General features: G+C 58.3%; 51 protein-coding genes (2 of these 51 cut by a window edge). 17 read left to right on the forward strand and 34 right to left on the reverse strand.

Annotated features, from left to right (window positions below):
- A protein-coding gene (locus tag N7578_RS05975; protein WP_311109371.1) for an RHE_PE00001 family protein crosses the window boundary here: on the reverse strand, nucleotides 1–297 show its 5' end (the start). Its footprint begins 822 nt before the window's first position; only the first 297 of its 1119 coding nucleotides appear in the window; its start codon is at nucleotides 295–297; its stop codon lies beyond the left edge, outside the window.
- 245 nt (nucleotides 298–542) lie between these two features.
- Here N7578_RS05975 and N7578_RS05980 point away from each other — a divergent pair, with 245 nt between their 5' ends.
- Nucleotides 543–1847, forward strand: coding sequence for an MFS transporter (locus N7578_RS05980; RefSeq protein ID WP_311110066.1), 1305 nt, complete (start codon nucleotides 543–545; stop codon nucleotides 1845–1847).
- A gap of 62 nt (nucleotides 1848–1909) precedes the next feature.
- Here the strand turns inward: N7578_RS05980 and N7578_RS05985 are convergent, their stop codons facing one another.
- From N7578_RS05985 to N7578_RS06000, 4 genes are all read right to left on the reverse strand, one after another.
- Nucleotides 1910–3244, reverse strand: coding sequence for a HAMP domain-containing sensor histidine kinase (locus tag N7578_RS05985; RefSeq protein ID WP_311109372.1), 1335 nt, complete (start codon nucleotides 3242–3244; stop codon nucleotides 1910–1912).
- Nucleotides 3245–3250: 6 nt separating this feature from the next.
- Nucleotides 3251–3904, reverse strand: coding sequence for a response regulator transcription factor (locus tag N7578_RS05990; RefSeq protein WP_311109373.1), 654 nt, complete (start codon nucleotides 3902–3904; stop codon nucleotides 3251–3253).
- Between the two features lie 66 nt (nucleotides 3905–3970).
- Nucleotides 3971–5638 carry a phosphoethanolamine--lipid A transferase gene (locus tag N7578_RS05995; RefSeq protein WP_311109374.1) on the reverse strand — a complete coding sequence of 556 codons (1668 nt, stop codon included), beginning with the start codon at nucleotides 5636–5638 and terminating at the stop codon, nucleotides 3971–3973.
- Nucleotides 5639–5818: 180 nt separating this feature from the next.
- On the reverse strand, nucleotides 5819–6730 hold the full coding sequence (locus N7578_RS06000; RefSeq protein WP_422646670.1) for a LysR family transcriptional regulator: 912 nt from the start codon (nucleotides 6728–6730) through the stop codon (nucleotides 5819–5821).
- Nucleotides 6731–6913: 183 nt separating this feature from the next.
- Between N7578_RS06000 and N7578_RS06005 the strand changes: the two genes are divergently transcribed.
- The 6 genes from N7578_RS06005 (at nucleotide 6914) to N7578_RS06030 (ending at nucleotide 14049) form a co-directional block, all read left to right on the forward strand.
- Nucleotides 6914–9049 (forward strand): TonB-dependent siderophore receptor, encoded by a 2136-nt coding sequence (locus N7578_RS06005; RefSeq protein WP_311109376.1) that lies wholly within the window; start codon nucleotides 6914–6916, stop codon nucleotides 9047–9049.
- 28 nt (nucleotides 9050–9077) lie between these two features.
- Nucleotides 9078–9980: an iron-siderophore ABC transporter substrate-binding protein gene (locus N7578_RS06010; protein WP_311109377.1), complete on the forward strand. Its 903-nt coding sequence runs from the start codon at nucleotides 9078–9080 to the stop codon at nucleotides 9978–9980.
- Nucleotides 9977–11944 carry a Fe(3+)-hydroxamate ABC transporter permease FhuB gene (gene fhuB, locus N7578_RS06015; RefSeq protein ID WP_311109378.1) on the forward strand — a complete coding sequence of 656 codons (1968 nt, stop codon included), beginning with the start codon at nucleotides 9977–9979 and terminating at the stop codon, nucleotides 11942–11944. The genes N7578_RS06010 and fhuB overlap by 4 nt, the downstream gene beginning before the upstream one ends.
- 29 nt (nucleotides 11945–11973) lie before the next feature.
- Nucleotides 11974–12783, forward strand: a complete 810-nt coding sequence (locus N7578_RS06020; protein WP_311109379.1) for an ATP-binding cassette domain-containing protein — start codon at nucleotides 11974–11976, stop codon at nucleotides 12781–12783.
- Nucleotides 12784–13018: 235 nt separating this feature from the next.
- Nucleotides 13019–13546: a DUF992 domain-containing protein gene (locus tag N7578_RS06025; protein ID WP_311109380.1), complete on the forward strand. Its 528-nt coding sequence runs from the start codon at nucleotides 13019–13021 to the stop codon at nucleotides 13544–13546.
- Nucleotides 13547–13644: 98 nt separating this feature from the next.
- Complete coding sequence (locus N7578_RS06030) at nucleotides 13645–14049, forward strand: cytochrome c family protein (protein ID WP_311109381.1); 405 nt, start codon at nucleotides 13645–13647, stop codon at nucleotides 14047–14049.
- A 2-nt stretch (nucleotides 14050–14051) separates the two neighbouring features.
- Here N7578_RS06030 and recX read toward each other — a convergent pair whose 3' ends face one another.
- Nucleotides 14052–14678 (reverse strand): recombination regulator RecX, encoded by a 627-nt coding sequence (gene recX / locus N7578_RS06035; protein WP_422646671.1) that lies wholly within the window; start codon nucleotides 14676–14678, stop codon nucleotides 14052–14054.
- 63 nt (nucleotides 14679–14741) lie between these two features.
- Complete coding sequence (locus N7578_RS06040; protein WP_311109382.1) at nucleotides 14742–15971, reverse strand: PQQ-dependent sugar dehydrogenase; 1230 nt, start codon at nucleotides 15969–15971, stop codon at nucleotides 14742–14744.
- Between the two features lie 181 nt (nucleotides 15972–16152).
- Here N7578_RS06040 and N7578_RS06045 point away from each other — a divergent pair, with 181 nt between their 5' ends.
- Nucleotides 16153–16338 (forward strand): hypothetical protein, encoded by a 186-nt coding sequence (locus tag N7578_RS06045; protein WP_311109383.1) that lies wholly within the window; start codon nucleotides 16153–16155, stop codon nucleotides 16336–16338.
- Here the strand turns inward: N7578_RS06045 and N7578_RS06050 are convergent, their stop codons facing one another.
- The 3 genes from N7578_RS06050 to N7578_RS06060 are packed head-to-tail and all read right to left on the reverse strand — an operon-like array spanning nucleotide 16339 to nucleotide 18269.
- Nucleotides 16339–16965: a class I SAM-dependent methyltransferase gene (locus N7578_RS06050; protein ID WP_311109384.1), complete on the reverse strand. Its 627-nt coding sequence runs from the start codon at nucleotides 16963–16965 to the stop codon at nucleotides 16339–16341.
- Between the two features lie 9 nt (nucleotides 16966–16974).
- Entirely contained in the window at nucleotides 16975–17643 is a 669-nt protein-coding gene (locus N7578_RS06055; RefSeq protein WP_311109385.1) for a pseudouridine synthase, read from the reverse strand.
- 38 nt (nucleotides 17644–17681) lie between these two features.
- The gene (locus tag N7578_RS06060; protein WP_311110068.1) at nucleotides 17682–18269 is read right to left on the reverse strand and encodes a YigZ family protein; all 588 of its coding nucleotides are present in this window, start codon (nucleotides 18267–18269) and stop codon (nucleotides 17682–17684) included.
- Between the two features lie 131 nt (nucleotides 18270–18400).
- Between N7578_RS06060 and N7578_RS06065 the strand changes: the two genes are divergently transcribed.
- Nucleotides 18401–19570 (forward strand): TIGR03862 family flavoprotein, encoded by a 1170-nt coding sequence (locus N7578_RS06065; RefSeq protein ID WP_311110069.1) that lies wholly within the window; start codon nucleotides 18401–18403, stop codon nucleotides 19568–19570.
- A gap of 26 nt (nucleotides 19571–19596) precedes the next feature.
- Here N7578_RS06065 and N7578_RS06070 read toward each other — a convergent pair whose 3' ends face one another.
- The 10 genes from N7578_RS06070 to N7578_RS06115 all read right to left on the reverse strand — a co-directional run bounded on the left by N7578_RS06070 (nucleotide 19597) and on the right by N7578_RS06115 (nucleotide 32077).
- Nucleotides 19597–20541, reverse strand: a complete 945-nt coding sequence (locus N7578_RS06070; protein ID WP_311109386.1) for a glyoxylate/hydroxypyruvate reductase A — start codon at nucleotides 20539–20541, stop codon at nucleotides 19597–19599.
- A 118-nt stretch (nucleotides 20542–20659) separates the two neighbouring features.
- On the reverse strand, nucleotides 20660–23008 hold the full coding sequence (locus N7578_RS06075) for a polysaccharide biosynthesis tyrosine autokinase (RefSeq protein ID WP_311109387.1): 2349 nt from the start codon (nucleotides 23006–23008) through the stop codon (nucleotides 20660–20662).
- Nucleotides 23009–23121: 113 nt separating this feature from the next.
- The gene (locus N7578_RS06080; RefSeq protein WP_311109388.1) at nucleotides 23122–24027 is read right to left on the reverse strand and encodes a UTP--glucose-1-phosphate uridylyltransferase; all 906 of its coding nucleotides are present in this window, start codon (nucleotides 24025–24027) and stop codon (nucleotides 23122–23124) included.
- A gap of 49 nt (nucleotides 24028–24076) precedes the next feature.
- Complete coding sequence (locus N7578_RS06085) at nucleotides 24077–25072, reverse strand: glycosyltransferase family 2 protein (RefSeq protein WP_311109389.1); 996 nt, start codon at nucleotides 25070–25072, stop codon at nucleotides 24077–24079.
- Nucleotides 25072–26016, reverse strand: a complete 945-nt coding sequence (locus N7578_RS06090) for a glycosyltransferase family 2 protein (RefSeq protein WP_311109390.1) — start codon at nucleotides 26014–26016, stop codon at nucleotides 25072–25074. The genes N7578_RS06085 and N7578_RS06090 overlap by 1 nt, the downstream gene beginning before the upstream one ends.
- Nucleotides 26016–27011, reverse strand: coding sequence for a glycosyltransferase family 2 protein (locus N7578_RS06095; RefSeq protein WP_311109391.1), 996 nt, complete (start codon nucleotides 27009–27011; stop codon nucleotides 26016–26018). Before N7578_RS06095 ends, N7578_RS06090 begins: the two co-directional genes overlap by 1 nt.
- Before the next feature lie 16 nt (nucleotides 27012–27027).
- Nucleotides 27028–28209 (reverse strand): glycosyltransferase, encoded by a 1182-nt coding sequence (locus N7578_RS06100; RefSeq protein ID WP_311109392.1) that lies wholly within the window; start codon nucleotides 28207–28209, stop codon nucleotides 27028–27030.
- A 73-nt stretch (nucleotides 28210–28282) separates the two neighbouring features.
- Nucleotides 28283–29074, reverse strand: coding sequence for a glycoside hydrolase family 16 protein (locus tag N7578_RS06105; protein WP_311109393.1), 792 nt, complete (start codon nucleotides 29072–29074; stop codon nucleotides 28283–28285).
- 4 nt (nucleotides 29075–29078) lie between these two features.
- Nucleotides 29079–30227, reverse strand: a complete 1149-nt coding sequence (locus tag N7578_RS06110) for an acyltransferase (protein WP_311110070.1) — start codon at nucleotides 30225–30227, stop codon at nucleotides 29079–29081.
- A 371-nt stretch (nucleotides 30228–30598) separates the two neighbouring features.
- On the reverse strand, nucleotides 30599–32077 hold the full coding sequence (locus N7578_RS06115; RefSeq protein ID WP_311109394.1) for a lipopolysaccharide biosynthesis protein: 1479 nt from the start codon (nucleotides 32075–32077) through the stop codon (nucleotides 30599–30601).
- Between the two features lie 119 nt (nucleotides 32078–32196).
- Here N7578_RS06115 and N7578_RS06120 point away from each other — a divergent pair, with 119 nt between their 5' ends.
- Both N7578_RS06120 and N7578_RS06125 read left to right on the forward strand, forming a co-directional pair.
- Nucleotides 32197–33162 carry a glycosyltransferase gene (locus N7578_RS06120; protein ID WP_311109395.1) on the forward strand — a complete coding sequence of 322 codons (966 nt, stop codon included), beginning with the start codon at nucleotides 32197–32199 and terminating at the stop codon, nucleotides 33160–33162.
- 51 nt (nucleotides 33163–33213) lie between these two features.
- Nucleotides 33214–34164, forward strand: coding sequence for a polysaccharide pyruvyl transferase family protein (locus N7578_RS06125; RefSeq protein ID WP_311109396.1), 951 nt, complete (start codon nucleotides 33214–33216; stop codon nucleotides 34162–34164).
- Between the two features lie 56 nt (nucleotides 34165–34220).
- Here N7578_RS06125 and N7578_RS06130 read toward each other — a convergent pair whose 3' ends face one another.
- Nucleotides 34221–35213 (reverse strand): glycosyltransferase family 2 protein, encoded by a 993-nt coding sequence (locus N7578_RS06130; protein WP_311109397.1) that lies wholly within the window; start codon nucleotides 35211–35213, stop codon nucleotides 34221–34223.
- Nucleotides 35214–35302: 89 nt separating this feature from the next.
- Nucleotides 35303–35587: an exopolysaccharide production repressor protein gene (locus tag N7578_RS06135; RefSeq protein WP_311109398.1), complete on the reverse strand. Its 285-nt coding sequence runs from the start codon at nucleotides 35585–35587 to the stop codon at nucleotides 35303–35305.
- A gap of 371 nt (nucleotides 35588–35958) precedes the next feature.
- On the opposite strand from N7578_RS06135, the gene N7578_RS06140 reads away from it, so the two are divergent.
- Nucleotides 35959–36225, forward strand: a complete 267-nt coding sequence (locus N7578_RS06140; protein WP_311109399.1) for a DUF6074 family protein — start codon at nucleotides 35959–35961, stop codon at nucleotides 36223–36225.
- Between the two features lie 100 nt (nucleotides 36226–36325).
- Here N7578_RS06140 and N7578_RS06145 read toward each other — a convergent pair whose 3' ends face one another.
- Complete coding sequence (locus N7578_RS06145) at nucleotides 36326–37216, reverse strand: tetratricopeptide repeat protein (RefSeq protein WP_311109400.1); 891 nt, start codon at nucleotides 37214–37216, stop codon at nucleotides 36326–36328.
- Nucleotides 37217–37337: 121 nt separating this feature from the next.
- Nucleotides 37338–37553 (reverse strand): 30S ribosomal protein S21, encoded by a 216-nt coding sequence (rpsU, locus tag N7578_RS06150; protein WP_311109401.1) that lies wholly within the window; start codon nucleotides 37551–37553, stop codon nucleotides 37338–37340.
- Nucleotides 37554–37869: 316 nt separating this feature from the next.
- Here rpsU and N7578_RS06155 point away from each other — a divergent pair, with 316 nt between their 5' ends.
- From N7578_RS06155 to N7578_RS06170, 4 genes are read left to right on the forward strand one after another with little or no spacing between them, the layout of a single operon-like run.
- Entirely contained in the window at nucleotides 37870–39123 is a 1254-nt protein-coding gene (locus N7578_RS06155; RefSeq protein ID WP_311109402.1) for a sarcosine oxidase subunit beta family protein, read from the forward strand.
- Between the two features lie 19 nt (nucleotides 39124–39142).
- On the forward strand, nucleotides 39143–39457 hold the full coding sequence (locus N7578_RS06160; RefSeq protein ID WP_311109403.1) for a sarcosine oxidase subunit delta: 315 nt from the start codon (nucleotides 39143–39145) through the stop codon (nucleotides 39455–39457).
- Nucleotides 39454–42414, forward strand: a complete 2961-nt coding sequence (locus tag N7578_RS06165) for a sarcosine oxidase subunit alpha (protein ID WP_311109404.1) — start codon at nucleotides 39454–39456, stop codon at nucleotides 42412–42414. Before N7578_RS06160 ends, N7578_RS06165 begins: the two co-directional genes overlap by 4 nt.
- Nucleotides 42407–42961: a sarcosine oxidase subunit gamma gene (locus N7578_RS06170; RefSeq protein ID WP_311109405.1), complete on the forward strand. Its 555-nt coding sequence runs from the start codon at nucleotides 42407–42409 to the stop codon at nucleotides 42959–42961. Before N7578_RS06165 ends, N7578_RS06170 begins: the two co-directional genes overlap by 8 nt.
- A 4-nt stretch (nucleotides 42962–42965) precedes the next feature.
- Here N7578_RS06170 and N7578_RS06175 read toward each other — a convergent pair whose 3' ends face one another.
- From N7578_RS06175 to N7578_RS06220, 10 genes are all read right to left on the reverse strand, one after another.
- Nucleotides 42966–44006 (reverse strand): DUF2332 family protein, encoded by a 1041-nt coding sequence (locus N7578_RS06175; RefSeq protein WP_311109406.1) that lies wholly within the window; start codon nucleotides 44004–44006, stop codon nucleotides 42966–42968.
- Between the two features lie 22 nt (nucleotides 44007–44028).
- A complete protein-coding gene (locus tag N7578_RS06180; RefSeq protein ID WP_311109407.1) occupies nucleotides 44029–44517 on the reverse strand; it encodes a MaoC family dehydratase in 489 nt (162 codons plus the stop codon).
- A 57-nt stretch (nucleotides 44518–44574) separates the two neighbouring features.
- Nucleotides 44575–46530 carry a glycogen debranching protein GlgX gene (gene glgX / locus N7578_RS06185; RefSeq protein WP_311109408.1) on the reverse strand — a complete coding sequence of 652 codons (1956 nt, stop codon included), beginning with the start codon at nucleotides 46528–46530 and terminating at the stop codon, nucleotides 44575–44577.
- A gap of 135 nt (nucleotides 46531–46665) precedes the next feature.
- The gene (locus N7578_RS06190) at nucleotides 46666–48297 is read right to left on the reverse strand and encodes an alpha-D-glucose phosphate-specific phosphoglucomutase (RefSeq protein ID WP_311109409.1); all 1632 of its coding nucleotides are present in this window, start codon (nucleotides 48295–48297) and stop codon (nucleotides 46666–46668) included.
- Complete coding sequence (glgA, locus tag N7578_RS06195; RefSeq protein WP_311109410.1) at nucleotides 48298–49740, reverse strand: glycogen synthase GlgA; 1443 nt, start codon at nucleotides 49738–49740, stop codon at nucleotides 48298–48300.
- A gap of 5 nt (nucleotides 49741–49745) precedes the next feature.
- On the reverse strand, nucleotides 49746–51008 hold the full coding sequence (gene glgC / locus N7578_RS06200; RefSeq protein ID WP_311109411.1) for a glucose-1-phosphate adenylyltransferase: 1263 nt from the start codon (nucleotides 51006–51008) through the stop codon (nucleotides 49746–49748).
- Between the two features lie 24 nt (nucleotides 51009–51032).
- Nucleotides 51033–53240: a 1,4-alpha-glucan branching protein GlgB gene (gene glgB, locus N7578_RS06205; RefSeq protein WP_311109412.1), complete on the reverse strand. Its 2208-nt coding sequence runs from the start codon at nucleotides 53238–53240 to the stop codon at nucleotides 51033–51035.
- Entirely contained in the window at nucleotides 53240–55702 is a 2463-nt protein-coding gene (locus N7578_RS06210; RefSeq protein ID WP_311109413.1) for a glycogen/starch/alpha-glucan phosphorylase, read from the reverse strand. Before N7578_RS06210 ends, glgB begins: the two co-directional genes overlap by 1 nt.
- 233 nt (nucleotides 55703–55935) lie before the next feature.
- A complete protein-coding gene (locus N7578_RS06215; protein ID WP_311109414.1) occupies nucleotides 55936–56706 on the reverse strand; it encodes a class II glutamine amidotransferase in 771 nt (256 codons plus the stop codon).
- Between the two features lies 1 nt (nucleotide 56707).
- Entirely contained in the window at nucleotides 56708–57421 is a 714-nt protein-coding gene (locus N7578_RS06220; RefSeq protein ID WP_311109415.1) for an aspartate/glutamate racemase family protein, read from the reverse strand.
- A 170-nt stretch (nucleotides 57422–57591) separates the two neighbouring features.
- Between N7578_RS06220 and N7578_RS06225 the strand changes: the two genes are divergently transcribed.
- Nucleotides 57592–57671 carry the start of an Lrp/AsnC family transcriptional regulator gene (locus N7578_RS06225; protein WP_311109416.1) on the forward strand. It continues 382 nt past the right edge of the window, so the window shows 80 of its 462 coding nt (coding positions 1–80); its start codon is at nucleotides 57592–57594; its stop codon lies off the right edge, out of view.

The raw sequence follows: 57671 nt of genomic DNA on the forward strand, positions 1-57671 counted from the left end.
CTTGATGTTCGAAAAGATCAGGCGCCGCGTTCGCAAAATCCTGTAGGCGGATGTCATCTCGTGCGTTGGAGCGCGCACATCCATGTGCGCTTCGTGCAGAACAAGATCCTCCATATGCACGAGTTCTCCATCGACCCACATCGATGAAATCGCGTCGCTGAAATCCTGTCGCTCGATGAAACCTTGTCTCAGTGGCGACCGCAGGATGCGCTCGTCAAGCCGTGCAAGTGCTTCTCCCGCACGCGAGGCTGGCGTGACGAGTTTTGCAAGCTGCAGGTTGGAGATATTGTAAAGCATTGAAATTTTTTAAGTTACGGCGATGCAGGTGGCAACTCCGTTGCAATGGTTTTTATCGCGGCAAACATTCATGCCTGAAAGAAGGCATTTAAAATTCAATGCGATGCTAATGTTGCGTCGCACCATATGCTTGCGCATTGCAGCATCAGGGGTGTATAGCATCGGCAGGGAGCGACAAATCATCACACCTTCCATGCTCGCTCCAATCTTCAGATGAGACTGAATCGGAGTCTAGCTTGAATATGATGTCGAATGAGCCGGCGGCAGCGCCGGATCAGAAAACCCGTTTGAAATCCATTATCGGTGGATCGGCGGGTAACCTCGTTGAATGGTATGACTGGTACGTCTACTCGGCCTTTACCCTCTATTTCGCACCGATCTTCTTTCCCTCGGGCAACCAGACCGCCGAACTGCTAAGCGCTGCTGCCGTCTTCGCGGTCGGCTTCCTGATGCGCCCGATCGGCGCGTGGTTCATGGGCACCTATGCCGACCGAAAGGGGCGCAAGGCTGGCCTAACCTTGTCGGTTACGCTCATGTGTCTGGGTTCGCTTCTGATCGCGGTCACGCCCGGTCATGAAACGATCGGTATCGCGGCTCCGGCAATTCTGGTTTTCGCCCGCCTGCTGCAGGGTATCAGTGTCGGTGGCGAGTATGGTGCAAGCGCCACCTACCTCAGCGAAATGGCAGGCAAGACCCGTCGCGGCTTTTTCTCCAGTTTCCAGTATGTCACGCTGATTTCCGGACAGTTGCTGGCGCTCGCGGTATTGCTGATCCTGCAACGTCTGCTGACGCCTGAACAGCTCAGCGCATGGGGCTGGCGTATTCCGTTCTTTATCGGCGGTATTCTGGCCGTTGCGGTGTTTTACATTCGTCGTGGGCTCGCCGAAACGCAGTCCTTCAAGAACGTCAAGGCAGGCGATACCAGCAAGCCGAAATCCAGCGGGTGGGCGCTGTTCAGGCACCATCCGAAAGAAGCGCTGATGGTCATGGCGCTGACGTCCGGCGGCACGCTGGCCTTCTACGCCTACACCACCTATCTGCAGAAGTTCCTGGTCAACACCTCCGGTTTCAGCAAGGAAAGCGCGACGGAAATCACGACCGCCGCCCTGTTCGTCTTCATGCTGTGCCAGCCGATTGCGGGCGCCTTGTCCGACAAGGTGGGGCGCAAGCCGTTGATGGTCGGGTTCGGTATCCTTGGAACGCTGTTCACCTACCTGATCTTCAGCACGCTGGCGACGACCACCAGCCCGATCACCGCGTTTGCGCTGGTGCTTGCGGGTCTGCTGATCGTGACCGGATACACCTCCATCAATGCGGTGGTGAAGGCGGAAATGTTCCCGGCGCATATCCGCGCCCTCGGTGTGGCGCTGCCCTACGCGCTGGCGAACACGATTTTCGGTGGAACGGCGGAGTTCGTCGCCCTGAAGTTCAAGCAGATCGGTCATGAAGGCTGGTTCTTCTGGTACGTGACGATCATGATCGCCCTGTCGCTGGTCGTGTATGTGAAGATGCGCGATACACGCGATCACAGCCACATTCAGGAAGATTGATCCTGCTGCACCTGCCGGAAAACATGAAGCTCCGCCGAACCCGGCGGGGCTTTTCTGTTTGGTCAGATTGCCTCGCCCGGAAACACCACGCGGGCCTCGAAACCGTCTATCCGGCCGGTAGCGGGTGAGGCGAGCATCAGTTCCCCACCGCTCTGCTCGACAAGTTTCTTGACGATGGCAAGGCCAAGTCCCGAACCTTCCGCTTCTGTCGGTCCTCTCGTGAAGCGGGTGGTCAGTTTCGGCAGCAGCGCCTCGTCCATGACTGGCGCCGGATTGATCACGGTGATGGTTCCGTCCTGTTGTACACGAACGTCGACAGGGCTTTCCGGCGGGCTGTGGATCAACGCGTTTTCCAGCAGGTTGCGGATGACGATGCCAAAGGCATCCGCTCCGATCCTGCATGCAAGGCTGCCATCGTAATCGTTGCTGAACCGGATACGCCGTGTCCCAAGCACCGACCGGCTCATGTCGTCAACGACCAGTTCCAGAACCGGTATGATGTCGCTGCTCGTATCGGTCACGCCGATTTTCGCTTCCGCGCGGGACATCTGCAAAAGTTTTTCTGCGAGATGACTGAGGTGGGAGAGCGATTTTTCGATGTTCTCGACGCGTGGTGACAGTTCTGGCGGGATATCGGCGCGCAGCCTCTGCGTCTGAGCCAGTGCACCCGCAATCGGTGTGCGCAATTCATGGGCGCTGTTGGCGGTGAATTCGCGTTCCGCCTCGATGGCGGATCGAAGCCGCTCGAGCAGGAGGTTGACCGAGCGGGCGATAGGGTGGAGCTCGGCGGGCAACGGTTCGGTTTCCAGAGGGGCGAGATTGCCGCCATCCTTCCTGCCGATCTCGTCACGCAATGTGCGGATAGGGTAGAGCGTTCTTCTGACAACCACTACGACGGCAATGATACTTGCCGGGATCAGGATGAGAACGGGTAGCAGCAACGCGGTTCCGGCTTCCTGTATCGCCTCCCGCCGGTTGGCGAAGGCATCGGCAACCTGAAGCACATAGTTCCCGTCCGGTGTCGCGATCGTGTAGATGCGCTGCGTCGAGGTTTCGGAAAAGCCGGGATCGAGCGACACCTCGAAAGGTTCGGTGGAGCTGTCATGCGAATGCAGAACGACCTGTCCTTCCCGGTCACGCACCTGATACGTCAGATACTCTGCACCCTCGACGGACTGCAGCTTTTGCGAAGCGGGCGCGGTATTGTTCTGCCGCAGGTCGTCAACCAGAAGCGGTAACAGTCTTTCCGCGGTTTCCTGCACGCCAGAATCGAAAATTTCGGCGAATTCGTCCTGCATCACCATGATGCCGAGGCTGCTGGCGAGAAGCCATGATGCGGCGACGACGCTTGTTACGGCGACGACGAGCTTGCGGGTCATGCTGACGGATCTGGCCATGCTTGCCTACTTGATGGTGTAGCCCACGCCCCGAACAGTCTCGACGCGATCATGGCCGATTTTCTTGCGCAGACGGCTGATATAGACCTCGACCGTGTTGCTTTCGATTTCTGCGCCGAATGCGTAAAGAGCGTCGTGCAACTGGTTTTTTGAAATGACGGCGCCGGGACGCTCGACCAGTTTCTCCAGAACCGCCCATTCTCTGGCGCTCAGCGTCTGGGCTGTTCCGTCGACGACGATATTGCGTCCGACCTGATCGATTTCGATGCCCGGAAGCCGGATGACCGGGGCTGAGCGCCCTTCGTAGCGTCGAGCCACCGCCAACATGCGCGCAGAGAGTTCGTACAGGTCGAAAGGTTTGACGAGATAATCGTCCGCCCCCGCATTCAATCCCGCGATACGGTCGGACACCTGATCATGCGCCGTGAGGATGATGACCGGTGTTGCATCGTTGCGGTCCCGCAGCGCCTTCAGCAGAGAGATGCCTTCGCCGTCCGGCAACCGCATGTCCAGGAGAACGAGGCCATAGGTCATGGTCAGTGTCGCCGCCATGGCGTCGCCCAGCGTCTTGAACCAGTCGACAGCGTGACCTGCCGCGGCGACATGATCCCGCAAGGCCTCTCCCAGGACGTGATCGTCTTCAACAAGCAGAACCCGCAAGACAGCTCCCTTTATAGCGCTGTCTTGCGTATCGCTTTCGCGGGACAAGCGTCAAGCTCTGTCTGCTCAGCTGGTGTGGCGTGTGGTGCAGCCGCTGAAGACGTCCAGCGAAGGATCGTAGACGGAGGTGGCAACATTCATCATGCCCAGAATGCTATGGAAATAGTTGTCATGGGAACGACCGCCCTCAGCCGCGATTTTGGAAAGGCAGGCTTTGTCCAATCCCATCGACTTGGCGAAGTCGTCATCGAACCAGACGAGGAACGGCACATGGGTCTGCTGGTCGGGCGCGAGGAGATAGGGCGCTCCATGCAGATAAACACCGTTTTCGCCGAGCGATTCACCGTGATCCGACGCATAGATCATGCCCGTCGCCAGCCTGTCGGAGCGGGCCTTCAGCTTGTCTATTACCGTCGACAGGAAGTGATCGGTGTAGAGAAGCGTGTTGTCGTAGGCGTTCACGATTTCAGCGTCGGTGCAGTTGCCAAGCTCGGCAGTGCGACAATCGGGCGTGAACTTCCGAAAATCGTCTGTATAGCGCAGATGATAGGTCGGTCCGTGGCTGCCCATCTGATGCAGCACGATAACGCTATCCTTCCTCACATTGTTGAGCCAGCTGTCGAGTTTTTCGAAGAAGATATCGTCGCGGCATTCGCCGCCGGTGCAGAAGCGTGCATCGTTGGTGGACGGCAGGTCGAAGTAAGGGATGCGGTCGGCAACGTTCTTGCTTCCCGTATTGTTATCAAGCCAGCTTGCATCCACGCCCGCATGGGTAAGCACGTCCATGACGTTTTCGTTGGCGAGAGCCTTGCTGTGGCTATAGCTCGAACGCGGAAACTTCGAAAACATGCAGGGAATGGAAATCGCCGTCGCTGTGCCGCAGCTCGTCGTATTGGGGAAATAGATGACGTCGCGCTTTTCCAGTTCGGGATTGGTGTCACGTCCGTAACCGTTCAGCGAAAAGTTTGCCGCGCGCGCAGTCTCACCCGCCACGATGACGGTGATGCGTGGTTTGTTCACGCCGCCCAGCGCCGGGAGCACCTTCGCGTCCTGTCCGATTGGGCTCACGTGGATTTCGGCCTCCTTGCCCGCCTGTGTGACGTAGTGAACGGCAGACATGATTGGTGACAGCGGGTTGACGCTTTTGACGATATCCTTGTGCTGGCGAATGGCCGTGGTGAATGTCTTGGAATTCGCAAAGCTGATGATACCGGCTACGGCAAGGCAGGCCAGAATGCTGATGGTGTTCCACAGCAGCTTGTCGAGGATTGGCCTATGCCTGACCCTGATGGTGGCGATGAGGAGCGACGGGGTCAGCCCGTAGAGGGCCAGATGCCAGAACAGGCCGGGTGTCAGCAGATTGCTGGCTTCAGCCGTGGTGGTTTCCATGGCGTTGCGGATCATGTCGCTATCGACGATGACGCCGTAACGGTCCATGAACCAAGAGGCTGCGGCGGCTGCGACAATCAGGAAGATCAGAAAAGGCTTGATCAGATATTTGGCGGAAAAGATCGTGATGAGGGCGCCGAGAAAGGCCACCATGGCGGCATAAAGCGAAACGATGGCGACCGGATAGGCGGAGAGATATGTGTGGATCTTGGACCAGAACGTCTGGTTGGTGAAAAACAGCAGATAGCCTGCCGTCAGCAGGCTGAGCGGTACACTGCCGATTTCCGGACGATACGATTCAGTTCCTGTCGCTTTTACGGTAAAAAGAGCCAATGTCAGGTCCACCAGTTTTCACATGTGCCTGCGGTAGCCGGGGGCGTTCAGAACACCCATGAACCAGCGACTGCATAAGCCGATGAGAGGCGGATGCGTGATTTAGCTGACATCAACCTGAAAGCTTCGTCATGATGGTGTCACATGACCTGTCGTCGGGCGGTCTTGTTGTCGTCAGTCTCGGCGTCGCTCCTACTGGCGATTGTGAAGGATGAACGCCCGGACGGCAGGAGATGCCTCCGTCTTACGATAGGCGATTGCCAGATCCGAAGTGGTGGTGCTCGCCGAAAGCGGCACGTAATGGACACCCGGCAGGCGCAGGCACTCCAGAGATCGCGGTACCAGAGCAATGCCGAGACCGATGGAAACCATGCTGGCGATCGTGGTGTAATCACGCCCTTCGGGGCTGATGATCGGCTGAAAACCGGCTTCGTTGCAGGCTTCAATCGTATTGTAGTGGAAACCGACGTCGGGCGGCTGGCGTGGCGTGATGAACGTCTCGTGCGACAGGTTTTTCAGATCCACCTGACGGGCGAAGGCAAAAGGGTGGTTCTCCGGCAGCGCCGCCATCAGCGGTTCTCGCAGAATGACATGGCTTGCCACGCCTTCCGGTATAGGTGCTGGCGGGCGAATGAAGGCGAAGTCCAGATTGCCATCGGCGATCTTGGAAAGCTGCAGCCGCATTTCCATTTCGATGAGTTGCAGCTCCACATCGGGGTGAGAGGCACGAAAACTCGCAATCGACTGGATCAGCAGACCGGAATAGGCTGCGGAGGCAACATAGCCGATGGAAATACGGCCGGTTTCGCCGCGATCGACCCGTTTGAGGGCGGCAAGTGTCGCATCGGCATTCGCGAGGATCTTCTTCGCATCTTCGTAGAGAAGCTGTCCCGGTGTGGTCAACTGCACGGAGCGGCGCTTGCGATTGAGCAGAGGCATACCGACGATTTCTTCGAGGTTCATGATCTGCTGGCTCAGTCCCGGCTGGGCGATGCCAAGTTTTGCCGCGGCGCGCTCGAAATTGCGTTCATCCACCAGCGCGGTGAAATAACGCAGATGCCTGAGTTCGAACGTTTCCGCTCTGGTTTTTTGCCGTTTGTTCATCACCGCTCGTTCTAAGATGAGAATAATTCCAAACTATTATCTGTGGTGATTTTCATAATCAATAGTGATGAAAAAACTGGAATCGGCTTATTGGATCATAATCCGCACCTTGCGTAATAAGATGACTTAAATAGTCCAGAAAAATATCCGTCTCACGACGGCGCAGGCGATGAGGGTCCGAGAGTGAAGGCAAGGTCGAAACATATTTCCGCGCTGGCTGGCAGTTGCGCTCTTGCGGTTCTCTGTGTGGGGCTATCGACCGGTATCGCCGTCGCAGAGGATTCGGGTTCGACAGTGCTGCAGACGATCACCGTCGAAGGTAACGGCAAGGCGCAGGATCCGAAGGCGCCCGTCAAGGGTTACGTTGCCAAAACCAGCGCCAGCGCAACAAAGACCGGGCGTTCACTGGTTGAAACTCCGCAATCCGTTTCCGTCATCACCAAGGACCAGATGGATGCCCAGAATGTCCGCAATCTCAGCGAAGCGCTGAACTACGTTCCTGGTGTCGTTGCGCAGCCTGCTGGTGCTGATCCTCGCTTTGACGCCCCGCGCATTCGCGGTTTTGCCGGCAACCAGTTGCAGTTCCTCAATGGTCTTCGCCTGATGCGCACCGCCGGAGCACCGGCCTATGAGGTTTATGGTCTTGAACGCGTCGAGGTCATTCGTGGACCTGCTTCGGTGCTTTATGGACAGGGCAACCCTGGTGGACTCATCAATCTCATCAGCAAGCGACCTACATTCGAGCGTTTTGGCGAAGTGGGCGCGCAGGTCGGCAGCTTCGAATACTATCAGTCCATGTTCGATATTGGCGGCCCGGTGGCGGATAGCGACACCATCGCCTATCGTCTGACCGGCGTGGCGCGCAATGCCCATGCCCAGACGGACAATCTCCAGAACGACCGTTATTTCATCGCACCCGCAATCACGTGGCAGCCCGATGAAGATACCAAGCTGACAGTCCTCGGCGCTTATCAGCATGATAATCCCAGCTCCCCGTCAGGCCTGCCGCCGGCGTTGACCTATCTGCGTCCCGGCAACATGCTGGACCGCAGTTTTTATGTCGGTGATCCGTCTTTCGATACGTCGAGCCGCAAGTTCACCAACATCGGCTACGAGTTCGAACATCGTTTCGACGATACCTTCACGTTCCGGCAGAATGCGCGTTACTCCAACTTCGACTGGTCCTACCGGGCGCTCGGAATGTCCTCGCTGGGCAGCGGCATGATTGGCAGCCTCATCCGCCGCAATGCGACATTCCAGGACGAGCTTCTGAACACCTTCAACATCGATAACAGCCTGCAGGCCGATTTTTCGACCGGCCCGGTTGACCACACTTTGTTGCTCGGTCTGGACTACCGGTACTTCGACAACAATGTGAAGACCGAGTTCTGGGCGGCGACGCCGCTCGATCCGGTCAACCCGGTTTACGGCGGTCCCATAAGCCTGACCTCACGCACCACCTATGCGGACGTCAAAACCGATATCTCTCAGGTCGGCCTCTACGTTCAGGACGAAATGGCCATCGATAACTGGCGCGTGACGGCCGGTCTGCGGCAGGACTGGGCAAGCACCAGCGGCACGACGTTCAACGGAACGACCTATCGCGCGCTCGACAAGGACGATCACAAACTGACGGGCCGCGTCGGTGTCAGCTATCTTTTCGATGGCGGCATCGCGCCTTATGTCAGCTATGCGACCTCCTTCGAGCCGGTGCCGCAACCGGCTGTGGGCGAAGCGCCGAAGCCGACGACCGGTGAACAGTGGGAAGCGGGTATCAAGTATCAGCCCGAGGGATGGGATGGTTTCTTCTCGGCCGCGGTTTACGATCTGAAGCAGAAAAACGTGACGACAACGGTGGGTGGCGTCACGCAGCAGATGGATCAGGCGCATGTGAAGGGCGTGGAACTTGAAGGCGTGGCGACACTTGCCGACGGCCTCGATCTGCGCGCAGCCTACACTTACATGGACACCGAGATTTCCGGCCGCCTGAACGATGGCAAGGAACTGGACAATGCGCCGCGCCATGCGGCAAGCCTCTGGCTTGATTATACCTTCGCGGAAGATACCGCCCTTGACGGATTAGGCATAGGTGGTGGTGTCCGCTATATCGGTCAGCGTTACGGCGATGCTGCCAACGCCTTCGAGATGAAGGGGCTGGCATTGCTGGATGTCGGGGTCCATTACGAGAAGAACGGCTATCGCGCCTCGCTGCTCGTACAAAACTTGACTGATAAAGAATATATTTCTAGTTGCTCCACTTTCGGATGCTATTACGGTGACGGAAGGACCGTTATGGGCAAGCTGACCTATCGCTGGTAAGGCTGCAACACGCAAAAGCAACAGGGACATGACAGGCAGGCATCGATACATGTCCTCGTGGCGGGGGCGGCGGGAATTCTTGGGTTTGCTCGCTGCTTGCGCCTTTGCCAGACCGCTTCGCGCCGAAGCAATGCCGCGTGTCGCGGCAATCGACTGGGCGATGCTGGAAACATCCGTCGCGCTTGGCGTGATGCCCGTTGCGGCAACCGAACTCATCCAGTTCAGAAAAGATGCGGTGGAGCCGTCCATTCCGAATGAGGTGATCGATCTGGGCCTGCGCGGTGCGCCAAATTTCGAGCTACTGCATCTTTCAAGACCGGATCTCATCCTGATTTCCCCGTTCTACACCCGCTATGTCGGGCGGCTCGAAACGATTGCCCCGGTTTTTTCTCTGCCATTCTACGTGAAGGGTGAACCGCCTTTCGCCAAGGCGCTGGCGGCAGTCTCCGCCCTTGGAGAAAAACTTGGCAGGCGGGACGAGGCGCAGACGGTTCTGGACGAGACGGCGCGCTCCCTTGAAGCCATGCGACAGCGGCTTGCCGCATTTGCCACGCGGCCGACATACATCATCAACATTGGCGACGCCCGGCATTTCCGCGCATTCGGTGATGACAGCATGTTCGGCGACGTGCTCGCCCGGTTGGGGTTGCCCAATGCCTGGCGGGATCGTTCGCAGTTCACCTTTGCCGCCCCGGTTCCTCTCGAGAACCTTGCTGAAACGCCCGAGGCACGTATCGTCATCGTCTCCGATGTTCCGGTCGAGGCACGCGAAAGCCTGCGCAACAGTGTCATCTGGCGCTCATTGACGCCTGTCAGGGAAAACCGGGTGGTGATGCTCGACAACATCAATCCCTATGGCGGCATCACCGCAGGCATGCGCTTTGCGCGAGTTTTGACCGAGGCTCTCACCACACGGCAGGAGGAATTGTGACGGAGCGCTCGCTTAGACTGTTCTGTGGTTTTGCATTCGTGCTGGCCTGCGCTCTCTCCCTGCATGCGGCGCTTCTGCGCCTGCCGTTTGGCCTCTGGCCGTCGCTGCCTTTTGATCCGTCATCGATGTCACTCGATCAGATCATTCTCGCCTTCAGCGTCATGCCGCGCGTGGCCGTTTCTATTCTTGCCGGTGCGATGCTCGGGTTGTCCGGAGCGCTGTTCCAGCAACTACTTCGCAACCCGATTGCCGATCCTTCCACGCTTGGTATTTCCGCCGGTGCGCAGCTTGCCATCGTTGTTGCAACCCTGTTCTTCCCATCTGCGCTGGATGGTCATCGTCCACTTGTCGCGATGGCGGGAGCAGCGGGAGCCGCACTCATCGTCTTTCTTCTCGGCTGGCGCCGGTCTTTCGAGCCGGTGACGATGGTGATCGCCGGGCTGCTCGTCGGTATCACGGCGGCATCTGTTTCGGCGGCATTGACGCTTGCACAGGGCGAATATCTCATGTCGCTCGTCGTCTGGAATGGCGGTGCGCTCAGCCAGCAGGACTGGTCGGCAGCGATGGCGCTGTCTTGGCAACTGCTTGCGGGCATAGCCCTGACATTTCTGCTGATACGGCCGCTGACTCTGCTCGGGCTTGGGGATGCTGCTGCGAGTTCGCTTGGCGTCTCGCTTTTCTCGGTGCGGTTGGCTGTGGGGGCGCTGGCGGTCGTGCTTGCGGCATTCGTCTCTTCCGCTGTCGGTCTTGTCAGCTTCATCGGTCTTGCGGCGCCCGCCATAACGCGCGCTCTTGGTGTCCGGCGTTCGTCTACTGTGCTGATTATCTCGCCTCTGGTCGGTGGATTGCTCCTGTGGTTCTGTGATGGCCTCGTGCAGTTTGTTGCCACGGCGACATCAGAAACCTTTCCGACCGGTGCGGTAACGGCGTTGATCGGTGGGCCGCTACTCTTGTGGCTACTGCCGAAATTACGGCCCACGGAAGTCCATCGCGGCGACAACTCCGCACCTGTCGCAAGGCGCGAACTTGCCGCGCTGCTTCCGCTTTTGGGCGTGCTCGTCATTCTCGTATTTGCAGGGCTGGCGGTCGGCAAGGGGCCGGGGGGCTGGATGGTGCTGAGCGTTGCCGATCTGCCCAGCCTGCTGCCATTTCGCTGGCCAAGGCTGCTTGCCGCATTTTCCGCAGGTGGTCTTCTGGCGATGGCTGGGGCATTGCTGCAACGCCTGACGGGCAATCCCATGGCAAGCCCCGAGGTGCTGGGGGTCAGCGGTGGCGCGGGCCTCGGCTTTGCCGCGACCCTTACCGTGTTCCCTGCCGCCGGTCTGCTCGAGCTTTTCGTGGGCGCGGGCATGGGATCGGCGCTGGTCATGATCCTCGTCCTTTTCTTTGCAGCGCGTCGTTATCTGACACCCGAAAAGATCCTGCTTGCCGGTGTGGCCATCAGTTCGCTTTGCTCTGCGGTCCTGTCGGCTTTTCTATCCATCGGCGACCAGCGGGCCTGGCAGATTCTCGCCTGGCTCAGCGGTTCTGGATCAACGGCAACGCCCACGTCGGCGATCTTACTTGTCTCGCTCTCCTGCATTATGCTTGTCGCCTCTCTTTTCGTGACGCGATGGCTGGCGATCCTGCCGCTTGGTCAGGCTGTACCACAATCTTTGGGAGTGCCGCTTGTCGCTGCGCGGGCAGGTATCGTTGCCGTTGCAGGCATCGCCACGACAGCCGCCTCGCTGCTGGTCGGTCCCTTGAGTTTCGTCGGTCTGATGGCGCCGCATATCGCGCTGCGGGCCGGTTTCGTTACACCGCGTCATCATCTGCTGGCATCGTTCCTGTTCGGCGCAACGCTGATGGTGCTGTCTGACCTTGGTGCGAGAACGATTACCTTTCCTTACGAGTTGCCACTGGGCCTGTTTGCCTCGCTTGCCGGTGCGCCTTACCTGATATGGCTGGCGGGCCGGCGGCAATGATGCCTGGAACGATACACGGAGATGGACCCATGGCTGAGGCCGCAAGCGCCGTTCAACAGAACGACAGACCGCTTTTTTCGCTTGAGGCGGCGTCGCTGGAAATCCCCGGGAAGGTATTGCTACATCCGCTGACGACGCATTTCGAAAGCGGCAAGACGATCGGGCTCATCGGCCATAACGGTTCGGGAAAATCCACGCTTCTGAAGCTGCTTGCACGCATGCAAAAGCCGACTTCCGGAAAGATCTCCTTCGAAGGAAAAGCGCTAGACGATTGGGCAAACCGGGAATTTGCCCGAAAGCTGGCCTATCTGCCGCAATATACACCCGCGGCCTCGGGCATGCTGGCGAAGGAACTGGTCGCATTGGGGCGGTATCCCTGGCATGGTGCTCTCGGTCAATTCACCGCGGCCGATCAGGAAAAGGTGGATGAAGCCATCGAGTTGACGGACACGGCGGCCTTCAGCGACCGGCTGGTCGATACGCTGTCTGGCGGTGAGCGACAGCGCGTCTGGCTGGCGATGCTCGTTGCGCAGAACGCAGAAAGCCTTCTTCTGGACGAGCCGATTTCCGCACTTGATATGGCCCACCAGATCGAAGTTCTGTCGCTCGTGCAACGCCTGTCGCGGGAAAAGGGGCTTGGTGTCGTGGTGGTGCTGCATGACGTGAACATGGCCGCACGCTTCTGCGATGAAATCGTAGCTCTTCATTCCGGCAGGCTGATTGCCCGAGGCACGCCCGAAGAGATCATGACCCCGCAGACGCTCGAGCGGATCTATGGTGTGAAGATGGATGTGATGACCCATCCAGCCACGGGTTTTCCTGTCGCTCTTCCGCTTTGATTTTCAACCGGGTATGGCACAAGGGGATAGATACGTCGCCTTCCACGTCTGCCCTAACACCGCCTCAATAGCCACCTACCGCCTTAAAGACATTATTAACTGTTTGGGTCCGCTTGTGTCCAATTTGGTTGTTTTGGATCGATTTTGAGGAACAAACGTTAATGGTGCGGAATTCAGTATCCGGAGTGGGCAAGAAGGGCTGCTGCGGGTGGGAATAAAACAAGGAGAAAACCAGATGAAAAAAGCTGTTGCCGTAACCTTTGCCGCGTTGACGATGGGTCTTGGCGGTACCGTATCCGCACTTGCTGCGGACATGGCGAGATACGAGCCGGCTCCTCAGGAGCAGGACGACCGCAATGGCGTCAAGATCGGTTATCTGACCTGCGATATCGGCGGTGGCGTAGGCTACGTGATCGGTTCCGCGAAGGAACTGGATTGCACGTTCCAGTCCACCATCGGCACACGCCGTACCGACCACTACAGCGGCGCGATCCGCAAGATGGGCGTTGATCTCGGCTTCACCACGCAGGGTCGTCTGGTCTGGGCAGTTTTCGCTCCGACGGCTGGCTATCACCGCGGTTCGCTCGGTGGCCTGTATCAGGGTGCAACGGCTGAAGCGACGCTCGGCCTTGGTGTTGGTGCCAACGTTCTCGTTGGTGGCACTTCCGGTTCCATCCAGCTTCAGACGGTCAGCGTTACGGGTCAGGTTGGCCTGAACCTTGCCGCGACCGGCACGTCGGTAACCCTGACTGCCGTCAACTGATTTGCGGGCGGCCCGGAGCGTCGCTTCGGGCATTCTGTCGCAGCCTTTATGACGCCCTTTTCATTGCGAGATGAAGAGGGCGTTGTAATATGTAAGGCATGACATTTCAGGCCTTCTTCGCCCCTTGCGCTGCAATCGCGCTTATCCTCTGCTTTACGACGTCTGCATCTGCTGATGGTGACGTAGCCAACGGCGAGCGTGTTTTCAGCCGTTGTTCCGCCTGTCATACCATCGATGCCCCCCGCACGCGCATGGGCCCGCATCTGATGGGCGTCGTCGGCCGGCCCATGGCATCCGTTGCGGATTACAAGAGCTATTCACAGGCCTTGAAGGACGCGGGCAGCGCGGGCCGTGTCTGGTCGGAAGAGGAGCTGGCGAAGTTTATTGCCAGCCCCAAAAAGGCCGTTCCGGGAACGTCGATGCGTTTCTTCGGCCTCTGGAGCGAGACGGATATCACCGATCTGATCGCTTTCCTCAAAACGCATCCCCTGCCTTCGGAATAGGGTCAGAGCGGAGCGTCGTAGAGAATGTCTTCCGCTTCCTCGGCGCTCATGGCAAATACCTTTGCGCCGATCTCGAATCCGAAGCCGTTGCGGGCAAAAGCGGATAGTTCCTTGGTCTTGCGCTTTTCATCCAGATCGACTTTGCGAAACGGGCCGAAGGCGCGTTTGCGGGCAAACACGACAGCTGCAACCAGATCGTCTGTTTCATCGAGTGCTGCCTCCGCTGTCTGACGGTCGACGCCCTTGATGGTCAGCTTCTGCGCGAGTCCGCGCTTCGACTTGCCGCTGCGCTGGCCGCTACGAACGGTGATTTCGGCAAAGGCAGTGTCGTCCAGAGCCTTGATCTCGTAGGCGAATTTGACGGCGAAATCGCCAAGTGCTTTTGCCTGGGAGGGGCTGATGCCCTCGAACTTTTCCTTAGCCTTGCGGGTGATTGCATCCCGCAATTGCCGCTCCGTCATCATGCGTCGCTCCAGACGATAGATCGCGGAGTTTCTAGCCCATGAAAGCATGCGGCTCGTGGGTTCGGAGTTTTCCGTGTCTGGCGGGATGTCCGTGTCGGCAGTCAAGGCAGTGCTGGAATCGCTTCGTTTCTTTGTCGAGCGGCAACCTAGCCGATGCAGTGCCATTTGTCAGGCACCCACGCGAACCGCTATCATTTCAGGCGATCCGCGTGGTGAACACGCATGGCTTTAGCCGCTCTTGGCGATCCGCAGGATCTGCGACTCGCCGCCACCGCGCTGTTCGGTCACGGCGTAAACGGCACCGTCAGGCCCAACCTTGACGTCACGGATGCGTACGTCCAGCGGGAGCCTGTTTTCAGTTGCCACCTTGTCACCGTCGATATGCAGGATGACCAGTCCTTGGCTGACCAGCCCGCCAACGATGAAAGCACCCTTCCATTCGGGGATGAGGTCTGCGTCGTAGAAAGCCATGCCGGACGGGCCGATGACCGGATCCCAGTAATAGACCGGTTGCTCCATGCCTTCTTTCGCGGTTATCCCGCCTTCGACAGAGCGTCCGCTGTACTCCACGCCGTAGGTGATGACGGGCCAACCGTAATTCAGGCCGGCTTTCGGCATGTTCAGTTCGTCGCCGCCTCTTGGGCCGTGTTCCACTGTCCACAGCCTTCCCTGCCCATCCAGTGCGGCAGCCTGCAGGTTGCGATGACCGTAACTCCAGATTTCAGGCAGGGCATTCTGCTGGCTTACAAACGGGTTGCCTTCGAAAGCCTTGCCCTCGGTGTCGATGCGGAAAACCTTGCCGAAGCCACTCGAAAGATCCTGTGCGTTGACGCGTGCCTTTGCGTCGGAACGCTCGCCGACCGTGACATAAAGCGCGTTATCGGCGCCGAAAACGAGGCGGGAACCGAAGTGCTTGTCGCCGTCATAGGTCGGCATCTGGCGGAAAATGACCTTCACGTCCTCCAATTTCACCGTGTCCCCTTCTTCTCTCAGCTTCGCAGAGGCGACGGAGGTTCCGTTACCGCCATCACGCGGCTCGGAATAGGAGAAGAAGATCGTCCGGGACGTCTCGAAATCCGGAGCAAGCGCGATGTCGAGAAGACCGCCCTGTCCTTCGGATGCAACCTCCGGCACGCCCGCGATGGCAGGGCCTGCCTTGCCATCCGCAATGATGTGTATCGCGCCTTCCTTGGCAGTAACGATCATGCGCCCATCCGGCAGAAACTCCATCGCCCAAAGATGCGGCAGACCTGTTGCGAACACCGATTTTTCCAAATTCGGCTGTGCCGTTGCTTGCGGTGCACGGGTCTGACCCTCGATTGCCGGTTTCTGATCCGGTGCGTTGGCTGTTCTTTTTTCTACCGGCGAGGCAGACTGGGCATAGGCGACCCCAGAAAACGAGGCGCCGAGAACTGCGCAAAGAATGGTCGAGCTCAAAAATCGGTTGGTGCGGAACATGGATCTCCCTTCCGTCGTTTCGTCAGCGGGAAACCATATGGGAGGCATTTCGTTTCATTCGATACATTCAAGAAAACTTGATGCCGTCGTGTGTTATCCGCTCTGATTTTTCATCCATGCAAATTCCTAGGCAACCCTATCGCGTGCAGGGCGTTTCCAGTCTGGTACCATGGAGGAAGTCATGCAGGTCATCGACAACAAGCATCTCGACGGCAATGGAGTAAAGCCAATCCTCAATGTCGCAGAATTTTGCCGGCGTTACCGGCTCGACAAGGCTGAGGAAGCCCGGCTGCGCAAACTCTTCGGCGAGTTCGCGACGCGGCATGAGCTGTTGATGAACGCGCAGCGCAAACCGGTTTCCCGTTAATCATTGTTCGGTGTCGGTTGCCTTTTCGAAAATCATGAACACATCATACCGGGTATTTTTTCCGAGTATCTGATGCGAAGGCTTGCGTATGCCCGGCATTGGGTCAGCGCGTAGGGGCCACTTGAGCACGACCCTTTTTTGAGCACTTGCGAGCGCTGCCTCCATCAACTGCACCTGATCGGGATCAGCACCGACGAGTTCGCGGAGGACACGCATCTCCTTCTTCACAAGCGCCGAGTTATGCCTCGGAGGGTGCATGGGGTCGACGATGACGACCTCGGGTGACAGCTCTTTCAAAAGCTCTTTCGAATCTCCTTGCAGCAACGTCATGCGCGCGGCTGTTTCGGCGTATGCGCCGCCGGCCTCGAGGGCGCGTCTGATGCCGTCGGCGAGATGAGCATGCATGCCTGGTGACCGTTCGATCAACGTCACCTCGGCGCCGAGGGATGCGAGCAAAAACGCATCGCGTCCGAGGCCCGCCGTGGCATCGACGATCTTCGGTGTGCGGCCCTTGGTGAAACCGGCGGCTTTCGCCAGGGCCTGCCCGCGTCCTTCACCGGAACGGAACCGGTGACCCACCGCGCCACCGACAAAATCCACCACGAAGTCATCGTCTTGTTCTTTCATCGGACGCTCTCAGAAAGGGCAGGGTACTTTGTAGCTGACATCGCGGCCATCCGGATGCCGGAAGGCCACTTCCTCCGCATGCAGCATCAAACGTGGAGAAGCGGCAAGCGCCTCGCCTTCAGCGTAAAACTCATCTCCCAGAATAGGGTGTCCGATGGCTTTCATGTGGACGCGCAACTGATGCGTGCGCCCTGTCAGCGGATGCAGGCGAAGCCGGGTGGCGGGCAGTGGAAGCCGTTCCAGAACGTGCCATCGGCTTTGGGCGGATTTGCCATTTTCATGATCAACGCGGTGACGTGGTTTGTTGTGCGGATCAATCGCAAGCGGCAGATCCACTTCGCCTTCCTCACCCTCAACTTCGCCCCAGACCACGGCGACATAGGATTTGTGCGTTTCACGCTTTTCGAACTGTGCTGCGATTGCGGCATGCGCCTTGCGGTTCAGCGACATCAGCACGATGCCCGATGTGTCCTTGTCCAGCCGGTTGATCATCAGGGCTTTGGGAAACTTTTTCTGCACCCGCGTCAGCAAGCTGTCGGAAAGGGCTGGATCGCGACCCGGCACGGACAGAAGTCCGCTCGGCTTGTCCAGCACCAGAAGATCGTCATCGCGATGCACGATCGTCAGATAGGGCTCAAGCGGCGGATTGTAGATCGGGTTCGACAGCGTGGATGACATCTGGCTTCTTTAACATGAAAAGGAAATCCGGCTACAGCTTAGTCGGGGATGTGCAGATTGACCCGCCCGCTGGTGAGGTCGCTCAGCAATTGTGTCAGGCGTTCCGTTTCCTCCACCGGAACCGCCAGCCGCATGTCCGCGCCGGTGGCTGTGAAATCTTCCTTCTCGATCCGCAGGTTTCTGGTGGCGGAAAGCCGCGACTTGACCAGCGCGAGATCGGAAAACGGGCAACTCAGCGTCGCGGTGACGTAAGCGATGACCGGCGACTTTTCACCGAGCCGGAGGCAGGCCGCGGCCGTGCCGCCATAGGCGCGCATCAACCCGCCGCTGCCAAGCAGGATGCCGCCGAACCAGCGGATGACGAGGACGGCAACGTTATCCAGTTCCTGCCCGTCGATTGCCTGCAGGATCGGTTTTCCTGCCGTGCCGGAAGGCTCGCCGTCATCGCTGAAGCGATAGATCTGGCCCGTGCGCCATGCCCAGCAATTGTGGCTGGCGCCGAAATCCGAATGTGCGGCGAAAAATGCCCTTGCATCGTCTTCGCCGGTGATCGGCGTGGCGAAGGCAATGAACCGGCTCTTTTTGATATCCTGCTCGAAAGTGACAGGCTGGTCGAGTGTGAACATGTTCATGCAATATCGCATATATTCCGGCACGCAAATCGGTATAAGCCTGCCATGATGGATATGGTGACGGAGACAACGCTGTGAGCAGCGCAAGGCAGATTGCAATCGTCGGCGGCGGACCGGCCGGGCTGATGGCGGCGGAGGTGCTGTCTGCGGCGGGCCATGCCGTGACCGTCTTCGAGGCGATGCCGACCGTTGCGCGCAAATTGCTGATGGCGGGGAAATCCGGCCTCAACATCACCCATTCCGAGGACTACGAAAACTTCGTTCAGCGATTTGGGAGCGCACAACCGCGGCTGCGTAAAGCGCTGGACGAGTTTACGCCTGCCATGTTGCGAGACTGGGCGAAAGGATTGGGGCAGGAAACTTTTACCGGAACGTCTGGTCGCGTCTTTCCGACCGCGATGAAAGCCTCGCCGTTGCTGCGCGCCTGGCTCTCCCGACTGGAAAAGCACGGTGTCGTCATCGAGACACGTCATGTCTGGACCGGATTTTCCGGTGACCGTCTGACGTTCCAGACGCCGGATGGGTCGGTTTCTAGGGAATTCGATGCGGTTTTGCTGGCGCTTGGTGGCGCAAGCTGGCCGCGCCTTGGGTCGGATGGAACATGGGCGCCTAGGCTCGCTGAGAAAGGCATCGAAGTGTCCCGATTCCGTCCGGCCAATTGCGGTTTCGATGTGGATTGGAGCGATACGTTCAAGGAGCGTTTTGCTGGGGAAGCGCTGAAGTCTGTGGTGGCTATCTCGGGGGCCGGGGCGTTTCCGGGTGAGTTCGTCGTGAGCCGGCACGGGATTGAGGGCAGCCTCGTCTATGCGCATTCCTCTGCTCTTCGCGATCTGCTCGATGAGGGGGGCAAGGCATCGCTGGTCGTCGATCTGGCCCCCGGTCGCACGGTGGAACGTCTCAGCCGCGATCTGGCGAAGCTCGGTCGCAAGGAAAGTTTTTCGAACCGGCTGCGCAAGGGAGCGGGGCTTTCAGGCGTTAAAGCAGCGCTGCTGCGTGAGCTTTTTCCCGATATCGCTGCGATGTCCGCCGATTTGGTGGCAATGCGCATCAAACATGCGGAGATACCGCTTGCGCGGACAAGGCCGCTTGCCGAAGCGATTTCTTCCGCCGGCGGCGTTGTCTGGCAAGGTGTCGGAGAAGACTACATGCTCGAAAAGCTCCCCGGCGTATTTGTGGCTGGGGAAATGCTGGATTGGGAAGCGCCAACCGGCGGCTATCTGCTGACCGCCTGCTTCGCGACCGGACAGGCCGCAGCCAGAGGACTTTCCGCCTGGCTTGCGCGTTCAAAGGTTTAGAGCATTCGTCCTTTGCGGGAAATGCACTAGTAACCCCGCGTCATATCCACGGTTTCCGGCAGCAGTCCGGTTGCGCGCCACCTGCTGACATTGCCCGCAACGATCCGCGCTGAGCTTTCCCTGCTGGTGGGGGCGGAAATGTGCGGCAGGACAGTCACTTTTGGATGCTGCCATAGCGGTGACGTTTTTGGCAGAGGCTCCTGATCGAAGACATCGAGCACGGCATGCGACAGCTTGCCGGAATCGAGCGCCGCAATCAGATTATCAGTCACGATGACCGGGCCGCGTGCGAAATTGATGATCTGCGCGCCATCTTTCATGGCAGAGATCCGGGCCGCGTTTACAAGACCGCGCGTCTCATCCGTAAGCGGTACGAGGCAGACGAGAATGTCGCTTTTGGCGAGCAGGGCGGTCAAGCCGTCTTCGCCATCAAGCGTTTCCACGCCGTCCAGCGATTTCGCGGATCGGCTCCAGCCCGCGACGTTGAAACCGGCCTGTTTCAGCCGTTCGGCGGCAACAGCGCCAAGCGCACCAAGTCCCAGAAGGCCGACGGTCATGCTCTGTGGATGCCGGTAATCAAATTCCTTCCACACGGCGTTCTGTTGATTGTCACGGTAGGCTGGCATGTCACGCTGGAGATAATAGGTCCATGCCAGCACGGCCTCTGCCATGACGCGTGAGAGTTCGGGGTCTTTCAGCCGCACGATCGGCGGCGCCTTCTGCCCGAGTTCCAGCACCAGTCGCTCGACACCCGCCCACAGGCTGTGGATCCATTTCAGACCGGGAAGGGCTGCAATGTCGGCAGGATCGGGGTTCGCGACGATTGCCAGTTCCACCGTCCTTCTCTGCTCATCCGTGAGTTCGGAAAAGTAAAGAATCTCTTCATCCGGCATCGCGGCGCGAAGTGCGATTTTCCAAATCGCTTCGGATTCGGCATCCGCTCTGGAAACAAAGGCAATGGGTGTTGGCATGGGGATGATGTCCTGCTCATTGATGCGATTTGATCTGTCGGCATCAATGCGCAATTCAACCGTTAAATCCACCCGCAAAAAGAAACGGCCCGGATTTTACCGGGCCGTTTCTGGATGATTATGCAGGCTCCTTCGCGGGCTGCTTGGCGTCGCCGTAATAGGCGGCGAACTTCTCGTGATAATGTTCCGAACCACCCGGACCGGCATAACGCTGCAGTTCGGTCATGTCGGTCTTGTTCAGGACGATACCGAGCGTCTTGTTTGCGATCTGCGGTTCATTCGTCATGACGTTCTGCACCATCTGGATCGGGGTCTTGCCCCATTCGGTCACGAACACGAAGCCATCCACCTGCGATGCGAAGGCCTTGGCATCGATGACAGGCACCACGGGGGCAAGGTCGACGATGATGTAGTCGCACGCTTCGCGCGCCGCATCGATGAATTTGCGCATGCCAGAGGATGACAGCAGTTCGCTGGAATGGGCGAACTGGTTGCTGGTCGAAACGGGCAGGATGCCCATCTTGGTGCGGCTGTCGACCTTGACCGCCTGCGTCCACGGGATTTCGTCCAGCACGACCTCCACCAGACCGGCGGATTGCCGCGTGGTCAACATGCGGCTGAGGCCCGGGTTGCGGATGTCGGCATCCACGACCAGCGTGCGCTTGCCCGTGGAGGCGATAAGTCCCGCCAGGTTCAGTGCTACGACGGATTTGCCCTCATTCGGCAGGCAGGAGATGACGCCGATAACACGGCACTGTTTTTCCTGAACGACCACGTCCGCCGTCAGCTTCACGTTGCGAAGCGTCTCGGCGAAACTCGAGCGAGGGCTATCGACGGCAAGGCGCAACATCTTCTGGAACGACACCTGACCGTTGGTGTCAACGGTGGCATTTTCGCCAACGGGTGTGGCTGCGCTCGTTCCGGCTTTCGCCGTCTCGACGCCGCGTTCGCCGATGAAAGGCAGGTAGCCCAGGAAACGCATGCGAAGATTGTCACGCACATCGTTGCCCGTATGGAAATAGCGGTCCCGGAACTCGAGAAGTGCTGCGACACCTGCGCCCAGCATCAGGCCAAGAACGATGGAAAGCGCCATCGTCATGGTCTTTTTCGGACTGGAAGGTGAGGCCGGCAGGCCTGCTTCCGAGATTATGCGCGCCTTGGCGATTGGGAACGATTGCTTCTGCGAAGCTTCCTCGAAACGTCCGAGGTAGGACTGATAAAGCGTGCGCAACGCCGTTGCGCGCTGATCCAACTCACGCAGCTGCACCATCGTCATGTTGGTCTGCGAATTGCTGCCAGCCACACGGTCGATGTTGTCGCGCAGCGATTGGACTCGGGAATTGGTAACTTCGTATTCGTTTTTGAGGCTGCCTGTCAGCTGTTGCAGTTCCTGAAAGATCTGTCGCGCAACTTCCTGCTTTTCACCTTCGAGTGCTACCGCCTGAGGATGATCGGCGCCGAACTGCTGGACGATGCCCTTCTGTCGGTCCGAAATGGTGATGTAGCGTTTGCGAAGATCCTGAATGACCGTGTTGTCCGTATCGCGAGCCGAAACGACGGCGTTATCCACGGCGGCATCCGGGCCGCGGTCGATGATCGACTTGTACTGGTTATAACGTGCCGAGGCCGTGGCGGCATCTGCCTGCGCGGCGATCAGCTGACCATTCAGGTCGGCAAGCTGCCCTTCGGAGATCAGTTCGCCACGCGATGAAACGATATTGTTGTCCGCCTTGAACTTTTCAACGGCGAGTTCGGCGGCCTGAGCGCGTTGGTTGAGGTCGCTGAGGCGCTCCTGCAACCAAACGGAAGCGCGTTCGCTGGCGTCGAAGTTGGCGTTGAGCTGCTCGGTCAGATAGGCCTGCGCGTAGGTCTTGGCAATTTGTGCGGCAAGCTGCCGGTCGGTGGAACGGGTCGAAATGGCGATGACCGAGCTGCGGCCGACACGCTCTACGGTCAGCGACTGCTGAAGAACGGCTGCCGCCTTTTCACGCAGTCCGGCACGGATCGCTGCTTCGGAGGCGGGAGGGTCGTTCGGTAGGATGAGATTGACAATGCCTCGGACGGAGGACTTCACCAGTTCGGCGGGCGACATCGGTGGGTTGACGATGGTATCGTTTTCATCAAGTTTTGCCTTTTCGACGACAGTCAGCGCCATTTCCTTGGATTTCAGGATTTCCACCGCGCTGGCAATGCGGTTGTCGACGATCTGGGCTGCTGGGACCGGCGATTCCTCTTCCGCATAACGGGACAGGCTTTCGTCGAGCAGAACCTGTGTCATTGCCGTGTAAACCGGGGTCGCAAGCACCAGGTAGAGGCCAGCCAGCACCATGCTGGCGACAACGCAGGCGGCAATCACATTGGCACGGCGCATTACGGCCGCCCAGAGGCGGTCGAGATCGATGAAGGTATCGGAATCCTTGCCCGGATCCTGAAAACTGAGGTTGGATTTAAAGGTCTTGTGGTGCATGGACCTACCTTGTGAACTAATAAATGGCGCGGGAAGCCAAGCAATGCTTGCCTTCCCGCCTCCCGTTGTTTCGGCGCAATCAGGGAAAACGGATCCCGTCGCGCATGGTGATATCAGGCCGCCTGAACGCGGCTTTCATGGTTTGCGACCAGCTCCTTGATGGAGGCCAGTACCTGCTCTTCCATATCGGAGCGCATCAGCGAAAACGCCACATTGGCGGCGATGAAGCCCTGTTTGCTGCCGCAGTCGAAGGTGCGCCCATTGTATTTCTGCGCGTGAAACGGCTGCTTTTCAGCCAGCCGTTTCATACCGTCGGTCAGCTGGATTTCATTGCCCGCACCGCGTTCCTGTCTGGCGAGAATGTCGAAGATTTCCGGCTGCAGGATATAGCGGCCGTTGAGGTAGTAATTCGACGGCGCCTTGGATGGTTCCGGCTTCTCGATCATTTCAGTCACGCCAAAACCGTGGCTGACCTTCGAGCCAACGCCGACGATGCCGTAAGAGGACGTTTCCGCTGGCAGGCATTCCTCGACGCCGAGAATGTTTCCGCCAACCTCGTCGTAAAGTTCCATCAGTCCGGCGATGCAGCCGCGCGCGCCAAAGGACACCATGTCCGGCAGAAGCAGAGCAAAGGGTTCGTTGCCGACCAGTTCGCGTGAGCACCAGACGGCATGGCCTAGTCCGAGCGGCACCTGCTGGCGCGTGTAGCTGACGGTTCCTGCGACCGGAAGCATCTTCTCAAGCTGCAGAACCTGCACCGTCTTGCCGGAGCGGGTCAGCGTGTTGATGAGCTCCGGTGCGCTGTCGAAATAGTCTTCGATGGCTGTCTTGTTGCGGCTCGTGACGAAGATGATGTGTTCGATACCGGCCTGCATGGCCTCATCGACGGCATATTGCACAACGGGCCGATCTACGATCGTCAGCATTTCCTTCGGCATTGCCTTCGTGGCAGGCAAAAAGCGCGTGCCGTTTCCGGCAACGGGAATAACAGCTTTTCTGACAGTTCTCTTCAGGTCCATCGCGTTCTCCTTCATCAAGGTTTGATCTGTCCCCAGTCCCCTGCACATTTTACGAAATCTGTCTTTTCACCCCTGTCTTTGCTGCGGGTGGAAAGAGCGCCGCCCGCAGTCTTCGTAGCCTTGCGGCAACCGGCATCCGCAGATGGCCGAGTACCGCAGGATCTTTGATGGTCGTCTTCAGTGCGCCAAGCACCGAGCGGCGCTTGATGTCCTCGACCAAAGTGAGAAAATTGTAAGCGAGCCGCAGGCTGCGGCCTCTTGCCTGCTGCGCATCCATTGCGGCCGGCAGAAGCGTGTAGTGGCTGAGGAATTCGCGATCGGCGTTCATCATCGCCTCGACGTGATGGATTTCCAGCACGCGGGAAATCGAGCCTTCCCGGATGTTGTATATATAGCCGGGCTTCGGTTCGATGACACAGAGGCCACCCGCCGCCAGCGCCGAGGCAAGCAGGATGTAGTCTTCACCGATACGGATTTCTTCGCGGAAACGCAGCACGTTTTCATTCAGGAAGTCGCGGCGGAACATCGGCTTCAGGTAGCCGAAATTGAAGGTCGAGCGGAAAAGGATGTTGGATCCGATAAACTGCTCGAGCGTCAGCACCGGCATGTTCTCCAGCACGTCTTCCGGAAACATCGTCTCCATGGGGCGGCCGTCCATATAGGCGACATCGAGATTGTCGACCGCGATGACGGCGCTTGCCGCTTCTGCCCGGCAGATCATGCAGGCGGTCCGCTCAGGGCGGATCACATCGTCGGAATCCAGCACCGCAATCCAGCGGCCTGCCGCTGCATCGATGCCCGCATTGCGCGCACCGCCGGGACCTCGGTTCTGTTCAAGTGCGATAAGTTTGACGCGGGGATCACCGGCAGCGATGTCAGCCACGATCACGCGGGTGTCATCACCGGAACAGTCGTCCACGACGACAATTTCCAGTTCAACGCCTTGCTGGTCGAGCGCGCTTTGAATGGCCGCGCCGATGGTATCGGCAGCGTTATAGGCGGCGATAATGAAGCTGACATCCGGCTGAGAAATCTGGTTTTCCATCAGGTTGCCTCCACCGTTCCGTACTGGCGGATCTCACGCACGCCGAATGCGCCGCTGGCCGAGCCCATGTGCAGCGCCCCGCGCAGGGCATAACGGTTACGACGGACCGCATCGAAACTGTTCAGTGCGGCGAAGGTCGCGCAATAAAGAACTTTCGAACCAGCCGTCAGCATCTGCATGACGCGCCGGAATCCCGGTTTCTTTTCGGCAAGCACGCGGCCGTGCGTCTGGCCCGAGCGAAAGCGGCGTCTGGCAAGCCACATGAAGCTTGCACGGCTTTCCGGCACGGGTTCCGACAGCATAGCCTGTTCGGCAAATGCAATCTTCCCGCCTGCCGCATGCATATAGGAAAAGAAATGGGTGTCCTCGCCACCGCTCTGGCCGAGAGCGAGCGCGAAGCGCCGGCCCCTCACCGACGGTGCGTCCATTTTCAGAAGCGTATTGCACGTGTAACCGGTAATGATCTCGCCGTTGACCCAGACGGGCACGGTGGAATGGAAATCGCCACGTTTCATCCAGCTGGGTGCACTGTCGCGATAGACGGCGGTCACCGGACCGAGAACAGCCTCCGCACCGGTTTGCCGGGCTTTGTCCAGAAGAGCTGCAAGCCAGTGTGGCGGGGCGGTTTCGTCGTCGTCGATGAACGCCAGATAATCGGCCTTGCATTCCAACAGGCATGCATTTCGGGCAATCGAAATATTCGATTTCGGGCAATGCACATAGGTGATCTCGAACGGTGCGGTCTTGCGCAACCGTTCGACACTGGCCTCGGCGCTCGGCTCGGCATCGTTATCTGCAACGATCAGTCGGATTTTCACGCCTTCCGGCACGTCCAGCTCGAACAATGACAGAAGTGTGGCGACCAGCGCGGGGCGTCTGTAAGTGCAGATGCCGATATCGACGGTGGTGACGGAATGCGGTTGGGTGACGGTGTTGAGGTCCATCAGACAGCCTTTCTTCCCCGGAATTTCAAGAGTTCCAGCCAGAAGCCGGTTGACCAGGCGAAGTGCATCACCATGGCCGAGAAGGCCGCGAGAGGGCCGTATGGGTTTTTTTGACCGATTGCCATCCACAATCCATAACCGACACATGCGGCAATCCAGAGGCCAAGCGGAATAAGTGCGACCCAATGATAGAGTGACAGAAGTGCGAAGATGAAGACCGGGAGCACCGCCAGCGGAATCATCTGGCGGATTTTGGGAATGGAGCGGTGCTTCAGGAGATTTTTAGCGCGGCCGCGACCGTAGGCCAGATATTGCCGGAACAGCGGCAGGACGCTGGCGCGCGGATAATAGGTCATGCGCGTCTTGTCTGTCATCCAGATACGGAAGCCGGACTTGCGCAGACGAAAATCCAGTTCCGCGTCCTCGTTGTGGCTGAAGGTTTCGTCGTAACCGCCAACTGCGTCAAATGATGCGATGCGCATCAGCGCGTGATGGCCGTGATCGATCCAGTGGCCTTTTGCACCTTCGCGGTGCTTGGAACCGCCATTGCCAAGCTTGGAGTTCTGCGCCATCGCCGTCGCCTTCTGGAACAGGCCGTGGCCGACGGTATCCATGGCAACGACAACGGAGTCGGCACCGGTGCGTTCCGCATCGTCAATAAGACGCAGGCAGTAGTCGTCCGGGTAGTCGCCGTGCGCGTCGATGCGGATCAGGTAATCGTAATCCTCGCCGAATGTGGAAACGGCTAGATTGATGCCGGCGCTCTGGATCCGTTTGGGGTTCGGTAGAAGCGTCACGCGCTCGTCAGTTGCGGCAAAGGCGCTGACGATATCACGCGTACCATCCGTGCTGCCGCCATCTGCCACCACGATCCGGAAGCTACCTCCATCCATCATGCGGGTAAATTTGTGCAGCAGCGCCTCGATCGTCTGCGCCTCGTTGAGGCAGGGTATGACAATCAAGGTTCGGATTCTGGAATTTACACGACTTTCCATGACTTGCCCCCACGCATTACACAGTTGAAAAGGCCGCTTCGCCAGCATGGCCTGAAGCGGATTCGGTCAGGTTGGAAAGTTTCTGGACCAGCAGACGGCAATCGTTGCGGTCAGTCAGCCACTGCTTCTCGTCCTGGATGACGAGGGCATCGAAGGCGGCGGAATAGTTTGCCGGTGTCATCTGGCTGAAAAGCGTATTGAGATTGGTACGTGTCGCTTCCGGCAGGACGAAGCCGATCTTCCGCCTTTCGATAAAGCGGGCGGTTTCCGTTCCGGCAATGGCAATCGGCAGCGTGCCATAAAGGCAGCCTTCATAAAGCCGGTTTGGTAGAAGCCAGCTTGAATTCTGGCCCTCCTCAAAAAAGTCGATCGCCCAGGTGAACTGCACCTCGTTGTAGATCGCTGCCAGTTCCTCGGGATTTTTGTACGGGCCGTGAAATTGTACATGGGGTGCGTTTTTCACGAAACCGTCGAAATCGTCGAACTCCGAATAGGCCGGGCGTCCACGCAGGACCACTTCAACCTTGCCGTCCATCTCTTTTGCGAATTCGGCCAGGATTTCCAGCGATTTGCGGCAGCGAAGAGCGCCGAACCAGCCGATTTTCCATGGCTCGCCAGCAACCGGCGGACGGGGTTTCTGCTTCTCCCGCGTTGTCGCATCAAGCGCCAGAACCTTGTTTTCCTGCAAAAGAACAGGCAGATTCAGGCCGGAAACCGGCTTGAAATAATGTTCCACGAACGCAGGCGAGCTGGTCATCAGCAGTTTGGCATCGCGGGCGAAATAATGCTGCGCTCCATTCAGAAGCTTTCCCGCCTTGCCTTCATTCAGCAGCAGACGATGAATGTCGAGGCATTCATAGACGAGCGGAACATCGCTTCCGAAAAGGGCAAGAGCACGTTTGGCGAGCGCCAGCATTTCCAGATTGCGCGCAATCACGACGTCCGGACGGGGCATGCCGCGCAGCTTGCCGCCAAGCGACATGGCGGCAAGGGCGACGGCCTTCATGCGCTGGAGGAACTTTCCGTCAGAGGTTTCCCCAAGAACGATGGGGCGGACACCTTCGATATCGGCAAGCCTGTTTTCGCCTCGGCGGAAGCCAGCCAGCGTGACCTGCGCGCCGCCCGCAAGCAGTGTCATGACCCGTCGGCGAATGGCGGGATCTGACAGATCGTGGGCGAGATAAAGAACATGGGTCATAAAATCGTCCTGGATGGAATTCGTACCGAACAGACGTTGAGGCTCATGCCTGGGATCGATAGATCGCCTGCGCTCAATTCAGGGCGCAAGCGATCGACTCGGAGAACTGACACTTTTCGCCGAGCGCGGTGAAGGCAACGCGGTCGACCGTCATCTGGGTTGCGCCGGAATAGGAGAACGCGCCCATCCAGTCCTTGAGTGTATCGGTGCCCCAGAGGCTGAAGAAAATCTTCTGGGCGTTTTGCGGGATTTTCTTCGGATCGGTGACTTCGTGCACCAGCGTGCCGTTGACGTAGTAGCGGAGGCGCTCCGGCTCCCAGACGAAAGCAAAGTCGTTGAAGCCGGCATCCGCGCCGCCAGCCACAGGCACAAGCTTCTCATTGCCGCCCTTGCCGGAAATATACTGGTTGAGCTGAACCTGTGCGGAGTTCTTGCCCAGCACCTCGAAGTCGATCTCGTCGTGCGGCTTTTTATCGGTCGGACCGATATAGGTGAAGAAGGCCGAGTTGAGACCGGAACCAGTTGCGGCTTTTACGCGGGCCTCATAGGTGCCGTAGCGGTAGCGGCCCTTGGTCTGGATCTCTCCGCAGGCAAAATCACGGTCGCCCGTCTTACCCTGTTGAAAGCCAAGCTGTAGCTGGCCGTTTTCGACGCGGCTAAGCTTTTTCGACCATGTGCAATTCTGATGGGCGCCGTTGGACCAACCGTCCGAGACGTACCAGAAACTGCGGTCCATTGCGTCGAAGTTCTCGACGAAGGATACCCCGTTGCTTTCCTGAGCCTGGCCTGGTGTTGCAAGCGGCACGGCGAGCAGTGCTGCGGAGAGAAGAATGTGCGGTCGAACGCGTGTCGCAAATTGTGTCATCGGATTACCTCTGGCGTTGCGAATAAAGTGTGTCGGACCGGGATGGTCTGGGTGTGGCAATATGCCTTGAAGCGTTGTCTCCTGGAGGTTTGGGTTTTCCACTGCGGCTTCCGGTCAACAGGCCGTATAGAGCAGGTAGATGCTTGCGAACCTGCGTGTTGCTGACCACCAGAATGATGAAGGCGGCCAGGGTCGCGCCGATGTAGAAGGCGGGGTAGAAGTCCGGGCCACCCTTGTTCCACACCATCCACATCAGGACGAGGAGCGGATAGTGGGCGCAGAATATCCAGAAGCTGAGGCTTCCCGTCTGAGCGAGCCGCTGCCCAAGCCTGCTGCGGATCAGCAGTGCGGAGGATGCCCAGAACCCGATGGCGCCGAAAACGGCGAGCAGATTGCGGGACAGGTTGAACCAGAACGTAAATTCCGGTCCCGTGAAATAAAGGCCGGTCGCCAATGCCGCGGAGGCAGCAAGCGTCAGCAGCATCATCGGCAGCGCGAAGGGATCAAGCGCTTTCACGTCGACGCGATGGAGTGCCAGCGCGATGCCAAGCGAGAAACTGAAGAGGATGGATTTTTTCTGGACGATGAAAATCGTCACATCCGGAATAGCTGTTATCAGCAGCAACACGGCAAGTGTCGGCCACGCAAAGCGGCGCACGAGGAATGCCAGAACAGGCGATAGCAGAATGCAGGCGAAAAGGTCGCGCAGGAAGTATAGCGGCACGTTGACGGGAAGCGTCTCGATAGCCATGCCGTGGCTCATGATTTCACGCGGGCTGGCGTTCCAGATGTCTGGAAAATAACCGACGCTGATGTCGAAATGTTGCAACAGCATGACCGCAAGGAAGAGGGCACCGTTCCACAGCAAAAATGGCAACAGGACGGTTTTGGATTTGGAACGCAGTGTCGCCGGGTAGTTGAACTCCCCCATGCCGCGACGAAACAGCAGGTATCCGGAAATGGCGCTGAGACACGGCACGCCTATGCGAAACAGAGCGTCGCCAAGGAAAACCCGCAGCCAGTCGAAGAAACCGTAGAGGCCGAGAAAAGGGCTCGTGTCTGGATCGTGCGGGACATGAACGAACACGATACCGGATATCAGCAATATACGCATCAAGTTGATACGGGAGGATAGGTTCTGATCGACCGTCACATCAGTCACCCCTATTATGCGGCGTCCACCCACGCCGCGTTGCAACCAGAGCGAACTCACGTCCGCTCGGTAAAGTCTGTTGTCGACTTGAGGGTAAAATGTGGCGATGCAGGAAAAAGACAAGCTTAGATTTTATGGGTAATTGTCTGTCTTCTTGGTGATTTGGCGCGGATTGTCGAATTAACTATATGTAATTTAATGATTTATTTTATGCGTCGCGCGGCTATGAAAAGTGCTGTGAGGTGACGAATTATCTCTCGTCATAATGTTGCAATGCAAAAATAGCACCTCTTTCGTCACGCTTCTGTGAAGGCGATTGCCGCGAGCAGGGGTGTTCGCGGCAAAAATGGGGCGTTTGCAAGATGGTGTTTTTAACTCTGGGTTGCAGATTCTCGCGCGCGTCGCGCTTTTATCATGCCGAGGATCTTTTGCAGCAGGGGACGTTCGGTCAGGATCACCAGTATTCCGTAGATGAGCCCACCTGCGACTGCGCCGATAAGAACCTGAAGGGTCGCGCTCGGCATACGATCACCGATGACTTCCAGCAGATAACGGACACACACAGCCATCACCAACGCGGATATCATTGGTCTGCTGCTGACATACAGGCCGCTGAGGAAAGGCGTCTCGCTTGCCTTGAAGACCGCCCAGGAATAGGCGACGAGCGTGACGGCATTGACGATGCAAAGCCAGATCATCGCGTCGATCAGCGTGCCATAGAACGCCGCGATCCAGACCGCAGCCGTGGTGACGATGGCGCGGATCGTCGCGGACCAGAAGAGTACGCGGCCATAACCCGCGCCTTTCAGGTAGGGAATGAAGGTGCTGCAGGGCGTCAGGATTGCTTTCGAAAGGGCAAGCAGGCCAAGGACCGGCCACGCATAGGCCCAGTTCTGTCCGAAGATCACCAGCATCGCGGGCTCGGCGACGGCCCAAAGGCCAAACATCATCGGTGCCAGCAGCACGGTCAGCACCTGTGTACTGAACATCAGCGCATCGCGGCGGCGTTGTGGATCGTCCATCATCCGGCTAAAGGCGGGGAAAAGTACGCCCATGACAGCCGACAGCACGACCTGATTGGGAATGCTGGCGAAGCGGTTGGAAGCGGAATAGGCACCGGCATCGGCAAGTCCGAGATGCCGCGCGATGATGACCATCGGCGACTGGAACGTCACGAAATTGGCGATTTCAGACCCCATCAGGCCGGAACTGAAGCCGATAAGCGGCAGTAGCCGACGCGGTTTCATGACAAGCCGCGGGCAATAACGGGAAACCGCATAAAGTCCGACAAGACGTATCAGAGCGGCGGCGAAAAGCTGGATGATCAAGGCCCAGACGCCGAAGCCCATCAGCGCAAGTCCGACGGCAACGACCGCAGCTATGCTTTCCGACAGCATGCTCCAGATGGCGTCCTTGCTGAAGTTCATGCGGCGGGCGAGAAGCGAATAGGCCACATCGCCGGCCAGTTGCAACGGGATGAGAAAGGCCATGATGCGCAGAAGATAGGCGCTTTCCACGGCACCGAGCAGGCCGCCGAAGAATTCCGCCCAGGTAAACAGGATGGCTGCCATGGCGCAGGAAATGGCGAGATTTGCCCAGAAGACGGTATGGATCGTTTCCATGTCCTCTTCTTTTTCCACAATCAGAGCGGAGGTAAGCCCCGCACCGGCTATCATGGTCAGAAATTGCACAACCGTCAGGCCGACGGCGACCACGCCGAATTCTTCCGGCGAAAGCAATCGCGCCAGAATGGGAACCGTGACAAATTTAAGCCCGAATGTGCCTGTCTTTGACAAAACGCTCCAACCGACATTGGTTGTGATAGTTTTTATATTTGGAGCTGGGGGCATACGTGCATCCTGTTTCTGGAGGCCGGCGAGGGAGGGAAGCCGGTTGGGAGTTGCCGATACCATCGGGGCCGCTGAAAGGTCGGGCCCGACACTTCTTGATCAACGCAAGGGGCGAAACAATGGCAAGATTTACTGTCGTCATTCCCTATTATCAAAAGCAGCATGGAGTCCTGGGCCGCGCCCTGGCATCGGTGTTCGCGCAGACCTATCAGGACTTCGATCTTGTCATCGTGGATGACGAATCGCCGTACCCGATAGAGAACGATCTGGCGGAGCTCTCGCCCGCCGAGAGGGATCGTATCACCGTCATAAAGCAGGCAAATGCCGGACCTGGCGGTGCCCGCAATACTGGCCTCGATAACGTCCCGGAGGCAAGTGCCTATGTGGCCTTCCTCGATTCCGACGATATCTGGACGCCGGATCATCTGCGTAATGCCGCCCACGCGCTCGAAACCTTCGGGGGCGAGTGCTACTGGGCATCCATGCAGGCAAGTGACGAATTTTATTATCATTTCGCCATTTCCGAGCTGGAGAAAAACGAAGGCGCCGCCCGCCTCTCCGAGCAGCCGCTACTGATTGAACTGCCCGATCTGGCGAGTGTGATGTTGCGGAACTGGAGTTTCCTGCATCTGTCCTGCATGGTCATCGGGCGCCGACTTTTCGAAAATATCCGTTTCGATCCGGCGCTCAGGCTGGCGGCGGAAGATGTGCTGTTTTTCTGCGATTGCATTCTGGCATCGCAACGCACACTGTTGTGTGACGATGCCGGTGCGATGCGCGGCATGGGCGTCAACATCTTCCACAGCATCGACAATACGTCGCCGGAATTCCTGCGGCAGCAGTTCAACACCTGGGTCGCGCTCGATACTCTGGAAGGGCGTTTTTCACGTCGTCCAGACGATGTAGCTTCCATCGCTTCCTATAAAAACACGGCGCGAAAACAGGCGTTGTGGAGCCAGGCGGGCAAGCTGAAGCAGCGCAAGGTGCCGGAATTCGGTCTGCTCCTGAAGTGGGCGATTCGCGATCCGGCGATTTTGCGGGCGGCTTTTCAGCTCGGAGCGGGCAAAATCGCCCGTCCTCGCTGAGCGAATTCTTGCCTGTAAGAATTTATATGTTTTTTGTCGAGGAGTAACCTCATGAAACCTTATCACTGGGAATCGCATCACGGCAATTTTGGTGACGATCTCAATCTGTGGCTGTGGGACTTCCTTCTTCCGGGCCTGCGTGATGTCCATGACGACGTGATGCTGGTGGGGGTCGGTACGGTGCTGAACGATGTTCTGCTGCCGACGCGCCAGCTCAAGCTCGTCATCGGTAGCGGGTATGGTTACGGTGCCGTGCCGGATATCAACAGCGGATTTTGGGATATCCGCTGTGTGCGTGGCGAAAAGACCGCGGCCAAGCTCGGCCTTCCGGTCGAAATGGGTATTGTCGATCCTGCCGTCATGGTCACGGAGATGCCGGATTTCAAAAATCTGCCGAAGCTCTACAAGAAAACCTTCATCCCCCATTGGGAATCCGCCGAGTTCGGCATGTGGGAGACTGTCTGCGAACCGGCTGGCCTGACCTACCTCGATCCGCGCGGTGAGGCCAAGGCGGTCATCCGCACCATCGCGCAGTCGGAATTCATCGTGGCTGAATCGATGCACGGCGCGATCCTCGCCGATGCGTTCCGCGTGCCGTGGGTTGCCGTCAGCACATCCACGTCCATCAATAGCTTCAAGTGGAGCGACTGGGCAGGTAGCGTCGGTGTCAAATACGAGCCGCGTTACGTACCCGTCTCGACGCGCGCTGAAGCTGCCAAGAAGGGTTCCCGTTTCTGGGGCATGAATTTCCCACCCCCGGCACCGGTCGCTGTCGCGGATCGGCCAAGCGAAGCGAAAGAAGAGGGTGATGTTCTGGTGCGCGCGCAGCCCACTCAGAAGCCATTGCGCAAGCTCGCAAAGCAGGTGCTTGCCGCACCCTCCACGCTTGCCCTTTGGCAGGCCAGTCGGGCTGAGCCTCGCCTTAGTCCCGATGGCAGGTTGGAGGAACGCAAGGAGCGTTTCGCGGCTGTTCTTGAGACAATCAAGCGCGATTATCTTTAAGTTCACTTCGCTGAAAACCCAAAAACGCCGGTGTCAGAACCACCGGCGTTTTTTATTCAGGAAAGCCGGGTTCCGGTCAGCAGGTAACGAATATCGCTGATGGGCTGGGGGGAATGGCGGAAACGGGCCGTCTTGTCTTTCCAGATGCCACGCATGATGGCAGGTACCGCCGGCAGGCGGGTCAGAGCGTGGCTGAGCGCACCTCCCATTCCCTTCTGCTTTTTGGTGTCGAGGAAATGGCGCAGTTCGAACTTGGCGCGAATATGCCTTTCATGTTCACGCAGTATGGCTTTTTCGGCGGCGGAAAGCCTGGTGCTGGCGAGAATGGCCCGGTCGGCTTCATAGAGGAGGCGCAGATCTTCGGTGCGATGGCGGCCACTCAATGAGTTGCCGCGTACGATTGCCCCATAACCGCAGTGACGGATGACCTTGTAGCGGGCACCGGCGGCAAGCGCCCGTACGTAAAGTTCGTAATCCTCGCCGAGCCGCAACATTTCATCATAGCGCAAGGCGTTCTTTTCCAGAAAGGATCGGCGTATCACCGGCTTGAGAAAACCGGTCTCTCCACGTTCGACGCCCGGTCTTGATATATTGCCGTCTATGAATTCGGTCAGTGACAGGAAATGCGACTGCGGTTCGAAGCGAACTGGTACCATGGAGGACGCACCCGGTACCGATTGCTGGATAAAGGCGATGTTGTCGGCCACCATGTCCCAGTCGTCTTCGGCCAGCATGGCGGCAAACCGGCCCTTGAAGAAGAAATCGTCAGCATCGAGAATGCTGATAAGCGGTGCTGATGAAATTTCGATCGCGTGGTTGCGGGCGGCAGAGGGACCGCGATTGACGTCGAACCGCGCCACTTTCAATCGCCCGGTGCCGTCATCCGCAGAGTGCGCGACTGCGCTGGTCTGATCGGAAGATCCGTCATCGATGACGACGACTTCGGCCACCTCCGGTTCGGCGAGGGCGGATTTTATCGCAATGTCGATTGTATCTGCTGCATTCTTCGCAGCGATGATAACGCAAATGGACTGGGAGCCGCTGACCATTTCATACCCTTCTGCTTTTCCTGGCGAGGATTTGGCCAGCAGAAAGTGTCACGGGTATGGATGCAACCGATAAAAAATAGGGGGTAAGTTTACATATCCGTCAATTTTGCGCCGGAATGCGGCACGCCCTTGATGCTGTCCTGGCCGGGATTTTCCGCCGTGCGCTCTCTCTGAAAAAGAGCGGCATCATGCAGCTGCCTTTTTTCACGCCCGACAAGAAACAGAATGGCGATGAAGTAGCCGACCTGAAGAATAACGGCTGCGATCAGGGTCTGGATGAAGGCCGTATAAAACGAACCCTGAATGAAGTAGGTCGCAATTGCAAAGACGAGCAAGGCACCGATCATGCTGATGAAAACACGCGGTGCATACATGGTGCTCTCCTCCCGAGAACGATTGCTCCGTTTTTGGCTGCGATATTGCATGATTTTTCTTGGCCGGAATATACGATGAGACAGGCGTTGTTTCAACACACTTATACTTCTTCTAACTTTCGGGGCGTGAAATTTTGGTAATGTGAATTGGTAAACTGGAAGATAACCGGAATCGGGAGCCTGTTCCGGCTTTCGCTTTGTGAGATGGCTGTCTGACGGCGTGAAAAAATGGCCTGATATTGCGGGGTCCAAATGGCTCGGTGTGTCGTCGGCACACACGCCTGTGTGTCTTTTGCCGCGTACTGCAGAATTCGTTAACCATATCGCCTTTAAAAAGTCGGGATTGATTCCTCGAAGAGCAAGGTGCCCGCGTGACGACGAATTCGGAAATTATCGCCTTTCCGGCCAAGAACCGCATTGCTGATGTGAAACGCTGTGCCGTGATGCTCGATCGTTTGCATGGGGTGGAGGCAAACGATTTCTGGCGCAAGGAATGCCGCGAACTTGCCGCTCACCTTACCGGGCTTGGATATGAGGACGCAGCGATGCGCCGGGAAATCATGGAGTTTCAGGAAGCGGTGCAGGCGGAACTTTGGGCCAACGTGCTCGCACCCGAGGCACGCCGCGATAGCCACTGAAGGCAAGCCGCATATCTTGAATATCCGCGGATATGCTGTCTCTTTCCAACAAAAAAGCCCGGAGCGATGCTCCGGGCTTTTTTTGTTGGTTATATCGATATCAGGATGCGCCGCGGGTACGGGCGACACCGTCGAGAGCCGGTTTGTATTTCGGGTCGAGGCGCGCGGCATGTGAGTAGGATTTTGCAGCCTTTGCCGTCTCGCCGCGACGTTCATAGACCAGCGCCTGGTTGGCCCACGATTCGGCGATCTTGTCGTCGAGCGAAATGGCATGGTTGAAGTCGGCGAAGGCGTTTTCGTCGTCGTTAAGCGCGACGTAGGACAGGCCGCGACCATTGTAGGGCTCCGGCGATGTGGACGACAGCGAGATGGCTTTCGAGAAATCCTCGATGGCCTGCGCATGCTGGTTGCGAAGCTGGTAGATCAGGCCGCGGTTGTGCCATGCACGACCGTCAGTGGTTTCCAGCTCTATCGCACGGGAAAAGTCGTTGAACGCTTCGTTGACCCGGCCGGACTGGCGATAGAGATTACCGCGGCCGATGAGGGCGACATCATAGCTCGCATTGATCTGAAGCGCGGAATTGTAATCCTGCAAAGCCTGCTGCTGCTGTCCCGAATTGCGATAGACAAGGGCGCGATTCGCATAGGCCTGATAGAAGCGCGGGTTGAGTTGCAGCGCCTTGTTGAAGTCCTCGATGGCACGGCGGGAATCACCAGCGCGACCGTAGGCGGAGCCTCGCACGTTATAGCCTTCCGGATCCTGCGGGTTGGCATTGATGACCGATGTAAGCGAGGCGATGTTTTCCTGCGAACCCTGTGCGCGGTCGATACGGAATACGTCGTCCGTCTGTTTGGACGTTGCGCAGCCCGCGAGGGTGGCAAGCACTGCGCAGAGAATGAAGGGAGAATGGAACCGTTTGTTGTTCTTCATCGATGCCCGGCGCGTGGCGGTATCGGAGTTTTTCACAACACAAGTATCAACAGCGGTCATTCGATACGGGTTCCCTCGCAAGCCAGTCTCACAGTCGTTCTCTGGCCACAAACACAAAGAGCGGCGGCGAATTTATCGCCCCCGCCCAACAAGCACTCAAAAACGTCTAAAAGACGGCCTATCAGCGGCCAGCAACCAGACCTTCGCGCTGTGCACGCTTGCGCGCCAGCTTGCGAACGCGGCGAACCGCTTCAGCCTTTTCACGAGCGCGCTTCTGGGAAGGCTTCTCGTAGTAATCGCGCATTTTCATTTCACGGAAAATGCCTTCGCGCTGCATCTTTTTCTTCAGGGCGCGGAGCGCCTGATCAACGTTATTGTCGCGGACTAGTACCTGCACGTGAATCCCGTTCCTTTGGTTTGGTTATATTGCTGTGTGAATAAGGCATTCGCACGCAAATAAAAAATCGTTCGTTTGGCTGTTGGGCCGCGCGATTGGGTGGTGAGATAACAGATCATTCATCGCAAGTCCAGACGTAACTCGAAAACATGCGGGAAAATGCGCTCCCCCGGCTCTTCCGCGCATCCTGTCCAAACAAAGGCGTGGGCGCGTCGCAAAATGGATATTGCCTGCGGTTTCGATTTGTCATGTGTATGCTAATGTCAGGCCGTTGGTTTTGGCTCTTGATCTTTTCTTCTCTGGGAGCAGTCTGAGAATGCGCAAATATTCCGTTTTTGCCGTGGCCCGTGAGGCCCTGCGCGGCCACAAGGGCTGGGATGCGCAATGGGCGTCGCCGGAACCCCGCAAGGAATATGATGTCATCATCATCGGTGGGGGTGGACACGGTCTCGGGGCGGCTTATTACCTCGCGAAGGAGCATGGCATCACCAATGTCGCAGTCCTTGAAAAGGGCTGGCTCGGCGGTGGCAACAGCGGTCGAAACACCACGATCATTCGCTCCAACTATCTCTATGAAGAGAGCATGGACATCTACGAGCATTCCCTGAAGCTATGGGAAGGCCTGAGCCAGGATCTCAATTACAATGTGATGTATTCGGCGCGCGGTGTGATGATGCTGTCGCACAATATTCACGACCAGCAGTCTTTCAAACGCCATATCAACGCCAACAGGCTTTACGGCATCGACAATGAGTGGCTGACGCCGGAGCAGGCCAAGGCATATTGCCCGCCGCTGGATATCTCCGGCAATGCGCGATACCCGATCAACGGTGCGGCACTTCAACGCCGGGGCGGCACGGCCCGCCATGACGCCGTGAACTGGGGTTATGCCCGTGCCGCGTCAGATCGCGGCGTTCACATCATCCAGAACTGTGAGGTGACAGCCATTCGCCGTGGTCCGGATGGCGCGGTGACGGGCGTGGAAACCAATCGCGGCTTCATCGGTGCCAAGAAGATCGGGGTTTCCGCTGCCGGTCATTCCTCCGTCGTGATGAGCATGGCTGACGTGCGCGTGCCTCTCCATTCGAATCCGTTGCAGGCGCTGGTTTCCGAGCCATTGAAGCCGATTTTCCCCTGCGTCGTCATGTCGAACACGGTGCACGCCTATATCTCGCAATCGGACAAGGGCGAACTGGTTATCGGCGCGGGTACCGACCAGTACAATTCCTATTCGCAGACCGGTGGCCTGCAGATCATCACCCACACGCTCGATGCCATCTGCGAGCTTTTCCCGATCTTCCGGCGTGTAAAGATGATGCGCCAATGGGGTGGAATCACCGATAACACACCAGATCGATCAGCCATCCAGAGTGTCACTCCGGTTCCCAACCTCTTTGTCAACTGCGGTTGGGGAACGGGCGGCTTCAAGGCGACGCCGGGTTCTGCGCATCTGTTTGCACACCTCATAGCACGGGGCGAACCGCACCGGCTTGCGGCGGGGCTCACGCTTGACCGATTCCGTACGGGCCGCCTTATCGACGAGGCCGCGGCTGCGGCCGTGGCACACTGAGGCACAAGGGGAAAACAACATGCTTCTCATTCGTTGCCCGTATTGCGGGGAAGACCGCTCCGAACTGGAGTTCCGCTGGGCAGGCGAGGCCCACATCGCCCGGCCTGAAAATATCGCCGATATTTCCGACGAGGCTTTCGCGGAATTCTTCTTTATGCGCGATAACGACAAGGGGCTGGTCTTCGAACGCTGGCGGCATATCCACGGCTGCGGCCGGTTTTTCAATGCCGCGCGCGATACCGTAAGTGACCGATTCTACATGACGTACAAGGCAGGCGAACCGAAGCCGGACAGGGAAGCGGTTCTGAATGTGCACAAGGGAATGCAAGAATGAGCGGCGCTTATCGTATCAAGGGCGCAGGTCGTCTCACGCCTGCCAGAACCGCGCGCTTCACCTTCGATGGTAAGATCTACCGGGCGCTTGAAGGCGACACGGTTGCATCTGCCCTGCTGGCTAATGGTGTGCATCTGATCGGCCGCTCGTTCAAATATCACCGCCCGCGCGGTTTCCTCTCGGCCGGCCCGGAGGAACCGAATGCTCTGATCGATGTTTCGCGCGACAGCCTGCGCAAGCAGCCGAACGTGCGTGCAACCGTGCAGGAGGTCTTCGATGGCGCGATCATCGCCTCGCAGAACCGATTCCCGTCGCTTTCCTTCGATGTCGGTGCGGTCAACGACTTCTTCTCGCCGATGTTTGCCGCCGGTTTTTACTACAAGACCTTCATGTGGCCGAAGGCTGCCTGGCACAAGATCTATGAGCCGCTGATCCGTCGTGCGGCTGGTCTTGGCAAGGCGCCGACAGAGCCCGATGCGGATCATTACTCCTCGCGTTATGCACATTGCGACGTGCTGGTTGCCGGTGGCGGTGTTGCCGGCTTGACGGCTGCCCGGGCTGCTGCGAAGACGGGTGCGAATGTCATTCTGGTGGATGAAAATGCCGAGGTCGGCGGCGCGCTGCGGTTTGATACCGGTACGGTTATTGATGGTCTGACGGGCTATGACTGGGCGCAGAAGGTATTTGCCGAACTCCGCGCCATGCCGAATGTGCGTGTGCTGACACGCACCACGGCTTTCGGTTATTATAACCACAATTTTCTCGCATTGGCCGAACGTGTCACGGATCATCTGGCGGTTCCGGCAAAGCACCAGCCTCGCGAACGCCTATGGCAGGTGCGGGCGAAGAAGGTAATTCTCGCTGCCGGTGCCATCGAACGCCACATGGTGTTTGCCAACAACGACCGCCCCGGCATCATGCTGGCCTCGGCTGCGCGCACCTATCTCAACCATTACGGTGTGGCGATCGGCGAAAACGTTGGCATTTATACCGCCCACGATTCGGCCTATGAAACGGCATTCGACCTGAAAAAGGCGGGTGTGAAAATCGCAGCCATCGTTGATTGCCGCGAAAGTCCGGACGCAAACCTTCTGGAAGAGGCGCGGGCCTTGGGCATCGAGGTGCTGGCCGGACACAGTGTTTATGACACGGCCGGACGTCTTCGCGTTTCGTCCATGACGGTTGGTCGCAATGGCGGCTCGGGCAAGCGCAAGATTGCGATCGACGCGCTTGCCGTCTCTGCAGGCTGGACCCCTTCGGTGCATCTTTTCTCGCAATCGCGCGGCAAGCTGAGGTTCGATGCTGAAAACCAGCGCTTCCTGCCGGATATGCATGTTCCGCAGTCGGTTTCCATCGGAAGCTGCGCCGGTACGGACGATCTGGCCGATCTGATTGCCGAGGCATCTGCCGCTGGCGGCACTGCGGCTGAATTCTCCGGCGAGAACGCACGCGTCTGGACAGGCGGCATGATCGGCGCAGCGGAAGGGGCTGGCGAGGGAACCGGCGTGAAGGCGTTCATCGATTTCCAGCACGACGTCTGCGCCAAGGATATCCGTCTTGCGGTGCGCGAGGGAATGCATTCCATCGAGCATATCAAGCGCTTTACCACCAACGGCATGGCATCCGATCAGGGCAAGCTGTCAAACATGCACGGTCTTGCAATTGCGTCCGAATCGCTCGGCAAGGATCTGCCCAAGGTGGGATTGACCACATTCCGGCAGCCTTATACGCCGGTGACGTTCGGCACGCTCATCAACCATTCGCGTGGCGAACTGTTCGATCCGACCCGCAAGACACCGATGCACGACGAAGAGGCTGCTGCCGGGGCCGTGTTCGAGGATGTCGGAAACTGGAAGCGTGCATGGTTTTTCCCGCGCGCTGGCGAGGATATGCATGAGGCCGTCAACCGCGAATGCAAAACGGCGCGCGAAACCGTCGGTGTATTTGATGCCTCGACGCTCGGCAAGATTGAGGTCGTGGGTCCGGATGCGGCAAAGTTCCTCAATCTCATCTATACCAATGCTTGGGATACGCTGAAACCTGGCCGCTGCCGTTACGGCATCATGACCCGTGAGGACGGCTTCATTTATGACGACGGCGTTGTCGGGCGTCTGGCCGAGGACCGTTTCCATGTGACAACGACGACCGGCGGTGCGCCGCGTGTGCTGCAGCACATGGAGGACTATCTTCAGACGGAGTTCCCAGACCTTAACGTCTGGCTGACATCCGCCACCGAGCAATGGGCGGTGATTGCGGTGCAGGGACCGAAGGCGCGTGAGGTCATTGCGCCGTTCGTTGAGGGTATCGATATCTCACCTGAGGCCTTCCCGCATATGGCTGTGGCGGAAGGAACATTCTGCGGTGTGCCGACACGTCTTTTCCGTGTTTCCTTTACCGGTGAACTCGGCTTCGAGATCAACGTGCCTGCCGACTACGGGGCAGCCGTCTGGCAGGCGATTCGTGAACGGGCAGAAGCGGTCGGTGGTTGTCTCTATGGCACCGAAGCCATGCATATCCTGCGCGCCGAAAAGGGTTACATCATCGTCGGTCAGGATACGGACGGCACAGTGACACCTGACGATGCCGGTCTTTCCTGGGCCGTTTCCAAGAAGAAGACGGATTTCGTTGGTATCCGCGGCCTGAAACGCCCGGACCTGATGCGTTCCGGTCGCAAGCAGCTCGTGGGACTTCTCACAAAAGACCCGTCGATCGTGCCGGAGGAAGGCGGGCAGATCGTCGCCGATCCGAACCAGCCGAAGCCGATGACCATGCTCGGGCATGTGACATCTGCTTACTGGTCAGAAAATCTTGGCCGCTCCATTGCCTTTGCGCTGGTCGCGGATGGTCGCGCGCGCATGGGTGAAACGCTCTACATTCCGCTTGTGGATAAGACGATTGCCGTCGAAGTGACCGACATGGTCTTCCTCGACAAGGAAGGAGCCCGCCTCAATGGTTGATAAGGTTCATGCAGAACGCAAGCTCGTGCTTGAGGATTTTCACGGCGGTTCGCCGGTTGTCGCCCTGAAAGCGGCGGCGCCTGCCTCACGCATTTCGCTGCGGGCGAAGGCCGAGGCCGTTCCCGCTCTTTCCGAAGCGCTGGGCCTCGCCTTGCCGGAGACACCGAAAACATCGATCACGTCAGGCTTGCGCTCGGTGCTATGGATCGGTCCGGATGAATGGCTGGTCATCGATCAGGCTGAAAGCGATCTCATGGCGGTGCTGTCTGGCGTTTCCGGCCTGTTTTCTTCCACGGATATCTCGCACCGTAACGTGGCGATCGTCGTTTCCGGCCCCGGCGCGGAAGCGGCGCTGAATGCCGGATGCCCGCAGGATCTCTCCACGAAGGTCTTTCCGGTTGGCGCATGCTCACGCACAATCTTCGGCAAGGCGGAGATCGTACTGCTGCGTGTGGCGGACGATACGTTCCGGGTCGAGTGCTGGCGCTCGTTTGCAGACTATGTCGGTGGCCTGTTGCAGGAAGCGGCTGAGGACGTGGCGGTTTAAACGCTCACGCGTTCCAACCCCGCCATTCCACCCTTCGGCCGTGAAAATCGGCGCGGCCGATGGCGCGCTTTTCACCAGTCGGCCAAAGTTGCAGGGTAAGGGCCGCACTGCCAGGTGTGGCATCCGCCTCCATTTGCAAGCGGGCAAGCGGTGCTTCCGGTGAAGCGCGGTCTCCGGCATCGGCAATCAAGGCTTCCCCAGCCAGTTTCAGATCGTCCGGGAGATATTGCCAGGCAACCGAATGGTAGACAACATGGACTGCTCCCTGAAAAGGCTTTGCAAGCCTTGGCTTGAGCCAGTGCACAGCGTCGGCCCTCTCCACATGCAGACCGTTTTCGCGGGCGATCCGAAGCGCATTCGAGGTGCGTTCGAGACGGTCCGTCTGGTCAGCCCAGACGTAAGACATCAACCGCAGACGGTCCTCAGCCGAAGATGGATCAAGCGGATTGAGATCGCAGCCTGCGCGCTCGAGGACATCTATCGGTGCAAGAGGCGGTTTGGGGCCACGCCATTCCGGAGCCAGCAGTACAGCCGCACTGTCACCCCATTCAAGACCACCCAGATTATAACGGTATCGGTCGAATTGCAGGTTGAGCCCTGCACTGGCCCCGACCTCGGAAAGCACCAGCGGTTTGCCGGTCAACCGCGCGATGTCCAGAAAACCGGGAAGGAGCGCTGCCGAGCGGCGGACCTCGTTGGTCTGAGGCGGAGATTTCAGCCTTTCCAGAATAAAGGGTGCGTGGAACCGCAACGCGGTGCCGCAAGCCTCCCATAACGCATCTTCATTATCCGGAGCGATCGTTGTGAGGGGACTGATCTTATCGAGCAGAACGAGTGCGTGTAACGCGCCCGCCAGGCGCAGAGGGACCGAATCGCCGGATGGGCCAGGGTCGCCCACCCAAGATAGAATCCTGGTGCCAACCTCCGTCTGATGATCCAGTCGAGCCGACATTACCTTGCACAGCTGCGCAGTAAAGGGAGAGCCTAGGCTGTCACAGGCTTTTGCCTGCTGGAGAAACGCATCCCTCACTGGGTCGTCATTCATGGACGGCTCCTCTCGATATGGATCAGGCGTCTTCCGGCCTGTCCTTCGGATCGAACTGGCTGATCGTTGTCCAGCGTGCGGTCAGCGCCGGTTTTTTCTCGTTTTCGATTTCCACCGTTACGTCATAGGTGGTCATCAGCATGGCGCCGCCGCGAAACCGGGCTTCGGCGAGCGTAAAGCGACCCCGAACACGAGCACCGCTTTTCACGGGTGCGACGAAGCGGACGGCATCGAAACCGTAATTTATGCCCATCGTCTGTTCGCGAATGCGCGGCAGGGCATCGTAGTTGAGTGCGGAAAGCAGCGAGAGCGTGAGGAAGCCATGCGCGATCGTACCGCCAAAAGGGCTTTCGGCCTTGGCTCGCTCCGGATCGGTATGAATGAACTGCTCGTCCAGCGTCGCCTTTCCAAAAGCATCGATCATGGTCTGGTCAACCATAATCCAGTCGGAAACGCCTATTTCCGTACCGACCAAATTCTTTATCTGAGCAAGCGCTATTTCCTTCGCCATGATTCCTTTTCCGGGTCCACTCTTTCTGATGGTTATAGAGGCTTGTTCGCAAGGCAATCAACCGCGCTCGTAAAACACCACTGAGCGGGCAGGCAGGAAGGCCGGATTACCAAAATCCGTACCGATGGCACGCCAGCCGTCGCCCTTCAGCGTGAATGGCACGATCTCCCGGCTGCGGTTTATGAGGACTGCGACTTCGCATTCCTTGTCGGTTTCGCGATCCAGCGTTGCAAGAGCCATGGAAAAGGCCGTACCTTGTGGGGTCTCCCAATCGGCAATGGACATGGTTTCGCCGGTGGGAGCCAGCCACGATACGTCACCATGGCCGGTGAAGAAATCCGTATCGGCAAACACGGAGAATCGTTTTCGAAGGGCTGAGAGAAATGCCGTATGTTCGATCAGTTCCGGTGACAGCAAGGACCAGTCGACCCAGGTTATGCCGTTGTCCTGGCAATAGGCGTTGTTGTTGCCGCGCTGGCTGCGTCCACCTTCATCACCGGCAGTCAGCATGATTGCGCCTCGACTGACAAAAAGCGTGGAAAGCAGGGCTTTCACATCGCTCATGCGGGCGGAAAGAACATGCGGGTCATCGGTGATCCCCTCGAAGCCGTTGTTCCATGAGTAGTTCTCGTTGTGGCCATCGCGATTGTCTTCGCCATTGGCCTCGTTGTGTTTGTGCTCGTGGCTGACGAGATCGAACAGCGTGAAGCCGTCATGGGCCGCAAGGAAATTGACACTGCGGGTTTTCATCCGACCATGACGGGAGAAAATATGCGACGAGCCGGAAAGCGCATCGGCCAGTGCGCCGGTCATGGAAAGGTCGCCGCGCCAGTAACGGCGCATGTCGTCCCGCGCCCGGTCGTTCCATTCGAGGAAACTTTCGGGGAAATTGCCAAGCTGATAGCCGCCGGGACCGATATCCCATGGTTCGGCGATCAGCAGCCGGTCGTGAAGAACGGCATCCGAATGCATGGCTGCAAGCGTTGTACTTGCCATGTCGAAGCCCTTCGCGGTCCGTCCGAGAACGGGCGCCAGATCGAACCGGAAACCATCGATACCCGCATGCAGAACGAAGTGCCGCAAGGTATCGATGACAAGCTGGCGAATGGAGGGGTCGTCGCAGGCAACCGTGTTGCCGGTACCGGTATCGTTGACCAGCGTGCCGGGATCATCAGGCAGATGGCGGAAAGCGGTCAGGTTGTCGAAACCGCGCAGCGACAGCGTGGAGCCGAGACGGTCGCTTTCGCCGGTATGATTGAAAACGAGGTCCAGAATGACGCCGATACCTTCAGCATGCAGCGCGGCAACGGTTTCCCGCAGTTCTTTTACGCCCCCGGGGCAGAGGCGAGGATCGAGCGCCATGAAGCCGACCGGGTTGTAACCCCATGCGTTCGAAAGGCCGAGCGGCGGCAGGTGTCGCTCATCGATCCATGCGGTGATCGGCATCAACTCGATGGCATCAACGCCGATTTTTTTCAGATGAGCAATGATCGCGGGGTGGGCGAGCGCAGAGACGGTGCCTCTTTTATCCTCCGGCACGTCCGGATGCAGGGCGGTGAAGGCCTTGACGGACAGCTCGTAGATCAGGCCACCCGGCGGAAAATGCGGCGGTTTGCGTTTTACAGCTTCATGACGTGTCAGGATTGCTTTCGGCATCAAGGATGCCGTGTCCTGTCCGAAAGAAAAGAGTGCTGGATCATGCCTGAACGGCCGATCTATCTCCGTGGCGCAGGGATCGAGCAGCAATTTTGACGGGTCGAACCAAAGGCCATGGTCGGGCGCATGAACGCCATGGGCACGGTAGCCATAACGCAGCCCCTCGCGCGCATCTGGCAACGCGACCCGGTGCCGGTCGTTGCCGTCTCGCGTCATGGGCAGGCGGGCAGTTTCGATATTGCCTGTTTCATCGAACAGGCACAGCTCGATCTGCGAGGCATGCCGGGAATAGACCGTGAAATCAGCTCCGCTTTCCGACAGATGAACCCCTTGATGGAAAACGGCGGTTTTCTGCATGGTCATATCTCCGGAGGAAGATTTCTCGGATGAGACGGCCTTGTCAGGCCACCTCACAGTGTTTTGGAAGGGGTATGGGATCCTCGGGGCAAGCTCGAGGATGACGTCGAGTGTGACAAATGCGCCCACTCGTCCTTACGTAATCACGCTCGGTTCGTTGCGGCCGGTATGCGCCTTGATGCCTGCAATCGTATCGGCAACCGCAATCAGGTCGGCCAGTGCCTCCTGTGTTTCGATGCCATGGCGGGCTGCGTCCGGCTCATAACGTTCGACATACAGGCGCAACGTCGCTCCCGCGGTACCCGTGCCGGAAAGGCGCAGCACGATGCGCGAGCCGCCTTCGAACAGAATACGGATACCCTGGTTCTTGCTGACGGACTGATCGACCGGATCGTTATAGGCGAAGTCGTCTGCCGCCTTGACCTTCAGGTTGCCATAGCTGGTGCCGGGCAGGGTCGCGAGCTTTTCCCGCAGCGTGGAAACCAGTGTGTTCGCAGCGTCGGAATCTACTTCTTCGTAATCGTGGCGCGAATAGTAGTTGCGACCATATTCCGCCCAGTGCTTGGTTACGATGTCCTTGACGCTTTCTTTGCGGGCAGCGACGATGTTCAGCCAGAACAGCACGGCCCAGAGGCCATCCTTTTCACGAACATGGTTGGAGCCGGTGCCGAAGCTCTCTTCGCCGCACACCGTGACCTTGCCCGCATCCAGCAGGTTGCCGAAGAACTTCCAGCCGGTCGGCGTTTCATACATGCCGATGCCGAGCTTTTCCGCCACGCGGTCGGCCGCGGCACTCGTCGGCATGGAGCGTGCAATGCCGGAAATGCCACCGGCATAACCGGGAGCGAGTTTGGCATTGGCGGCGATGATGGCAAGCGAGTCGGAGGGTGTAACGAACATGCCCTTGCCGACCACCATGTTGCGGTCGCCGTCGCCGTCCGATGCCGCGCCGAAGTCCGGCCCTTCGGGGCTCATCACGTCGTCATAGAGTTCCTTGGCATGTACGAGGTTCGGGTCAGGGTGATGACCACCGAAATCCGGCAACGGCACGGCGTTCCGCACGGAGCCTACGGGTGCGCCGAGGCGCTTTTCGATGATCTCCACAGCGTAGGGGCCGGTGACCGCGCTCATGGAATCGACAACGACTTTGAACCCGCCCCTTATCAGTTCGCGGATGGCGTCGAAGTCGAACAGCTGCTCCATCAGTTCGGCATAGTCGGCAACAGGATCGACGACCTCGACGGTCATCTCTTCGACCTTGGCACTGCCCACCTTGTCGAGATCGACGTCGGGAGCATCGGAAATCTTGTAGCTGTCGATGACCTTCGAGCGAGCGAAAATGGCGTCGGTGATCTTTTCCGGCGCGGGGCCGCCATTGCCGATGTTGTACTTGATGCCGAAGTCTTCGTTCGGGCCGCCCGGATTGTGGCTGGCGGAAAGCACGATGCCTCCGAAGGCCTCGTATTTGCGGATGATGTTGGAGGCTGCGGGGGTGGAGAGAATACCGCCCTGACCGACGAGTACCTTGCCGAAGCCGCTCGCGGCGGCCATCTTGATCGCTTTCTGGATGACTTCGCGGTTGTAATAACGGCCATCGCCGCCGATCACCAGCGTTTTGCCCTCAAAGCCTTCCAGACTGTCGAAAATCGACTGGATGAAATTTTCCGCATAGTTTTCCTGGGCGAAGACCGGCACCTTCTTGCGCAGGCCTGAAGTTCCCGGCTTCTGGTCCTGATAGGGCTTGGTCTGGGTGGTCCTGATGGTCATCTATTGGCCTTTCGAAACAAGCTGGTGGTAGAGCGCGGCATAAAGGCCAGCACTTTTTTCCCAGGAAACATCGGATTTCATTCCCTGCTTCTGCATCTGCATCCACAGTTTTGGATCGTTGTAATAACGGACGGTCCGGCGGATTGCCTGTCGTAGACCGTCGAGAGTGACCGGAGAAAACTGCACCCCAGTCGCGGCTTTCTGGGCGATGGCTGCATGATTGGCATCGATTACGGTATCGGCAAGGCCACCGGTGCGCGCCACGACCGGAATGCAGCCGTAACGCAGCGCATAAAGCTGCGTCAGGCCGCAGGGCTCGAAGCGGGACGGAATGATGATCGCGTCGCAGCCTGCTTGCATCAGATGAGACAGGGGCTCGTTGTAGCCGATTGCCACACCCACCCTGCCGCGATGTCGCGATGCTGCAGCGAGCAGGGCGCCTTCCAGCGCCACGTCACCAGCCCCCAACACAACGAGGCGACCGCCGAGAGCCACGATGTCATCGACCGCTTCCGCCATCAGGTCCAGACCCTTCTGCCAGGTCAGGCGGGAGATGATGCAAAAGAGCGGGCTATCGTCGTGCTCGATACGGAAATGTTCTGCGACGGCCTGTTTGTTGAGCTGACGGTTTTTAAGATTAGAGGCGGAATAGTTGTCGTGGATCAGGTGATCGGTTGCCGGGTTCCAGACGTCAGCATCGATGCCGTTGACGATACCGTGCAGCGCATGGGCGCGGCTGGCGATCACGCCCTCCAACCCCATGCCGAACTGCGGCGTCAATATTTCCTCCGCATAGGAAGGGCTGACAGTGCTGAGCGCCGTCGCCGCCTGCAGGCCACCCTTGAGGAAACTGACGTCGTTATAATATTCGATGCCATCCACGCCGAAGGCATGTACAGGCAGACCAAGCTGGCTGAATATGTTTGCGCCGAACTGGCCCTGAAAGGCGATGTTGTGAATGGTCAGCAGGCTCGGGATTTCGGGCGTTTCGGCATAACGCATGTAGACCGGCGCCATGGCGGCCTGCCAGTCGTGAGCATGCAGAAGATCAGGGCGCCAGCCGGGAAGCTCTCCCGCCCCGATCCTTGCGGCTGCCAGCGATAGGGCCGCGAAGCGCTTCCAGTTGTCCGGATAGTCCTTGCCGGTCTGGTCGAGATAGGGACCGCCTGAGCGTTCGTAATAGGCCGGCGCATCGAGGATCAGGAGATCCAGCCCTTCATGGTGAACCTCCAGAACCTCGGCCTGTTCGCCCAGAAGATCCGCAAATTCGTGACATTTCACCGCGTCTTTCACGGTCGCTTTGACAGCCGGATATCCAGGGATCAGCGTCCGTGTTTTCACGCCGAACGCTTCGAGCGCGATGGGAAGCGCACCGGCAACATCGGCGAGCCCCCCTGTTTTGATCAGAGGATAGATTTCGGATGAAACCGAAAGAATATTCATGGGTGCTACAAATCCAGCTTGTCGATCATCGATTGAGTAATGAGGCAAATGCCGTTTTCGGTGCGGCGGAAACGTTTCGCATCGAGTTCGGGGTCTTCTCCAACAATCAATCCTTCGGGAATGACCACGCCATGGTCGATGACAACGTTACTAAGCTGGGCGTGACGCCCGATCTTCACACTCGGCAGCACTACGGCATTCTCAAGGCGGGAGTATGAATTGGCGCGAACGCCTGTGAATAACAGGCTACGTTGAAGGGCGGCACCGGAGATGATGCAGTCGCCAGACACCACCGACGAGACGGCCGAACCACGGCGGTCTTCATCGTCGTGCACGAACTTGGCCGGCGGCGTAATTTCCGCGTACGTCCAGATCGGCCACGATTTGTCATAGATGTCGAGGTCCGGCACCACGTCGGTAAGGTCGATGTTGGCCTGCCAGTAGGCGTCGATGGTGCCGACGTCACGCCAGTAGGGGCCGTGCTCGAAATCCGAGCGTACGCAGGAAGAGGCGAAGCGGTGTGCGACGGCTTTGCCGTGGGCAACGATATAGGGGATGATGTCCTTGCCGAAATCGCGGCTTGATGTCGGATCGGCGGCGTCGCGGCGCAGCGCTTCCATCAGGAATTTCGTATGGAAGACATAGATGCCCATGGACGCGAGCGCGAAATTCTCATTGCCCGGAATGCCCGGCGGATTGGCGGGCTTCTCGATGAAGTTGATGATCTCGTCTTTTTCGTTCACATGCATGACGCCGAAGCCGGTCGCTTCCTTGCGCGGCACCTCGAGGCAACCGATCGTTACGTCCGCACCCGAATCCACATGCTGCTGCAGCATGTATTCGTAGTCCATCTTGTAAATATGGTCGCCAGCCAGAATGACCATATATTCCGGGCCATAAGGCTCGATGATGTCGATGTTCTGATAGACCGCATCGGCAGTGCCTTCGTACCATTGCGTCTCGGAAACACGCTGGGAGGCGGGCAGAATATCGAAGCTTTCGTTACGTTCGGGGCGGAAGAAGTCCCAGCCGCGCTGCAGGTGACGGATAAGGGAGTGGGCCTTGTACTGGGTTGCAACGCCGATGCGGCGGATACCCGAGTTCAGCGCATTCGACAGTGCGAAATCGATGATGCGGGCCTTGCCGCCGAAGTAGACGGCAGGTTTGGCGCGCCTGTCTGTCAGCTCCTTCAGGCGGCTTCCTCTTCCGCCAGCGAGGACATAGGCCATTGCATCACGCGCCAGCGGCTGAAATCTCTTTTCTGACATCTGTTGTCCTCCCTTTTGTTCCCGTCAGTTTTCCGGCTCAAGCATGATGGTTGCCAGCGGCGGCAGTACGAGCATCGCACCGATCTGGCCACCGGCATCGACAGCCTGTACGCGTCCGCCATTCCCCTTGCCGCTGCCGCCGTAGATTTCGGCATCGGTATTGAGAACTTCCCGCCAGCGCCCGGCGGATGGCAGAGGTACATAGTAGTTTTCCCGATAGACGGGCGTTAGGTTGCTGATGACCGCAACGGGTTTTTCGCCGGGAGCCTTGCGCAGCCAGGCAAACACGGAATTGTCGTGGTCATCGACGACCAGCCACTGGAAACCTTCGGGTTCGCAGTCGCGCGCGTGCAGCGCCGGTTTGGAGCGGTAGGTGAAGTTGAGATCACGCACGAGACGGCGCATGCCTTCGTGCATCGGATACTGGCGCAGGTTCCAGTCGAGCGAACCCTTTTCACTCCATTCGCTCCACTGCGCGAATTCCTGCCCCATGAACAGCAGCTTCTTGCCGGGATAACCCCACATGAATGCGTAGTAGGATCGGAGATTGGCGAATTTCTGCCAGTCGTCGCCGGCCATCTTGGCAATCAGCGAACCCTTCCCGTGGACAACCTCGTCATGGCTGAGCGGTAGTACGAAATTCTCGCTGAAAGCATAAAGCAGTCCGAAGGTCAGTTCCTGGTGATGGAACTTGCGGTGCACCGGTTCGCGGGAAAAATAGCTCAGCGTGTCATGCATGAAGCCCATGTTCCACTTGAAGCCAAAACCCAGTCCGCCTTCATGAACCGGCTGGGACACCTTCGGCCATGACGTGGATTCCTCAGCGATCGTCATGACGCCGGGGTGGGTGCCGTAAACGAGCGAATTCATCTTCTGCAGGAACCGGACCGACTCCAGATTTTCGCGGCCACCGTATTCGTTCGGTATCCACTCGCCTTCCTTGCGGGAGTAATCGAGGTAGAGCATGGAGGCGACCGCATCGACGCGCAGTCCGTCGAGATGGAATTTTTCGGCCCAGTAGAGTGCGTTGTTGATGAGGTAGGACATCACCTCGACGCGGCCGAAATTGTAGATGGCCGTGTTCCAGTCGGGATGGAAACCCTGACGCGGATCGGCATGTTCGTACAGCGCTGTGCCATCGAACCATTTCAGGCCGTGTTCATCCGTCGGGAAGTGGGCTGGAACCCAGTCGAGGATGACGCCGATACCGACCTTGTGCGCGCCATTCACGAACCGGGCAAAGCCTTCCGGATCGCCGAACCGCGCCGATGGGGCGTAAAGGCCGGTTGTCTGGTAACCCCATGACGGATCGAAGGGGTGTTCGGTGATCGGCAGAAACTCGATGTGGGTAAAGCCCATATCCGTGCAATAGGGGATGAGCCGCGCAGCCAGTTCGTCCCAGCTCAGAAACGTGCCGTCATCGCGTCGCTGCCATGAACCGGCGTGAACTTCGTAAATACTGATTGGCTGGCGGCGCTGGTCCACCTTGGCCCAATGTTCCCGATGCGCCTGATCTTCCCACCGCTGAGTCAGTTCCTGCGTCGTGACCGATGCATTTTTCGGACGTAGTTCCGCCTTGCGGGCATAGGGATCAGCCTTTAGCGGCAGGAGTTCGCCATTGGCGCCGACGATTTCGAACTTGTAGGCACAGCCTGCGTAGACGTCAGGAGCGAAAATTTCCCAAATGCCGGTGTCCTTGCGGAACCGCATCACATGCCTGCGGCCGTCCCAGTTGTTGAAGTCGCCAACGACGGAGACACGCCGGGCATTGGGCGCCCAGACCGCGAAGTGAAAACCTTCGACGCCTTCTAGTTTCAGGGGATGTGCGCCCATCTTGTCGAACAGGCGAAGGTGCGATCCCTCGCGTACGAAATAGTCGTCCATCGGCCCAAGCACAGGCCCGAAGCTGTAGGGGTCGGTGACGGCCCATTCCGCATCATCGCGACAGGCGCGATACCGGACAGGCTGGCGCGACGGCAGATCCACCGGCCCCTCGAAAAACCCGTCTGGATCGATGCGCTTCAATTCACCGGCAACATTGCCGTCGAGCCGCATCACCGTCACCTCTTCGGCCCCGGGGATGAAACAGCGCGCGACAAAAGTTCCCGGCGCTCCATGAACGCCGAGAAGCGCAAAGGGATTTGAATGCAAACCGCTCTTGATTGCCTCTATTTCAGCCGGTGTTACCTCACCGTTTTTTTTCTCGTCGGCCGAATTGAGCGGTTTCTTCATCAGGCTCTCCAGATTTCTGACGCATATTGCCGGATCGTCCGGTCGGACGAGAACCAGCCCATGCGTGCGGTATTACGGATGGTCTTTCTATACCAGGAGGCATGATCACCCCAGATGGTATCGACTTCGCGCTGTGCTCTGGCGTAGTCGTCGAAATCGGCGGTGACCATGAACCAGTCGCTGTTGTAGAGGCCGTCCATCAGGCCCGAAAAACGTGACCGGTCGTCCGGTGAGAACACGCCGGACGCGATCGAGGACAGCGCCTGCGACAGTTCCGCCGAGCCTTCGATGATGGCACGTGGATTGTGTCCGTCAGCGCGTGTCTTCGCCACTTCCTCAGCGGTCATGCCGAAAATGACGATGTTGTCGGCACCGACATGATCGCGCATCTCCACATTCGCGCCGTCCAGCGTGCCGATGGTCAGCGCGCCGTTGAGTGCGAATTTCATATTGCCGGTGCCGGATGCTTCCATGCCGGCCGTCGAAATCTGTTCCGACAGGTCGGCTGCGGGAACCATGATTTCCGCCAGCGAGACATTGTAGTTCGGAATGAACACCACTTTCAGCAGCCCGCGCACGGCTGGATCATTGTTGATGACCCGCGCGATGTCGTTCGCAAGTTTGATGATGAGCTTGGCGTTATGGTAGCTCGGCGCTGCCTTGCCCGCGAAGAATTTGACGCGTGGTACCCAGTCCAGCTCCGGATGCGAGCGGATCTGGTCGTAGAGGGCGACGGTTTCCACGAGGTTGAGAAGCTGGCGCTTGTATTCGTGGATGCGCTTGATCTGGATATCGAAGATCGCGGACGGATCAACGCGAATTCCCATACGTTGGGCGACCGTGTTGGCGAGGCGAACCTTGTTCAGCCGCTTCACCTCAGCAAATTTGTCGCGGAAACTGGAATCGTCGGCGAACCTGTCCAGCGCCGTCAGTTTTTCCGCGTCATCGAGGAAGTCATCGCCGATTGCTTCGCGGATCAGCCCGGTCAGGCCGGGATTGCACTGCATCAGCCAGCGGCGCGGCGTGATGCCGTTCGTTTTGTTGTTAATCCGGTCGGGATAAAGGCTGTGCAGATCGGCGAAGACCGTTTCCTTCATCAGATCGGTATGCAGGGCCGAAACGCCGTTGATAGAGTGCGAGCCGATGAATGCGAGGTTGCCCATGCGTACCCGACGCTCGCCGGTTTCGTCGATGAGGGAGATGGCACGGATCTGCTGATCGACCATCTTCTTTTCCTTGCGGGCAAAGACGAGGGTGTTGGCGTTGATTGCGTAGATGATCTGCATGTGGCGCGGCAGAAGACGTTCCAGCAGTGGAACTGGCCAGCTTTCCAGCGCCTCGGGAAGAAGCGTGTGGTTGGTGTAGGAGAAGGTTCCCTGCGTGATCTTCCAGGCTTCCTCGAATTCCAGGCCGTGAACGTCGCAGAGCAGGCGCATCATTTCGGCGATGGAAATGGCTGGATGCGTGTCGTTGAGCTGGATGGATACCTTGTCCGGCAGCGAGGTGAAATCCGGGTATTGCTGCAAATGACGGCGCAGGATGTCCTGCAATGAAGCGGACGAGAAGAAGAACTCCTGCCGTAGACGAAGCTCCTGACCTGCCGGGGTGGCATCGGCCGGATAGAGGACACGCGTCAGGCTTTCCGCCTTGTTGCTTTCGCGTAGCGCGCCGATGTGATCGCCGGCGTTGAAGGCGGCTAGCAGGATCGGGTCGATCGGTTGGGCGGACCAGAGGCGCAGGGTGTTGACGCGCGTGCCACGCCATCCGACGACCGGCGTGTCGACCGCCATGGCGATGACGCGTTCGGCCGGTTTCCAGACAAAACGCTGGGGCTCCTCATAGCCACCGATGGTTTCCACCGATCCGCCGAAGCCGATTTCGTAGGAGCTTTCGCGACGTTCGAATTCCCATGGGTTGCCATGCGCGAGCCACGTTTCAGGAAGCTCGACCTGCCAGCCATCCGCCATCTGCTGCCGGAAGAGGCCATGCACGTAACGAATGCCGTAGCCATAGGCCGGAATATCGACCGTTGCCATGGATTCCATGAAACAGGCGGCGAGACGGCCGAGGCCTCCGTTGCCGAGTGCGGCATCCGGTTCCAGCCCGGCGATGACATCCAGATCGACGCCGAGGGAGGTCAGCGCGTCCTTGATTTCATGCATGAGGCCGAGATTGGAGATCGCATCGCGCATCAGGCGGCCGATCAGGAATTCCAGCGACAGATAATAGACGCGCTTTGAATTGTCCTGGTAGGCTTTGCGGGTGGATTCCATCCACTTGTCGATGATGCGGTCGCGCACGACGAGAATGGTGGCCGTCAGCCAGTCGTGAGGCTTGGCGACCTTGACGTCCTTGCCGATACGATAGGTGAGGCGCTCGATGATTTCCGAGGCCATGATGTCCGGGTTGGAGCTGCGCGGCGCGGGACGGGGGAGGTCGTTGGTGGCGAGTTTGTTGATCATTGGTCGGTCAGCACCTTGGTGGGAGGAGAGGGTCTGATTGTGTCGATCCGGCTTACCTGTAACTCTGCCAGTTTATGCATCGATATGGAGGTGTGGCAACAGCGTTTTTTTGGGAAAGCTGAAGAGCTTAATATTGGAAAAGAAAGCTTTTTCCCGTAGGCTCACGAGATCGGGTATCGTCGATGCAGGTCGATGTCACCGGCACAATGCCAAGGCGCAGGACCGGAAATGTATCAGGCGGGCTCGAAGCTTTCGGTTGTCATTCCGCATGAATTGATCTTGACGACGGTGTTCGGAGACACGGCGCACCACGGTGCCGCGTCAAACGAAAAAGGTTCCGAACTGATGGCGATTCCCTCCTCAAGCCTTCGCCAGTACAGCGACGGCGGTGTGGTGTCGCTCGACCAGCGGAATGCGTGGAGACACTCTCCATCCATCAGGACGGCGCTGAAACGCAGTGCGGCTGAAACTCCGCTGGTCACCATTTTCTCCCGACATAGTCTGAGTGCGGTGCCAATTGCCAGAACGGGATCGTCTTCAAGGCCATGGCCCGCTGCGATCAGAAAAAGTGCTTCGCTGTCGCCGGTGCCGCGTCTGGCGGAATAAATATCGTCGGGAATGAGGGAGTCGATGTCACGTCTTATCTGCTCATAGCCGCCGATCTGGCCGTTGTGCATGAACAGGTGCCGCCCCAGCGTGAAAGGATGGCAGTTGGCACGGGAAACTTCGCCGGAGGTGGCGGATCGCACATGCGCCATGAACATTCCGGAGCGGATCTGATGGCAAAGAGCGGCAAGATTGGCATCCGACCATGCGGGTCGCGTATCGCGGAACACGCCGGGTACGCCTCTTTCGCCATACCAGCCCAGCCCGCAACCATCGCCATTGACGACGGTTTTCGCTTCCCGCGCTGCCATGGACTGGCTGACAAGCGAAGCCTCCGGCTCGATCAGCAGGCTGTCGAGCCAGACCGGTGTCCCGGAATAGGCGAAAAGCCGGCACATGTCAGGCGGCTTTGCTGACGGCGTCGCCTTCAAGCGCAAAGCGGACAGCCGCTTTTGCGTGGATTTCCGTGGAGTCGTAACCGGGCAATGGTAGGGCGTTCGGGTCGATCAGGAGCGAAATCTCCGTGCAGCCGAGGATGATCGAATCGATGCCAAGGCCGCGTGCCTTTTCGATGACGTCGAGATACGTCTGGCGTGACGACTCCTTGACCTCGCCGCAGCAGAGTTCGCTGAAAATGATATCGTGAACGGCAATCCGGTCTTCCATTTCCGGGACCATGACCTCGATACCATGACGGCGCATGCGGTCGGTGTAGAAGCCGTGCTCCATCGTATAGCGCGTGGCGAGAAGAAGCGGCTTGCTGCGACCGTCGGCCTTCAGGGCTGCTGCGGTTTCGTCGATGATGTCGATCAGGGCGACACCGGACATTTTTTCCACCGTATCTGCAACGAGATGCATGGTGTTCGTGCAAATCAGAACGCAGTCGGCACCGGCATCGGCAAGCCGGGCACCAGCGGAGCCGAGAAGCGAACCCGCCTCATCCCAACGATCCGCTTTCTGAAGGGTAACGACCTGCGAGAAATCAAGGGAATGCATGACGAGATCGGCCGATACAAGTCCACCGCATTTTTCCCGCACGGCCTCATTGATCAAGCGGTAGTAGGTTGCGGTCGATTCCCAGCTCATGCCGCCGATCAGGCCAATGCGTTTCATGGTTATTCCCGTAGTATGATTTTCGATTGGGAAACATGATGCCACGCGTTGAACGCGGGTTTCACGCGTTGTCACAGGCTTTGCAGAGAAATATCGCACATGAAATGCATAAAGGCGGATAATGACGCAAAAATCTTGCGACATGCAGGTTTATGGCGCATCATGGAGGTATGATTGATGATCGTGACCGCCGCATCCTTGCGATTCTCCAGCAGAATGCCGAAACGCCGCTTGCCGATGTTGCCGAGCA

The sequence above is a fragment of the Agrobacterium tumefaciens genome, from assembly GCF_031801495.1.
Classification (GTDB): Bacteria; Pseudomonadota; Alphaproteobacteria; order Rhizobiales; family Rhizobiaceae; genus Agrobacterium; species Agrobacterium tumefaciens_K.

What these genes read in the sequence shown, in the direction of transcription:
- N7578_RS05980 (WP_311110066.1), top strand. Translation starts at nt 543, where the DNA reads ATGTCGAATGAGCCGGCGGCAGCGCCGGATCAGAAAACCCGTTTGAAA.
- N7578_RS05985 (WP_311109372.1), bottom strand. Translation starts at nt 3,244, where the DNA reads ATGGCCAGATCCGTCAGCATGACCCGCAAGCTCGTCGTCGCCGTAACA.
- N7578_RS06000 (WP_422646670.1), bottom strand. Translation starts at nt 6,730, where the DNA reads ATGAACAAACGGCAAAAAACCAGAGCGGAAACGTTCGAACTCAGGCAT.
- N7578_RS06010 (WP_311109377.1), top strand. Translation starts at nt 9,078, where the DNA reads ATGACAGGCAGGCATCGATACATGTCCTCGTGGCGGGGGCGGCGGGAA.
- N7578_RS06020 (WP_311109379.1), top strand. Translation starts at nt 11,974, where the DNA reads ATGGCTGAGGCCGCAAGCGCCGTTCAACAGAACGACAGACCGCTTTTT.
- N7578_RS06025 (WP_311109380.1), top strand. Translation starts at nt 13,019, where the DNA reads ATGAAAAAAGCTGTTGCCGTAACCTTTGCCGCGTTGACGATGGGTCTT.
- N7578_RS06030 (WP_311109381.1), top strand. Translation starts at nt 13,645, where the DNA reads ATGACATTTCAGGCCTTCTTCGCCCCTTGCGCTGCAATCGCGCTTATC.
- recX (WP_422646671.1), bottom strand. Translation starts at nt 14,678, where the DNA reads ATGGCACTGCATCGGCTAGGTTGCCGCTCGACAAAGAAACGAAGCGAT.
- N7578_RS06040 (WP_311109382.1), bottom strand. Translation starts at nt 15,971, where the DNA reads ATGTTCCGCACCAACCGATTTTTGAGCTCGACCATTCTTTGCGCAGTT.
- N7578_RS06045 (WP_311109383.1), top strand. Translation starts at nt 16,153, where the DNA reads ATGCAGGTCATCGACAACAAGCATCTCGACGGCAATGGAGTAAAGCCA.
- N7578_RS06050 (WP_311109384.1), bottom strand. Translation starts at nt 16,965, where the DNA reads ATGAAAGAACAAGACGATGACTTCGTGGTGGATTTTGTCGGTGGCGCG.
- N7578_RS06055 (WP_311109385.1), bottom strand. Translation starts at nt 17,643, where the DNA reads ATGTCATCCACGCTGTCGAACCCGATCTACAATCCGCCGCTTGAGCCC.
- N7578_RS06060 (WP_311110068.1), bottom strand. Translation starts at nt 18,269, where the DNA reads ATGTTCACACTCGACCAGCCTGTCACTTTCGAGCAGGATATCAAAAAG.
- N7578_RS06065 (WP_311110069.1), top strand. Translation starts at nt 18,401, where the DNA reads ATGGCGGCGGAGGTGCTGTCTGCGGCGGGCCATGCCGTGACCGTCTTC.
- N7578_RS06070 (WP_311109386.1), bottom strand. Translation starts at nt 20,541, where the DNA reads ATGCCAACACCCATTGCCTTTGTTTCCAGAGCGGATGCCGAATCCGAA.
- N7578_RS06075 (WP_311109387.1), bottom strand. Translation starts at nt 23,008, where the DNA reads ATGCACCACAAGACCTTTAAATCCAACCTCAGTTTTCAGGATCCGGGC.
- N7578_RS06080 (WP_311109388.1), bottom strand. Translation starts at nt 24,027, where the DNA reads ATGGACCTGAAGAGAACTGTCAGAAAAGCTGTTATTCCCGTTGCCGGA.
- N7578_RS06085 (WP_311109389.1), bottom strand. Translation starts at nt 25,072, where the DNA reads ATGGAAAACCAGATTTCTCAGCCGGATGTCAGCTTCATTATCGCCGCC.
- N7578_RS06090 (WP_311109390.1), bottom strand. Translation starts at nt 26,016, where the DNA reads ATGGACCTCAACACCGTCACCCAACCGCATTCCGTCACCACCGTCGAT.
- N7578_RS06095 (WP_311109391.1), bottom strand. Translation starts at nt 27,011, where the DNA reads ATGGAAAGTCGTGTAAATTCCAGAATCCGAACCTTGATTGTCATACCC.
- N7578_RS06100 (WP_311109392.1), bottom strand. Translation starts at nt 28,209, where the DNA reads ATGACCCATGTTCTTTATCTCGCCCACGATCTGTCAGATCCCGCCATT.
- N7578_RS06105 (WP_311109393.1), bottom strand. Translation starts at nt 29,074, where the DNA reads ATGACACAATTTGCGACACGCGTTCGACCGCACATTCTTCTCTCCGCA.
- N7578_RS06115 (WP_311109394.1), bottom strand. Translation starts at nt 32,077, where the DNA reads ATGCCCCCAGCTCCAAATATAAAAACTATCACAACCAATGTCGGTTGG.
- N7578_RS06120 (WP_311109395.1), top strand. Translation starts at nt 32,197, where the DNA reads ATGGCAAGATTTACTGTCGTCATTCCCTATTATCAAAAGCAGCATGGA.
- N7578_RS06125 (WP_311109396.1), top strand. Translation starts at nt 33,214, where the DNA reads ATGAAACCTTATCACTGGGAATCGCATCACGGCAATTTTGGTGACGAT.
- N7578_RS06130 (WP_311109397.1), bottom strand. Translation starts at nt 35,213, where the DNA reads ATGGTCAGCGGCTCCCAGTCCATTTGCGTTATCATCGCTGCGAAGAAT.
- N7578_RS06135 (WP_311109398.1), bottom strand. Translation starts at nt 35,587, where the DNA reads ATGTATGCACCGCGTGTTTTCATCAGCATGATCGGTGCCTTGCTCGTC.
- N7578_RS06145 (WP_311109400.1), bottom strand. Translation starts at nt 37,216, where the DNA reads ATGACCGCTGTTGATACTTGTGTTGTGAAAAACTCCGATACCGCCACG.
- N7578_RS06155 (WP_311109402.1), top strand. Translation starts at nt 37,870, where the DNA reads ATGCGCAAATATTCCGTTTTTGCCGTGGCCCGTGAGGCCCTGCGCGGC.
- N7578_RS06160 (WP_311109403.1), top strand. Translation starts at nt 39,143, where the DNA reads ATGCTTCTCATTCGTTGCCCGTATTGCGGGGAAGACCGCTCCGAACTG.
- N7578_RS06165 (WP_311109404.1), top strand. Translation starts at nt 39,454, where the DNA reads ATGAGCGGCGCTTATCGTATCAAGGGCGCAGGTCGTCTCACGCCTGCC.
- N7578_RS06170 (WP_311109405.1), top strand. Translation starts at nt 42,407, where the DNA reads ATGGTTGATAAGGTTCATGCAGAACGCAAGCTCGTGCTTGAGGATTTT.
- N7578_RS06175 (WP_311109406.1), bottom strand. Translation starts at nt 44,006, where the DNA reads ATGAATGACGACCCAGTGAGGGATGCGTTTCTCCAGCAGGCAAAAGCC.
- N7578_RS06180 (WP_311109407.1), bottom strand. Translation starts at nt 44,517, where the DNA reads ATGGCGAAGGAAATAGCGCTTGCTCAGATAAAGAATTTGGTCGGTACG.
- glgX (WP_311109408.1), bottom strand. Translation starts at nt 46,530, where the DNA reads ATGCAGAAAACCGCCGTTTTCCATCAAGGGGTTCATCTGTCGGAAAGC.
- N7578_RS06190 (WP_311109409.1), bottom strand. Translation starts at nt 48,297, where the DNA reads ATGACCATCAGGACCACCCAGACCAAGCCCTATCAGGACCAGAAGCCG.
- glgA (WP_311109410.1), bottom strand. Translation starts at nt 49,740, where the DNA reads ATGAATATTCTTTCGGTTTCATCCGAAATCTATCCTCTGATCAAAACA.
- glgC (WP_311109411.1), bottom strand. Translation starts at nt 51,008, where the DNA reads ATGTCAGAAAAGAGATTTCAGCCGCTGGCGCGTGATGCAATGGCCTAT.
- glgB (WP_311109412.1), bottom strand. Translation starts at nt 53,240, where the DNA reads ATGAAGAAACCGCTCAATTCGGCCGACGAGAAAAAAAACGGTGAGGTA.
- N7578_RS06210 (WP_311109413.1), bottom strand. Translation starts at nt 55,702, where the DNA reads ATGATCAACAAACTCGCCACCAACGACCTCCCCCGTCCCGCGCCGCGC.
- N7578_RS06215 (WP_311109414.1), bottom strand. Translation starts at nt 56,706, where the DNA reads ATGTGCCGGCTTTTCGCCTATTCCGGGACACCGGTCTGGCTCGACAGC.
- N7578_RS06220 (WP_311109415.1), bottom strand. Translation starts at nt 57,421, where the DNA reads ATGAAACGCATTGGCCTGATCGGCGGCATGAGCTGGGAATCGACCGCA.